The organism is Collinsella sp. AF31-11, from assembly GCF_003475605.1.
Lineage (GTDB): Bacteria > Actinomycetota > Coriobacteriia > Coriobacteriales > Coriobacteriaceae > Collinsella.
This window is the reverse complement of record NZ_QRQS01000010.1, coordinates 1-57,671: the sequence shown is the minus strand read 5'-3', so window position 1 is coordinate 57,671 and position 57,671 is coordinate 1. Positions and strand designations below refer to the sequence as shown.

45 protein-coding genes are annotated in these 57,671 nt (G+C 59.0%); 21 read left to right on the top strand and 24 right to left on the bottom strand.

Annotated elements, in window-relative coordinates; translation table 11 throughout:
• Nucleotides 1–23 precede the first annotated feature (23 nt).
• Both DWZ22_RS07615 and DWZ22_RS07610 read left to right on the top strand, forming a co-directional pair.
• Nucleotides 24–1,604: a PTS transporter subunit EIIC gene (locus tag DWZ22_RS07615; protein WP_117716372.1), complete on the top strand. Its 1,581-nt coding sequence runs from the start codon at nt 24–26 to the stop codon at nt 1,602–1,604.
• A 77-nt stretch (nt 1,605–1,681) separates the two neighbouring features.
• Nucleotides 1,682–2,482, top strand: coding sequence for a MurR/RpiR family transcriptional regulator (locus tag DWZ22_RS07610; protein ID WP_117743849.1), 801 nt, complete (start codon nt 1,682–1,684; stop codon nt 2,480–2,482).
• 191 nt (nt 2,483–2,673) lie between these two features.
• On the opposite strand, the gene DWZ22_RS07605 is transcribed toward DWZ22_RS07610, so the two are convergent.
• Both DWZ22_RS07605 and DWZ22_RS07600 read right to left on the bottom strand, forming a co-directional pair.
• A complete protein-coding gene (locus DWZ22_RS07605; RefSeq protein WP_117734901.1) occupies nt 2,674–4,236 on the bottom strand; it encodes a PTS transporter subunit EIIC in 1,563 nt (520 codons plus the stop codon).
• Nucleotides 4,237–4,318: 82 nt separating this feature from the next.
• A complete protein-coding gene (locus DWZ22_RS07600) occupies nt 4,319–5,644 on the bottom strand; it encodes a 6-phospho-alpha-glucosidase (RefSeq protein ID WP_089573127.1) in 1,326 nt (441 codons plus the stop codon).
• A 298-nt stretch (nt 5,645–5,942) separates the two neighbouring features.
• On the opposite strand from DWZ22_RS07600, the gene DWZ22_RS07595 reads away from it, so the two are divergent.
• The 9 genes from DWZ22_RS07595 (at nt 5,943) to DWZ22_RS07550 (ending at nt 15,116) form a co-directional block, all read left to right on the top strand.
• On the top strand, nt 5,943–6,692 hold the full coding sequence (locus DWZ22_RS07595; protein WP_158573314.1) for a MurR/RpiR family transcriptional regulator: 750 nt from the start codon (nt 5,943–5,945) through the stop codon (nt 6,690–6,692).
• 824 nt (nt 6,693–7,516) lie between these two features.
• On the top strand, nt 7,517–9,055 hold the full coding sequence (locus tag DWZ22_RS07590; protein WP_117743464.1) for an ATP-binding cassette domain-containing protein: 1,539 nt from the start codon (nt 7,517–7,519) through the stop codon (nt 9,053–9,055).
• Nucleotides 9,056–9,416: 361 nt separating this feature from the next.
• Nucleotides 9,417–9,740 carry a hypothetical protein gene (locus DWZ22_RS07585; protein ID WP_117734898.1) on the top strand — a complete coding sequence of 108 codons (324 nt, stop codon included), beginning with the start codon at nt 9,417–9,419 and terminating at the stop codon, nt 9,738–9,740.
• Between the two features lie 522 nt (nt 9,741–10,262).
• On the top strand, nt 10,263–10,478 hold the full coding sequence (locus DWZ22_RS07575) for a hypothetical protein (protein ID WP_117743463.1): 216 nt from the start codon (nt 10,263–10,265) through the stop codon (nt 10,476–10,478).
• 447 nt (nt 10,479–10,925) lie between these two features.
• Nucleotides 10,926–11,870 (top strand): hypothetical protein, encoded by a 945-nt coding sequence (locus DWZ22_RS07570; RefSeq protein ID WP_147352280.1) that lies wholly within the window; start codon nt 10,926–10,928, stop codon nt 11,868–11,870.
• 169 nt (nt 11,871–12,039) lie between these two features.
• On the top strand, nt 12,040–12,561 hold the full coding sequence (locus tag DWZ22_RS07565) for a Rep family protein (RefSeq protein WP_118405824.1): 522 nt from the start codon (nt 12,040–12,042) through the stop codon (nt 12,559–12,561).
• A 63-nt stretch (nt 12,562–12,624) separates the two neighbouring features.
• On the top strand, nt 12,625–13,230 hold the full coding sequence (locus tag DWZ22_RS07560; protein ID WP_117734894.1) for a hypothetical protein: 606 nt from the start codon (nt 12,625–12,627) through the stop codon (nt 13,228–13,230).
• 72 nt (nt 13,231–13,302) lie between these two features.
• Entirely contained in the window at nt 13,303–14,508 is a 1,206-nt protein-coding gene (locus DWZ22_RS07555; RefSeq protein WP_199407132.1) for a site-specific integrase, read from the top strand.
• A 161-nt stretch (nt 14,509–14,669) separates the two neighbouring features.
• On the top strand, nt 14,670–15,116 hold the full coding sequence (locus DWZ22_RS07550; RefSeq protein ID WP_117743459.1) for a low molecular weight protein-tyrosine-phosphatase: 447 nt from the start codon (nt 14,670–14,672) through the stop codon (nt 15,114–15,116).
• Nucleotides 15,117–15,286: 170 nt separating this feature from the next.
• Here the strand turns inward: DWZ22_RS07550 and DWZ22_RS07545 are convergent, their stop codons facing one another.
• Both DWZ22_RS07545 and DWZ22_RS07540 read right to left on the bottom strand, forming a co-directional pair.
• Nucleotides 15,287–15,616: a TIGR04076 family protein gene (locus DWZ22_RS07545; RefSeq protein WP_117743458.1), complete on the bottom strand. Its 330-nt coding sequence runs from the start codon at nt 15,614–15,616 to the stop codon at nt 15,287–15,289.
• Entirely contained in the window at nt 15,609–16,433 is an 825-nt protein-coding gene (locus DWZ22_RS07540) for a PfkB family carbohydrate kinase (protein WP_117743457.1), read from the bottom strand. The genes DWZ22_RS07545 and DWZ22_RS07540 overlap by 8 nt, the downstream gene beginning before the upstream one ends.
• A 548-nt stretch (nt 16,434–16,981) precedes the next feature.
• On the opposite strand from DWZ22_RS07540, the gene DWZ22_RS07535 reads away from it, so the two are divergent.
• The 3 genes from DWZ22_RS07535 to DWZ22_RS07525 are packed head-to-tail and all read left to right on the top strand — an operon-like array spanning nt 16,982 to nt 21,207.
• On the top strand, nt 16,982–17,488 hold the full coding sequence (locus DWZ22_RS07535; RefSeq protein ID WP_117734890.1) for a MarR family winged helix-turn-helix transcriptional regulator: 507 nt from the start codon (nt 16,982–16,984) through the stop codon (nt 17,486–17,488).
• Nucleotides 17,481–19,295, top strand: a complete 1,815-nt coding sequence (locus tag DWZ22_RS07530) for an ABC transporter ATP-binding protein (RefSeq protein ID WP_118405823.1) — start codon at nt 17,481–17,483, stop codon at nt 19,293–19,295. Before DWZ22_RS07535 ends, DWZ22_RS07530 begins: the two co-directional genes overlap by 8 nt.
• On the top strand, nt 19,288–21,207 hold the full coding sequence (locus DWZ22_RS07525) for an ABC transporter ATP-binding protein (protein WP_118405822.1): 1,920 nt from the start codon (nt 19,288–19,290) through the stop codon (nt 21,205–21,207). Before DWZ22_RS07530 ends, DWZ22_RS07525 begins: the two co-directional genes overlap by 8 nt.
• A gap of 236 nt (nt 21,208–21,443) precedes the next feature.
• Here DWZ22_RS07525 and DWZ22_RS07520 read toward each other — a convergent pair whose 3' ends face one another.
• Nucleotides 21,444–22,322, bottom strand: coding sequence for a LysR family transcriptional regulator (locus tag DWZ22_RS07520; protein WP_118405821.1), 879 nt, complete (start codon nt 22,320–22,322; stop codon nt 21,444–21,446).
• 232 nt (nt 22,323–22,554) lie between these two features.
• Between DWZ22_RS07520 and DWZ22_RS07515 the strand changes: the two genes are divergently transcribed.
• The 4 genes from DWZ22_RS07515 (at nt 22,555) to DWZ22_RS07500 (ending at nt 28,427) form a co-directional block, all read left to right on the top strand.
• Nucleotides 22,555–23,436 carry an SDR family NAD(P)-dependent oxidoreductase gene (locus DWZ22_RS07515; protein ID WP_118405820.1) on the top strand — a complete coding sequence of 294 codons (882 nt, stop codon included), beginning with the start codon at nt 22,555–22,557 and terminating at the stop codon, nt 23,434–23,436.
• A gap of 65 nt (nt 23,437–23,501) precedes the next feature.
• On the top strand, nt 23,502–24,758 hold the full coding sequence (locus tag DWZ22_RS07510) for an MFS transporter (protein ID WP_118405819.1): 1,257 nt from the start codon (nt 23,502–23,504) through the stop codon (nt 24,756–24,758).
• Between the two features lie 69 nt (nt 24,759–24,827).
• On the top strand, nt 24,828–25,868 hold the full coding sequence (locus DWZ22_RS07505) for a Gfo/Idh/MocA family protein (RefSeq protein ID WP_006235665.1): 1,041 nt from the start codon (nt 24,828–24,830) through the stop codon (nt 25,866–25,868).
• Between the two features lie 411 nt (nt 25,869–26,279).
• Nucleotides 26,280–28,427 (top strand): Tex family protein, encoded by a 2,148-nt coding sequence (locus tag DWZ22_RS07500; protein WP_118405818.1) that lies wholly within the window; start codon nt 26,280–26,282, stop codon nt 28,425–28,427.
• Nucleotides 28,428–29,311: 884 nt separating this feature from the next.
• On the opposite strand, the gene DWZ22_RS07495 is transcribed toward DWZ22_RS07500, so the two are convergent.
• From DWZ22_RS07495 to DWZ22_RS07475, 5 genes are all read right to left on the bottom strand, one after another.
• On the bottom strand, nt 29,312–30,016 hold the full coding sequence (locus DWZ22_RS07495; RefSeq protein ID WP_233546471.1) for a transaldolase: 705 nt from the start codon (nt 30,014–30,016) through the stop codon (nt 29,312–29,314).
• Between the two features lie 323 nt (nt 30,017–30,339).
• Nucleotides 30,340–31,731, bottom strand: a complete 1,392-nt coding sequence (locus DWZ22_RS07490; RefSeq protein WP_117793885.1) for a PTS ascorbate transporter subunit IIC — start codon at nt 31,729–31,731, stop codon at nt 30,340–30,342.
• 71 nt (nt 31,732–31,802) lie between these two features.
• Nucleotides 31,803–32,078 carry a PTS sugar transporter subunit IIB gene (locus DWZ22_RS07485; protein WP_022094539.1) on the bottom strand — a complete coding sequence of 92 codons (276 nt, stop codon included), beginning with the start codon at nt 32,076–32,078 and terminating at the stop codon, nt 31,803–31,805.
• Between the two features lie 75 nt (nt 32,079–32,153).
• The gene (locus DWZ22_RS07480; RefSeq protein ID WP_089573145.1) at nt 32,154–32,600 is read right to left on the bottom strand and encodes a PTS sugar transporter subunit IIA; all 447 of its coding nucleotides are present in this window, start codon (nt 32,598–32,600) and stop codon (nt 32,154–32,156) included.
• 9 nt (nt 32,601–32,609) lie between these two features.
• Complete coding sequence (locus DWZ22_RS07475) at nt 32,610–33,320, bottom strand: transaldolase (RefSeq protein ID WP_117564350.1); 711 nt, start codon at nt 33,318–33,320, stop codon at nt 32,610–32,612.
• A 348-nt stretch (nt 33,321–33,668) separates the two neighbouring features.
• Here DWZ22_RS07475 and DWZ22_RS07470 point away from each other — a divergent pair, with 348 nt between their 5' ends.
• Entirely contained in the window at nt 33,669–34,460 is a 792-nt protein-coding gene (locus DWZ22_RS07470) for a DeoR/GlpR family DNA-binding transcription regulator (RefSeq protein WP_158548938.1), read from the top strand.
• A gap of 45 nt (nt 34,461–34,505) precedes the next feature.
• Here the strand turns inward: DWZ22_RS07470 and DWZ22_RS07465 are convergent, their stop codons facing one another.
• Nucleotides 34,506–35,333 (bottom strand): HAD hydrolase family protein, encoded by an 828-nt coding sequence (locus tag DWZ22_RS07465; protein ID WP_158573313.1) that lies wholly within the window; start codon nt 35,331–35,333, stop codon nt 34,506–34,508.
• A 75-nt stretch (nt 35,334–35,408) separates the two neighbouring features.
• Here DWZ22_RS07465 and rlmKL point away from each other — a divergent pair, with 75 nt between their 5' ends.
• A complete protein-coding gene (gene rlmKL, locus DWZ22_RS07460) occupies nt 35,409–37,973 on the top strand; it encodes a bifunctional 23S rRNA (guanine(2069)-N(7))-methyltransferase RlmK/23S rRNA (guanine(2445)-N(2))-methyltransferase RlmL (protein WP_117843262.1) in 2,565 nt (854 codons plus the stop codon).
• A 94-nt stretch (nt 37,974–38,067) separates the two neighbouring features.
• Here the strand turns inward: rlmKL and DWZ22_RS07455 are convergent, their stop codons facing one another.
• The 7 genes from DWZ22_RS07455 to DWZ22_RS07425 all read right to left on the bottom strand — a co-directional run bounded on the left by DWZ22_RS07455 (nt 38,068) and on the right by DWZ22_RS07425 (nt 45,296).
• Nucleotides 38,068–38,781, bottom strand: a complete 714-nt coding sequence (locus DWZ22_RS07455) for a response regulator (RefSeq protein ID WP_118405815.1) — start codon at nt 38,779–38,781, stop codon at nt 38,068–38,070.
• Nucleotides 38,782–38,785: 4 nt separating this feature from the next.
• Nucleotides 38,786–40,411 (bottom strand): ATP-binding protein, encoded by a 1,626-nt coding sequence (locus tag DWZ22_RS07450; RefSeq protein ID WP_118405814.1) that lies wholly within the window; start codon nt 40,409–40,411, stop codon nt 38,786–38,788.
• A gap of 87 nt (nt 40,412–40,498) precedes the next feature.
• Entirely contained in the window at nt 40,499–41,350 is an 852-nt protein-coding gene (locus DWZ22_RS07445; RefSeq protein ID WP_199583469.1) for an IS3 family transposase, read from the bottom strand.
• A 20-nt stretch (nt 41,351–41,370) separates the two neighbouring features.
• Nucleotides 41,371–41,868 (bottom strand): helix-turn-helix domain-containing protein, encoded by a 498-nt coding sequence (locus DWZ22_RS07440; RefSeq protein WP_118268027.1) that lies wholly within the window; start codon nt 41,866–41,868, stop codon nt 41,371–41,373.
• Between the two features lie 112 nt (nt 41,869–41,980).
• Entirely contained in the window at nt 41,981–42,175 is a 195-nt protein-coding gene (locus tag DWZ22_RS07435; RefSeq protein ID WP_147333367.1) for a hypothetical protein, read from the bottom strand.
• 61 nt (nt 42,176–42,236) lie between these two features.
• Nucleotides 42,237–44,264: a KUP/HAK/KT family potassium transporter gene (locus DWZ22_RS07430; protein WP_118405813.1), complete on the bottom strand. Its 2,028-nt coding sequence runs from the start codon at nt 44,262–44,264 to the stop codon at nt 42,237–42,239.
• 159 nt (nt 44,265–44,423) lie between these two features.
• Nucleotides 44,424–45,296, bottom strand: a complete 873-nt coding sequence (locus DWZ22_RS07425; protein ID WP_118405812.1) for a nitroreductase family protein — start codon at nt 45,294–45,296, stop codon at nt 44,424–44,426.
• A 213-nt stretch (nt 45,297–45,509) separates the two neighbouring features.
• Between DWZ22_RS07425 and DWZ22_RS07420 the strand changes: the two genes are divergently transcribed.
• On the top strand, nt 45,510–47,810 hold the full coding sequence (locus DWZ22_RS07420; protein WP_118405811.1) for an LTA synthase family protein: 2,301 nt from the start codon (nt 45,510–45,512) through the stop codon (nt 47,808–47,810).
• Nucleotides 47,811–48,512: 702 nt separating this feature from the next.
• Here DWZ22_RS07420 and DWZ22_RS07415 read toward each other — a convergent pair.
• From DWZ22_RS07415 to DWZ22_RS07390, 6 genes are all read right to left on the bottom strand, one after another.
• On the bottom strand, nt 48,513–49,211 hold the full coding sequence (locus DWZ22_RS07415; protein WP_118405810.1) for a hypothetical protein: 699 nt from the start codon (nt 49,209–49,211) through the stop codon (nt 48,513–48,515).
• Between the two features lie 2 nt (nt 49,212–49,213).
• Complete coding sequence (locus DWZ22_RS07410; protein ID WP_118405809.1) at nt 49,214–49,795, bottom strand: hypothetical protein; 582 nt, start codon at nt 49,793–49,795, stop codon at nt 49,214–49,216.
• Nucleotide 49,796: 1 nt separating this feature from the next.
• Nucleotides 49,797–55,241 (bottom strand): hypothetical protein, encoded by a 5,445-nt coding sequence (locus DWZ22_RS07405; RefSeq protein WP_118405808.1) that lies wholly within the window; start codon nt 55,239–55,241, stop codon nt 49,797–49,799.
• A gap of 30 nt (nt 55,242–55,271) precedes the next feature.
• Nucleotides 55,272–55,919 carry a hypothetical protein gene (locus DWZ22_RS07400; RefSeq protein WP_117716343.1) on the bottom strand — a complete coding sequence of 216 codons (648 nt, stop codon included), beginning with the start codon at nt 55,917–55,919 and terminating at the stop codon, nt 55,272–55,274.
• 90 nt (nt 55,920–56,009) lie between these two features.
• Complete coding sequence (locus DWZ22_RS07395; protein WP_118405807.1) at nt 56,010–56,768, bottom strand: SipW-dependent-type signal peptide-containing protein; 759 nt, start codon at nt 56,766–56,768, stop codon at nt 56,010–56,012.
• Between the two features lie 70 nt (nt 56,769–56,838).
• Nucleotides 56,839–57,360 (bottom strand): signal peptidase I, encoded by a 522-nt coding sequence (locus DWZ22_RS07390; protein WP_255413454.1) that lies wholly within the window; start codon nt 57,358–57,360, stop codon nt 56,839–56,841.
• Between the last annotated feature and the right edge of the window lie 311 nt (nt 57,361–57,671).

Sequence of the window (57,671 nt, the reverse complement as noted above, 5' to 3'; positions counted from 1 at the left end):
TCCCCGCGCATCGAAGGAACATCATGAAAGAAAGCAAGCTCTACAGCGAGTTCCAGAGACTCGGCAAGGTGCTCATGGCGCCGGTCCTCCTCCTGCCCGTTTCCGGCATTTTGGTCGGTCTGGGCTCCGCCCTTTCCAATGCTAACCTCATCTCGCTCTGCCCGTTTTTGGGCACCGAGCCGATGGTGATCTTTAGCACACTCATCAAAGCAGCCGGCAACGTTATCAATGGTAACATCTCGGTTCTCTTTGCGATCTGCATTGCCTACGGTTACGCCAAGGCCGAGAAGGCGACCGCCGCACTCTCAGGCTTCATCGGCTACATGACCATGAACACGATCATGGGTCAGCTGCTTATCCTGCTGGGCACCATCGATCCCGCCAACCTGCAGACCGGTCAGAACGCCATCCTGGGCGTAACCACACTCGACACCGGCGTATTCGGCGGCATCATCATCGGCTTGGTAGTCGCGTGGATCCACAACCGATTCTATAAGGTGCAGCTTCCGCCGGTGCTCGGCATCTTCAACGGCACACGCTGCGTCCCCGCCCTCACCGTCGTTTTCGCGAGCCTAGTGGGCGTTGCGCTCGCCTTCGTGTTTCCGTTTGTGCAAACCGGCCTAAAGGCCGCCTCGACACTCATCGATTCCACCGGGGTGTTTGGCGCGTTCATCTATGGCTTCTCCGAGCGCATGCTTCTGCCCTTCGGCCTGCATCATTTCATCTACCTGCCGTTTTTCTTCACTTCTCTGGGCGGTAGCATCCAGGTTGACGGCCAGACCGTCGAAGGTGCTGTCAACATCTACAACGCCATGCTCAACACGCCCGGCATGATGTACGACATCGACATCTCAAAATACGTCATGAACGGCAAGGTGCTGTTCGCCATGTGCGGCCTGCCCGCGGCGGCACTCGCCATCTACCACTGTGCCCGTCCCGAGAATAAAAAGAAGGTCGGTTCCCTCATGATCGCCGCCGTTATCCCGGCCGCCATCATGGGCATAACCGAACCGCTCGAGTACTCCTTCCTCTTTGTAGCGCCCGTACTCTATGTGGTCCACGCTCTGCTGTGCGGCATCGCGTATGTACTCACCTACCTGGTACAGTTCAATGTGCCCGGGCCTTCCGCCTTCGGCGGACCGCTCCTCTCGTGGATCTTCAACGGCATCATGAACGCCGATAAGGGCTCCAACTGGTTCTGGCTCATTCCGCTCGGCATCGCTTACTTCGGGATCTATTACGTGCTGTTCCGCACCTTTATCAAGAAATTTGACCTCAAGACCCCGGGCCGCGAGGATGATGACACGCAGGCAGCGGATGACACGTCGGCCATCGACTCCAAAGCACCTGTCCAGGTAAGCGAGCTCATCCCGCAGATCGTGGAAGCCGTGGGCGGCGCCGATAACATCTCGGGTGTCAACGCCTGCTTCACTCGCCTGAGGCTCAGCCTCAAAGACACCGCCCTGGTCAAGGACGATAGCGTCTTCACCAAAGACCTCGGCGCCAGCGCCATCGTGCACGTTGGCGGCGGTGTTCAGATCGTTTACGGCAATAAAGCTTCTGTCTACAAAGTCGAAATGAGAGAATACTTGGGCATGGAATAAATCCGTCCCATAGCTTCACCACAATGCTCCGGAGATGGCATATCCGCTCCGGGGCATTATTGTTTGGAGTGATTTGAATGTCGATGTACGAGGTCTATTCGAACCTCAGGTCTTGTATCGAAGACGTCGAGAAGGGCGGCAGCCTTGACGCCCACATCGCACTCTACGCCCTCTCCCATCACGACGAGGTCCCAGAGCTCTCAATAGAAGAACTTGCCCGCGCGTGCAATACATCGCCCGCGACCATCTCGCGCTTCTGCAGGCGCGTGAACGGCTCGAGCTTTCGATCGTTCAAAGAGCAAGTTGACGACTTCAACGCTTGGCTCCAGCGTGAGACAACCGAGGCAAGGGCGCATAAGCAAATCGATATACCCTGGTATTTCGATATCGTAGAGACCTCTTTGCTTGAAACAAAACGCCTGCTCACTGAGGATCGACTCGAGCAGGCCGTTGACTGGCTTCTCGATGCGCAAAATGTCTACGTATACGGAAGCTCATTCTCCAATCTCGCCGCCCGCTCACTCTGCGAAAAGCTGAGCCGCGTAAACCGACTGTGCTTCTCATTCGGCTCCGTCAAGGGACAGGAGACATCGCTCTGTCTGCTCCAACCCGACGATCTAACCATCTTTGTATCGTTCTCAGGAAAGACGAGCTATATCTTCAATCTTTACGTTGAGGCCAAGCGGCGAGGTTGCCGCGTTATTTGGATATCGAGCAACATGGCATTCGATAACAACGGGGCGCGTGAGCTCTTGCTACCCGTGAGCACGGAGTCACTCAGCGAGTATTCGACCGCCTTGGTTGAGGGCATGAGCCTACAAAGCGCGGTTAACGCTCTATATATCAGCTGTGCAAATCGACTTCGGGCGCAGCGCTAGCCGCAAACATGCTAGAACTGAAAAGAACGCCCTCACCGTCGCAAGGCGTCCGAATACACGATAGGCAGTGCCAAAAGAGAGCAGCGAGCACGTCATGTACTTGCCCATTCGCCCCAAAACAGCACAGGTCGGCGCCCGATTGAAGAATCGGACGCCGACCTGTATTAATCTTGATCGTGTGGTTGAGTCGTTTACTCCATACCCAGCAGCTCGCGCATCTGAGTTGCGTAGTTAGATGCCATGTTGCCGTAGACAATCTGCACGCCGCCGTTGACATGCACGATGCCACGCGCTTCGAGCTTTTCGGTAAACTCGGCGTCATCAACCACCTTGTCACAGTCATTGAGCTGGATGCGCAGACGGGTGAAACAGGCCTCGACAGACTTAATATTGTTGTCGCCGCCCACTGCCTCAACGATGGCGGGAATGAGGTCGCTGATCACGGTCTTGGGAGCCTTTTCGGCCTCGTCGTCGGACTCTTCCTCGCGGCCAGGGGTCTTAAGGTCCTTCTTAAGAATGATGAACTTGAAGACGAAGTAGTACACCACGAAGTAGATGGGGCCAAGGAACAGGATAACCTGCCAGTTGGAGCCCTTGGCTGCACCCATAATGCCGTTAAAAATCAACGACAAGAGCGGGCCACCGAAGGACGCGGAGCCAGCCACGTTGAACTGCAGGACATAGGTCAGCGCATAGGCAAGACCAGCCATGAGAGCGTGGAACACGTAGAGGATGGGCGCGATAAACAGGAAGGAATACTCGAGCGGCTCGGTAATGCCGGAGAGGATGCAAGGCACCACGATGGCGATCATGAGCGCCGCGGTCTTCTTCTTGTTCTTGGGAAGCGCCGTCTTGTAGAAGGCGAGTGCAGCGCCGGGCAGGCCGAACATGGCGAAGATAACCTTGCCGTTCATGACAAAACGGCTGACCTCGATGTTAAACGGCGTGCTGGGAGAGCCCAGGATCGCATTGTAGATATTGATAGCGCCCTGAACGGTCTGGCCGTCGATGGTCTCGACGCCACCGAGCGACGTGAAGAAGAACGGCAAATAGACAAAGTGATGCAGGCCAAAAGGCAGGAGCATGCGCTCGCCGGCGCCGTAGACAAATGCACCAAAGGCACCCGTAGTCTTGATGAACTCGGACAGCGCACCGAGAGCGTTCTGAATAAACGGGAAAACAAAGGACATGACCAATGCGAGGATGCTGCATGAGAGCAGCGTTACCGCCGGAATAAAGCGCGTACCGTTGAAGATGGAGAACACGGCGGGCAGCTCAATCTTGTAGTAACGGTTATGCAACCATGCGACGATTGCGCCCACCAGAAGACCGCCGATAACGCCAGTGTCGAGCGTGGTGATACCGAGAATCGTGCTCTGGCCCGTCGTAAGATTCGCGGGATCGATAACGCCAGTCGCCGTAAGGAACGTGCCCATCACGGAATTCATGCACATGTAGCCCAAAAAGCCACAAAGCGCCGCGGTAGCCTTCTCGGACTTGGCGAAGCCATAGGCGAGACAAATCGAGAAGATAACCGGGATGTTGTTCATAACGATGCCGGCTGCGGCCTTGAGAATCGAAAAGAAAATCGCAAAGCCCGGAGCAGCAAGCCAGGGAACAGCTGCCGTAAGGGTGGGGCTGGTAAAGGCATTGCCAAAGCCCTGGAGGATGCCGGCAATTGGCAGAATCAGCACGGGCGTCATGAGGACTTTGCCCAGGCGCTGGAACTTTGCCAGCAGCTCATCTTTGTTCATGGGATACCCCTCTTAAAGAAACGGGGCGCGCGGCTCTACAATCCACACGCCCCATAACAGTTATCAAGCGATATGGAACTAGTTACTTAAGCTCCGGCCAATAATCCTTGTTCGCCTCGATGAGCTTGTCGAGCACCTTACGAGCCTTCTTAGCATCACCGACCAGACGATTAAGCGTGAGTGCCTGCAAAGCCTTCTCGTAGGAACCCTCCATCCAAGCCTCAACAGTCAGGCGCTCATAGGCGTACTGGTTCTCCATAAGGCCGCGATAGAAGGTACCGATTTTGCCAACAGCATAGGGCTGCGGGCCATTGGCGCCCACGCTTGCCGCGACCTCGACCATGGCGTCATCGGGCATCCCCTCGATAATGCCGTTGTTGGGCACGATGACAATGAAGGTCTTGTTGGTGTTGCGATAAATGGCCGAGGTGATTTCCACGATCATATCGCCATGAGCGTCGTTTTGCACAACCGAGGAGTTCTTTGCGGTGCCGACTTTGGCAACACGCTCGCACTCGGCGAACACGCGCTTCTCACGGCCGTTGATAACCTCATCGGAGCGAGTGTAGTCGGGGTCGAGGTGAGCGACCTTGTACTCGGGATACAGATAGTACTGCAGATAAGTGTTGGGCAGATAGTCGGGGAAGTCCTCGAGCATGTCCTTGACCATGGCGTAGGTATCAAGCCAGGACTGGTCACGCTGCTCGGCATCGGCAGGAAGGAAGCCGTTCTTCTCCGTGTACTCCTTAATCTGCGGGACGAGGTCATGACCCTCTTCATCGTAGATGTGCTTGAACCAACCGAAGTGATTGAGGCCAAAGTACACGGGCTCCGTCTTGCTCATATCGCGACCGAGCAGGCGACCGTAAGAGCGCATGAGGTTGACAGGCTGGTCGCAGATGTTGAGGACGCGATGCTCATCGGGCAGAACGCGCTCGAGACCATATGCCACAATAGCAGCCGGGTTGGTGTAGTTGATAATCCACGCCTCCGGGCTATGAGCGCGAACGTCGTTGACGATCTCAACCATGTCATGCATGGAGCGCATACCGTAAGCCATGCCGCCGGGGCCCACCGTTTCCTGGCCGATGATTCCCATATGCAGCGGAATCTTCTCATCCTTGCTGCGCATCTCGTAGCCGCCGGTACGAATCTGGCAGAGCACAAAGTCAACGTCAGTGTATGCCTCGTCCTTATCGGTGGTGTAACCAAACTCCACACCGGGCTCCTCCTCGGCGAAGAGGATCTTGCCAAACTCGCCGATCGGACGCTGGCGCTCGGCATCGATGTCATAGAGCATCACGCGGTTCAGCGGCAGAATGTCCATGTGCTTGGTCAGGGCTTTAAGAATGCCAGGGCACCACGTGGAGCCGCCGCCAACGATCACAATATTGAGCTTATCCTTCATGTTCCGTCCCTCCAGGGTTGGCTGATCGGTGTTCTCGAAGACCTTGGGCTCCGCGGTTGTCCTCGGCTTGCTTCGTTTCGATTGATATTTTGCGACTTGAGATCATTTGCAAGCCCCTGCGCAGGTCAATGCGAAACGGGGACACATGATTTCGTTCACGACACAGATATGTGTAGGCCGACACGTACGTTTGCCCAGTTCATGGGTAATAGGCAATCTTGACCGATTACCGATTTCTCACCTGGCTACACAAAGCGGTACCATATGTACGGCGAGGTGCGAGGGGCTGAAACATCTTATGAAAGATCAAGAATCTTTTTATGATCATGTGCGAGCTGGCGAGAGCAAGCTCAACGATCTCGAAAGCGAGATCATGCGCTACATCATCGAGCTGCGTGACGATATTGACGATGTCACGCTTAAGGGCGTTGCTGAACGGTTCTTTGTCGCTCCCAACACGATCGTAAGGCTTGCCCATAAGCTTGGCTTCTCGGGGTTTACGGAGCTCAAACAATCGTATTCCGCCTCGCTCGACCGCAATCGATTCACTATCGAGACACTTCCGCTCGACACCCAGCTCGTACAAACCAAAGACCTGCTTAACGACCGGGTCATCGACTCGGTCGTGAGCCTTATCCAGGACGCCTCGCATATCGTGTTCTTCTGCTCGGGCTTTTCGAAATACCCGTGCCTCGAGATGGCTGAAAAGCTCAAAATAATGGGCAAGAATACCGATACACTCAGTGAACGCCACGTCATGAGGCACTACGCAGAACTGCTTGGCAAAAACGACCTGGTCTTCAGCGTTTCCGTAAGCGGCGAGACGCAGGTGTCTATTGACGCCACATCGATAGCCAAAACGCGCGGATGCAAAATCGTCACACTCACCGGCTTTTCTCGAAATTCTCTCTCGAAACTAGCCGACTACCCTATCTACACCGTGCAAAAAGAAATCCGCTTGGGCAGCATGGACCTCGACAGTCGATTAATGTTCTATTACGTTTTCGAATTGATATTTGAGCGCTACTTCAAACTGGCTAAGAAATAAAACTCTGTATGCGCCCGGCTTCGACTCTTTAGCAGCCTTCTATATGAAAGGTATCGTTCTATGCAACGCGTACTGTTTATCTGTCATGGGAATATCTGCAGATTCAGAAAAATGCCTAGCTAGTTAGGATCCCGGCGAACCATATCGCGTACCTTACGACGTTTTTACGACTTTGAGCCCCAATGCGATATTGCCGTGATGGAGAAAAGCAACTCCTTTCGCCTTTCCCCAGTAGCTGAAGAACGGAGAATCGAGCATAAGCATTCCTTTCCGGTCGTCTCAAACCTCTGCAATTTGGAGGGTAAATCGCGAAAGCTAATATCTCAAACACCAGAAAAATCAAGTCGATGACCTCGCTCAACATTCACGACGACCACCATCGCATGCTAGTTACAAGAAGCGGATGCACTAGTATTCTTTCAATCGACTTGCAAACCCCTTCAAGCGTCCAACGCAATGGCGTGCTTTCAGACGCAACGCCTCCTTGCGTCCGCATTATTGCTTTGTTAGACTCTACGGAAGAATTCAGCGCAGGCCCATATGCCAAGCCAGCGCCCCGGAAAGGAAAAGGATTCGTGAAGCTGTAGACGATACATATCGACGCCAATTTGCAAATTGCCATCTATCCAAGAATAAATCTGGCTGCACATTTGTCGTATCGTCTTTTCACTGATCCTCGTATATCCTAAACACTACCTTTGCGAGCATTGCCGTCGACTCATTTTCTTTCAGCTTGACTCGAGTCGACGGGCGTTCACGTTGGTCGGAACGAGCCAATCAGAGCATATGCGGCAAAACGCGGCCTCCCATGCCGAGGAGGCACAATGTCAAGAACCAATTTGAACAGCTCCACCACCCTCGTTCTTTCCCATATTACTTATGCATATCCTGGCAGCGCAATGCCCGCACTCGACAACGTGTCGGCGACATTTGCCCCCGGCTGGCACGGCATCGTCGGAGACAACGGGTGCGGGAAATCAACTTTCGTCCGCATTGCGTGCGGACTTCTGATTCCAGATCGCGGCGTCGTTTCACCGCGTCTCGTCTCCGCATATTGCGCGCAAGAAGCCGGAGTCGAACCGCCCATGCTCTTCGATTTTGCGTGCGACTTCGCCCCGGCGACCACGCACCTCAGAAGGATGCTCCGCATCACCGATGATATGCTCTGGCGTTTTTCCGAGCTCTCCGGTGGCGAGCAGAAGAAAATTCAAATAGCCGTCGCGCTTTGGCAGAATCCCGATCTTCTGGCAATGGATGAACCGACTAACCATGTGGACGCAGAATGCAGAAGGCAGATTTGCAAAGCACTCGCCGAGTACAAGGGTATTGGCCTCCTCGTCTCGCACGACCGTGCGTTGCTCGACTCCTTGGCAAAGGACTGCCTGTGCTTTGAGTCGGGGCACGTCACCATGCGCCCCGGCAACTACTCCCAAGCTCGCTCGCAGGCGAATCTGGAGCGCGAAAGCGCGGCGCGGGCCAAATCGATTGCGCGATCCGAAGAAAAGCGCATGAAGGCTGAGTATATCAGGCGCGTTGAAAACGCCTCACGGTCCGCATCCAAGAGAAGCGCCCGTCATGTCGATCCGAAGGATCACGACGCGAAAGCACGAATCAAACTCGCCATTCTCACTGGCAGAGACGGCGTTGCGGGCAAGCTCGCTTCGCGCATGGACTCCCGAATCCAGCGCGCGCAAGCCGCCGTCGACGCCCACCATGTCGAAAAGCGCTACGAAAGCACCTTGTGGATGGAAGCGCAACCCAGCCCGCGCAAAACACTGATTCACGTCAGCTCAGATCGCATACCGTGCGGCCCGAGGCAATCTTTGCGGGTTCCCGAGATTTATCTGGGAAATACCGATCATCTGGGCATAAGCGGCCCCAACGGAGCGGGGAAAACAACACTGGTCAAGCATATCCTGGAGATATTGGAAGGCCGCAAGGCCACGGGATTGGACATTCGCACGCTGTATATCCCTCAGGAAGTCGACGATTCATCCTCAATTGAATTCCTCTCGGAAATCAAGGACCTGCCCCAAGCCGAACGTGGAGCCCTGCTTTCGATCGTTGCGCAACTCAATTCGGATCCCGAACGAATATTGTCCGGCGAGAACATCAGCCCGGGGGAGCTGCGGAAGCTCATGCTCGCCCGCGGTATACTAGATGCCCCCGAAATCATCGTCATGGACGAACCCACGAATCACCTGGACCTGCACTCGGTGGAGGCACTCGAGCGAGCGCTTTCCGCCTTTCCCGGCGCGCTTGTTTTGGTGAGCCATGACGAGCAGTTCCTCTCGGCCTCATGCCCCCTCCGCTTGGATTTGGCCCCAGAAGAGGAGCACACTATTGGTCAGCCCCTCCTCTAGCGCTCAGGCATGTCTTCTGCAAGCCGCCTTCTTCTGATATCCCCTCCCCCGTTTTGCAAGCAACTCAGCGCAAATGGCCCATCCCCCTCAGCCTGAAGGCTCAGCGACACCAACGATACCGACGATTCAATATCTGGATGTCCATATTTGCCCCATCTGGGTGATTATTAAATTGTGTTTGTTCCGTGATTGAATACTTTGTCATCATTACGCCCCACTTCTTCTCATCAGAGGACGTCGAGAACGACAGGTCCTTGCGAAATAATCCCAGCTCAGAAGCTTATGGCATGATGTGCTCACCGAGTGCTCGATGACGATTGACGAATCGTCGGTAATATCCAATTTTAGGAAAGAGGTGTGTATGACCCGACCGAAGATCATGCGCGGACCGTTTGAATGCGGCTCCATCTCAACAACCAGTACGGCAATGTCGTCTATAAAGGAGTCTTCGGCGAGCATGCCGACTTGTTCTGAACGAGCTGTTCGACATGCCCTGAAGGCCGAAGAGATGTTCTCTCGCGTCATGTATCGCCAGATTCTTTGTGCCCACACGAAGCTCCATGGGGCAATGTTTGGGGACGATGATCTTCATGCCGCAACAAGAAATGTCGAGGAGATCTTGCGCAACGTCCTGCGCCTCTATCTCGATGTCCACGGCGAGCCGCAACGCGGAGTCAGCAAATAATTGGATTGAGAGGAGTTCGAGTATGAGGAAATTGAATCAGTTTATGAAGTTCGATTGGGAAGCTTTTGCGAAAGGCAAGCGTTTCCTGTTAGCGCCGGGCGATTTTAGCCGCTAATAGTCAACCGATTTTGACCAATCCCGGTCACCGAATAATGGCCCCCGTGCCTCCCCGCCGCCACTACGCTGGTGGCGCCAACACGCCGCCCTCGACAGGCTGCTCGACAAGGCGTCGGTGTTCGTGATGCGGGGCCCGAGCTACCGCGGCAGGGGGCTCGACACGTACTCGGTGGAGGCCGTCCCCCAGGCGGTGAAGGTGAGGGGGATCCAGCCCGAGGGGATGTAGGAATGCGATAGGAAAGTCATAGATGCGGGCGTGTTGGCCAAAATGGGTCGGCCGGGATTGGTCAATCTCGGCCGACTATATTTGGCTAAATTTTTCCGACACTAACATTCCTTTGTGTCGGAGGTGGTAAATGGGTTGATTAAAACACCAAAGAGCATCGCGGCACCAAGATCGACGTGGTGATCACAACCGATAACACGCAGTATCACCAAAACGAAGGCGAGGTGGTCAGCAATCGTTTCGAGAAGCTTTCCATCAAGGTTTCGAATGATATCGAGATTCCCGTCAATCAGCACGTCATTCCCACCGGCGTGGTCGCAAAGGTTTACGGTGATTATCGCAACCAGTTGTCCATCACGGCGGACGGCATTACCGTCATCCCCGCGAAGGGCTAGGTGATTGTGGTGCGTTACTCCAGTGGCGCACCGGCGATCGTGTATTCGACCCCCAGCGCAAAGCTTTGTGTGCTGGGGGTCGCTTTATTTGCGGTCGCCGCGTGCGTTTATTGCATCGGGCTATTCGTGAACACCATTCTTGCGCCCATCGCCATAGAGCCCAGTACGGTGATGGCGTTTGGCGGCAACCTTACCTCCGCAGCGGCCACTCTTAGCCTCGCTGGGACCATGTTGTTTGCGGGAGGGATCACACATTACGTCATGCTATCTGAATCAACACGGTTGCATGCACGCATTAGGAAGGGGCTCTTTGATCCACGTTACGGGAATCCTCTACACCTGCGAGAAGGCGAGCTTCTTCCCGACATCTCTTGCAAAGAGACGGCTCCTGGACAGTTCGAGCTCGCCATCTCAACCTCATCCTCAACGGCAGAAGAAATATCGAAGATGGGACCTAGCATTAGCTCCCGACTTCGCGGAAGGTTCTCCCGCTACGCCGTCGTACTTGCCGAAGCAGACGTCGCATGCAATCAAGTGACCTTCTTCCTTGAAGATGTGACGTTGCATCGAGAGATCAAGGCATCGCGTGTCGAGGATTTGTGCCCGGCGAACGCCTACGAATTCCGCGTTCAAAACGGCACGAGCATCGACCTCCGCACCTCCGGTTCCATGCTCATCGCTGGAAAGACCACGGGCGTGATCGCCCTCTTGCTCCAAGCCCTGTTGGCTGGTCCTGACGGACACGGATCGCAAGTCCTCATCATAGACCCCAAGCAGGCCGAGCCCTCCCGACTTCCTCGCGTGGTTTCACTGAATGCTGACGGGGACGCTCGCGCAATCCTGTCTGCGTTATCACGGTTCGCCGACAGCATCAAAGAGCGACAGAGCTTCCTCAACGACAGGTCGACAGAGACGGGAGACGCCGTGCACTGGTGGGATGCGGGGCTTCACGTTTCGCTTCTCTTCATGGATGAGTACGTGGCACTCCGCACGCTGTTTCCCAAGCGCGCGAGCAAGGAGGACCCCGATTACTGCCTCGCGACGTTTGATGGGCTGGTGAAGCGCATCGTAACGATGGGGGCGAGCGCGGGCTGCTACGCCATCATCTCGATCGCCGAGGCGTCTGTTGAGGAGGGGGGCTTGCCGTCGATGCTGCGCTCGGCGTGCAGCACCCGCGTCCTCTTCAAGCCGACGCTTCCCGAGGCGCGGCTCATATGGGGCGCGGAACGCCTGCTCGACCTCGGTGCACCTCGCGCCTTCTCCCCGGGCGACGCTTGGTTCAGCAGTACGGACGGGGCGCACGACCGCATCGGCTTTGTGCATTTTCCGATCATGGACTTCCCCGTGTACCGCGAGCTTGGGCGGCTCCTTGACCTGTACTTCAGAGAATAACCACCGCGGGGTCCGCTTCGCGCAGCAAAAGCGGACCCCGTCGATTGTTCCATTACTTGAAATTCTGCTCATTTATGCGCCTTGGGGAGCTTGTTATCCCAAGGCGCACCCTCGGGCGCGTTCCAAAATCGTCCCGAAATAGCTCATTTACGAGAAAGGACTCGGAACCATGACCAATTCTCTGCCCATGAAGACCCGCGCGATGATGTACGAGCAGCAGCTCGATCACCTGCCCCGTCTTGTGGACGAAATGTACCGAAGAATCGAAACACTCGCCCCGAAGCGCTATGCGGGCATCGTGCACGACAGCGACACGACGGACGCGGGACGTCCGGCAGCCGCGCATCTTCACGTGATGATGGAGTTCCAGAATCCGCGCTCGCTCAATAGCATCGCGAAGCTCCTTGGAGATAAACCTGAGCGCATCGAGGCTTGGAAGGCAGGTGTGGAAAACGGTTTTTCCTACCTGTGCCACAGAACGGATGGCACACGATCCAAGCATCAGTACGACCCCAAAATCGTGCGCTCCAATTTCGATTACCCAGCGCTACTTGCTTCTATTGAGTCGCGCGTTGCTCGAACGAGGTCCCATAGCAGCATCAAAGTCCTTCTCGATGACCTTCTCGAAGGTCGTATCGACAAGGAGTCCTTGATCTCTCAGCTCTCCGGATCCGAATATGCCCGGACATAGCGTCAGATCGAAGACGTTTATGCACGCCGCCTTCAGGTTCAGGCCCGGGAATGGCGGGGGTTGATGCTCAAGGGCGAAAGAAGGGTGGAATCAGTTTGGATCTTCGGGCCTGCTGGAACGGGGAAGTCCACCCTCGCAAAGCTCTATGCGAAGCGGAAGGGCGAACCGTTCTTCGTCTCTGGATCTACGAGAGACATCTTTCAGGGGTATGAGGGCAAGCACACGGTGATTCTTGACGAACTTCGTCCCTCATCCATCCCCTACGCCGACCTGCTTCGCATCACGGATCCCTATGCGATGGAGCATGAGGTGATGGCACCGTCCCGATATTCCGACAAAGCGATAGCCGCCGATCTCGTAATCGTCACGACGCCCTACAGCCCCTTGGAATTCTATGGAGAACAGATGCGCCGATCCGCGACTTATCGTCCGCAAAACGATGTCGACGGATTTGGTCAACTTGAGAGGCGCCTCTCCGTCGTTGCGGAGATGCAGACGAGGGAGATCTGTCTCTCTGAGTTTAGGCACGATCTCGACGGATACTGGCCGGTCGAAGGTTCCTCTCGTACAAACCCATATTCGAGTTATGCGCGAGGACTCGCCCCCTCGTCCTGCGCCAACGCTCTTTATAAAGAGCTTCTCGACACCGTTTCGCACTTGACAGCTTAACCAATCGGGCCCCGTGCGATAATCTTGAAATATCGCATCAGGGCTCTTTTCTGAACAGGAAGGAGCCTGCTAGTGACTGTGAGAAAAGACAGCAAAGGGCGAATCCTCAGACGCGGGGAAAGCCAGAGAAAAAACGGCCGTTACTGCTTCAAGTATGTGGATGCAAGAGGTAAAACGCGGAGCGTCTACTCGTGGACCTTGACAACTCATGATCTAACTCCGAAGGGGAAGAAAGCCAGTCCGTGCTTGCGCGCGTTGGAGCATGAGATCCAGCGCGATCTGCTTGATAAGGTCGCGCCGAACAATATGACAGTCTACGAACTCGCATCTCGTTACACTGAAACAAAGACTGCCGTGAAACAATCCACTCGAGCCGCCTACAAGACAATCCTCAATTTTCTTGCTACAGATGAATTCGGCTCGCGACGAATATGCGGTGTCACCTCCCTTGATGCCAAGGAATGGCTCATCAACCTGCAAAAAATCCACGGCAAGCGCTATAGCACAATCCATAGCATCCGTGGTGTTCTGAGACCGGCGTTTCAACTGGCAGAGGAGAACAGCCTGATTCGCCGAAATCCCTTCTATTTCGAGCTCGCAACGATACTGACAAACGACATGGTTACACGCAAGGCCTTGGCCACTAACCAAGAACGCAGATTTCTTGCTTTCGTGGAGGGCGATGAACACTTTCACCGCTATCGTGACGCCATCTACATCCTTCTAAATACGGGCCTGCGCATTTCTGAATTCTGCGGTCTTACCGTCGAAGACCTTGATTTCAAAAACGGAAGCATTCGGGTAAACAAGCAACTTCAGCGGACCAGCAACATGCGATACTACATCGAACGTCCCAAGACGGAGAGCGGGATCCGCTATGTTCCCATGACTCAAGCCGTGACAGAGTGTTTCAGGAGTATCCTTGCGCAACGTCTAAAGCCTTCGAGTGAGCCGGTCGTTGACGGTGTTAGCGGTTTTCTGTTTCTTGATAAAAACGAGATGCCGCGTGTTGCCCTGCACTGGGAGAAGTACTTCCACCACGCGATAGAGAAACATAATCGCATCTACAAGGATGAGCTTCCCAAAATCACACCACATGTCTGCCGACATACCTTCTGCTCGAAGATGGCACGCAGGGGAATGAACCCTGCGAAGCTAAAATGCATCATGGGCCACTCCGACATCAACGTGACTTTTAACACATACACCCATCTTGATTTCGACGACGTCAGAGAGGATATGCTGAAAATTGGATGCAAAGGACGGTCAACATTGTGACAACAAGTCGTAAACCCTCGTTCTTTACGACAATTCTTACGACGCTGGAAAGAAGAATAATCCGCTCATTTATGAATCAATTTGATATTCTGTCCTTGACGAGGGATCAAAAAGCAGTGCGATTATCTGCGAAAACTCTGATATTCGAGAGGTTTTAGCCAATGCGCAAAATCCTATTTGTCTGTCATGGGAACATCTGTCGCTCGACGATGGCTGAGTCGGTGTTTGCCGAGCTGGTGCGCCGTGCTGGGCGCGAGGCGGAGTTCGTCATTGATTCTGCCGCGACCTCGACCGAGGAGATTGGCAACCCTCCGCATCATGGCACCGTCGCCAAGCTGCGCGAGGTCGGGATTCCCGTCGTTGCGCACCGCGCGCGCCAGGTTCGTCGCGCGGAGTATGGTGACTGGGACCACATCGTCTATATGGATGCCGAGAACGCGCGCGGCCTGCGTCGCATCTTCGGCGACGATGCCGACGGCAAGATTTCGCGGCTGCTGGATTGGACCGATCGCCCCGGCGACGTCGCCGATCCCTGGTACACCGGCAACTTCGATGCCACCTACCGCGATGTGCTCGCCGGCTGCACGGCCATGCTCGAGCAACTGTAGGCGCCCGGGCGGCGCGGATGCGTGAGCCACGCCATCGGCATAAAATGAGCGTGGATAATCTCCCGCATACAAATTGAGCGTGGATAATCTCCCACTTTGAACGCAAAACGGCGCTCTAAACGGGAGATTATCCACGCTCATTATCTTGGTGGGAGAAAATCCACGCTCGATTACTCGTCGACGATCTCGGCGAGCCAGACGTTCAACGTATCGACCTCGGGGCAGCAGAACTTTGCCGTACCGGGCTCGTTGCCGGGCACGGTTCCGCCGTAGCGCAGGATGTCGATATAGGGAAAGCCCACATGGCAGGCCATGGAGCACATCTTGCCGCGATCGCGGTCGAAGTCGAAGACGTCGCCGGGCTTGTGGCCATGGTGGCAGCGGCACGTGCCCAGCTGGTCCACGCAGCTAATGCGGATACGTGGGCGCTTGCCGCGTGGCGCGCCGAGCAACTTGCCCTCGCTCGCGGGCTCGGGGCCGCTTTCGCTGGCGCTACTCATGGTCGATCACATCCAGGCAGGCCTCGATGGGCAGGCCGGCAGACTTGTCCTCCTGGTCAGCGTTGCGCTCGATAAGCTCGGCCACCACACGCATGGCATCGGCCGTTGCGTGCTGCAGGCTCCAGCCAGCCATAACGCGACCGACGAGCACCGCCGAGAACGTGTCACCGGTGCCCGGGAAATAGACCGGGATCAGGTCGAAGGGAATCGTGAAGTACTCCCCCGCCACGTGGTCGTAACCGATGACGGCGTTCGTGCCGTCGACCACAGCGCTCGTAATGACCACCGACTTGGCGCCCAGCGCGCGCATGGCGTCCACAAGGGCGTGGGCCTCGTCAGGCGTGATTTGCTCGGCAATGGGCGTGTCGGTGAGCAGGCACGCCTCGGTATAGTTGGGCACCGCATAGTCGGCGCACTCGAGCAGATGCCTCATGAGACCGATCGTGGACTCGGGCACACCGGCGTAAAGTTTGCCGTTGTCGCCCATGATGGGGTCGACGAATACCTTGGTGCCCTTTTGCGCGCGGCGGTGGCAAAAGTCTGAGATGATGCGCGTCTCTTCTTCGGTCACGATAAAGCCAGTGGAGATGGCGTCGAACTCAAAGCCGAGCTCTTCCCAGATGGCGAGACTCTGACGCACGTACTCCGTGGTGTCGTGGATGTAGAACTTGGGGTAGTTGAGCGTATCGGACACAAGCGCCGTCGGCAGGTTATGGATACGGTAACCCATGTGCGACAGCACCGGCAGCATGGCGGAAAGCGCGACCTTGCCGTATCCGCACATATCGTTGATCAGCAGCAGCTGAGTGTTCTTCATGAGTGTCCCCCTTGGGTCGGGCGCGGCGCGGCGGCGCCACAGTGCGACTAAGTGTAGCGCAGGGAACGCTACGGACGAAAGCTTGCGCCGTGGAGGACAGTTTGTTGCGGAAAGGTTTCGGAAACGAGGGGCTAGCCTGCTTCATTGCGGCCCATTCGCCGCCACTCATTCAGTGCCATTTCAAAACTACACCGGATTACGGGGCTGAACCTGAATGAGTCAACCACACCCTCTATTTTCAAATCATAGCAAGCCTTCTACCTGCGGTTTTCTTTTTACCAATTTCGGTATGGTCGACAATCCGCAGTTCAGCCCCGTAATCCGGCATAGTTTTGAAGTTAGTCATTGGGGACGTTCTTAAATGACTAGTCAAACAAGAACGTCCCCAACGACTAGTCGTTTAAGAACGTCCCCAACGACTACCCCGATGTTTTGCGGCGCCGTAACTAAATAAGTTTGGTACCTTGACATTCTTGTGTGGCACTCCTAGATTAGTTAGGCACAAAACAATTCCACTACCTAACTAAAGAAAGGAGCGATACGAATTCATGTGCGATGAACCCCTTAACCTTCGCCCGCATGAGCCCGGCGGCGATCCTTCGGAGCCGGCAGACGTGCCCGAAGCAGTTAACGGCGAAGACAAGCTCGCCAAGCGCATCCTGAGCGGCCTGGGTTTTTGCGGCCATTACATGCATTTTCATGGCGGAGGCGTGTCCGGCAAGGCGCCCATCATCTGCCTGCTGGCCAAGCAGCCCGGCGGCGAGATGTCGCAGCAGGAACTCGGCATGCACTTTGACCTCAAGCCGGGGTCGCTTTCCGAGATCCTGTCCAAGCTCGAGCTCAACGGCCTCATTGAACGCAGCCGTAACCCCAAGGATCGACGGCAACTCACCATTCGTCTGACCGAAACCGGCCGGGAAAACGCCCGCATCGACCAGGCGGCCCGCATCCGCTTTAGAGAACGGGCCTTTAGCGCGCTCACCCATGACGAGCGCGAGGACCTCGCCGAAATGCTCGAGAAAATCCGTGTAACCTGGGAGGAACTGGATGATTAAAACCCTCATGGGAAGCATCCGCGACTATATGAAAGTCACCGTTGCCACGCCGCTGCTCGTGCTTGGCGAGGTGCTCTGCGAGATGCTGATTCCTTTTATCACCGCCAACCTGATCGACGCCATCAAAGACGGTGCCACCGTAGCCGAGATGCTTCCCACCGCAGGCTTTTTGGTGCTCATCGCGCTGACGTCGCTTGCTTTTGGCGCCGCTGCCGGCGTCACCTGCAGCCATGCGAGCTGCGGGTTCGCCAAGAACCTGCGTCACGACCTGTTCTACAAGATCCAGACGTTCAGCTTTGCCAACATCGATGAGTTCTCGAGCTCCTCGCTCGTCACGCGCCTGACCACCGATATCAACAACGTGCAGCAGGCCTTTATGATGATCATCCGTATCGCCGTGCGCGCGCCGCTGGTATTGATCTTCGCCTTTACCATGGCGTTTATCATGGGCGGCAGCGTTGCCATGGTCTACCTGGTCATCATTCCGCTGCTGGGCTTTGGGCTGTTCTTTATCATCTTTAAGGTGCGCCCCATCTTCTCGCGCGTGTTCCACAAGTACGACGCCCTTAACGAGTCCGTCGAGGAAAACGTCACCGGCATGCGCGTGGTTAAGAGCTACGTGCGCGAAGACTTTGAGAAGGAGAAGTTCGCGACCGCCGCACGCGACGTCCAGATGGACTTCACCCGCGCAGAGAAGCTGCTCGCCTTTAACAACCCCATGATGAACATCTGCGTCAACGGCGCATTTGTCGTCATCATCTACCTGGGCTCCAAGCTCATCATCACGAGCCAGGGTACGCTGTTCGACGTGGGCCAGCTCTCTTCGATCTTTACCTATGGCTTCCAGATCCTCATGAGCCTGATGCAGCTGTCGATGATCTTTGTCATGGTGACCATGGCCGACGAATCGGCGCACCGCATTACCGAGGTGCTGGCCGCCGAGCCCACGATCGCCGATCCCGCCGAACCCGTGCTCGAGGTGGCCGACGGCTCCATCGACTTTGACCACGTGAGCTTTAAGTATTCTGCGCATGCGAAGCGCCAGGCGCTCGACGATATCGACCTGCACATTAAGAGCGGCGAGACCATCGGCATCATCGGCGGCACCGGCTCGGCCAAGTCCACGCTCGTAAACCTCATCGCCCGCCTGTACGACGCCACCGAGGGCACCGTGCGCGTGGGCGGCATGGACGTGCGCGACTACGACTTGGACGCCCTGCGCCACCAGGTCGCCATGGTGCTGCAGAAAAACGTGCTGTTTAGCGGCACCATCGCCGAGAATCTGCGCTGGGGCGACCCGAACGCCACCGACGAGGAGGTCCGCGAGGCAGCACATCTGGCCTGCGCCGATGAATTTGTCGACGGCTTCCCCAAGGGCTACGACACCTGGATCGAGCAGGGCGGCTCCAATGTCTCGGGCGGTCAGAAGCAGCGCCTGTGCATTGCGCGTGCCCTGCTGCGTCGCCCCAAGATCTTGATCCTGGACGACTCCACCAGCGCCGTCGACACCAAGACCGACGCCAAGATCCGCGCAGGGTTGGCAAGCTATCTGCCCAACACGACCAAGCTCATCATCGCCCAGCGCATCAGCTCCGTGCAGGACGCAGACCGCATCATCGTCATGGAGGGCGGCCGTATCGCGCAGATCGGCAACCATGACGAGCTGCTCAAGACGAGCGAGATCTACCGCGAGACCTTTACCTCGCAAAACAAGATGTCTGCCGAAGGCGAAGGGGCCGTCGAAGCCGGCACCGAGGCATCCGTAACGCAAGCTCAGAACCAGGAAGGAGGCGAGGCACATGAGTAAGGCAACGACCGCCGAGCGCGCGCTCAACCGCAAGGGCGGCACCATGTCGCGCCTCATCAAGACGCTTTTTGGCTTCTACCCCGCGCTTTTGCCCCTCGTCGTCGCCGGCGTGGTGCTCTGCGCCATCATCAACTCCATCGGCGCGACCTTCCTTCAGAGCGCCCTGCAGATCATTAGCGAATCGTGGCAGTCGGGCGACTGGGAAGCCGCACAGCCCAAGATTGCACAGCTCGTGACCACCCTCGCCTGCATCTACGGCGTCGGCATCCTGTCCTCGCTCTTCTGGAACCGCGCCATGGCCATCGTCACGCAGGGCTCGCTGGAGAAGCTGCGCGAGAAGATGTTCAACCGCATGCAGGACCTGCCGATCCGCTACTTCGACACGCACCAGCGCGGCGACATCATGAGCCACTACACCAACGACATCGACACGCTGCGCCAGATGATCAGCCAGTCGCTGCCCAACCTGCTCATGACGACCATCGTCATCGTCACGGTGTTCTTTATCATGCTGTACTACAGCGTTTGGATGTGCCTGGTCATTGTGGCGGGCGTCGCCTTTATGACCTTTATGACCAAGCTGCTCGGCTCCAACTCCGCGCGCTTCTTCATTGCGCAGCAGACCGAGCTCGGCGTGGTCGAGGGTCATATCGAGGAAGTCATGAACGGCCAGAAGGTCGTCAAGGCATTCTGCCACGAGTCTGCCGCCGAGGCCGATTTTGACGAGCGCAACGAAAAGCTCTTCGAGGTCTCGCAGAAGGCCAACATGTACGCCAACATCCTCATGCCTATCCTTATGAACCTGGGCAACCTGCTCTACGTGCTGGTCGCACTGGCAGGCGGCATTTTCCTGGCGCTGGGCGTGCCCAACCTGAGCATCTCGGGCATGACACTGTCCATCGCCGTCGTGGTGCCGTTCCTCAACATGACCAAGCAATTCTGCGGACAGATCGGTCAGATCTCGCAGCAGATCAACGCCGTGGTCATGGGCCTCGCCGGCGCCGACCGCATCTTTGAGCTCATCGACGAGAAGCCCGAGACCGACGAAGGCTACGTGACGCTCGTCAACGCGCAGGTGAACCCCGATACCTGGCAGCTCGAGGAGGCCGACCACCACACCGGCATGTGGGCGTGGAAGCATCCGCACCGCGCGACCGGCGAGATCGAGTACGTACCGCTGCGCGGCGACCTGGTCATGGACAACGTCGACTTTGGCTACACGCCCGACCACGAGGTGCTGCACGGCGTGTCTGTGTTTGCTAAGCCGGGCCAGAAGGTCGCGTTTGTCGGTGCCACCGGTGCCGGCAAGACGACCATCACCAACCTCATCAACCGTTTCTATGACATCGCCGATGGCAAGATCCGCTACGACGGCATCAACGTCAACAAGATCCGCAAGGCCGATCTGCGCCGCTCGCTGGGCGTGGTGCTGCAGGACGTGAACCTGTTCACCGGCACCGTGATGGATAACATCCGCTACGGCAACCTGGACGCCACCGACGAGGAGTGCATCGCGGCGGCCAAGCTCGCGGGCGCGGACGACTTTATCACCCGCCTGCCCGACGGCTACGACACCATGCTCACCGGCAACGGCGCACAGCTGTCGCAGGGCCAGCGCCAGCTGATTTCGATTGCACGCGCCGCCGTCGCCGATCCGCCGGCAATGATTCTGGATGAGGCCACATCGAGCATCGATACCCGCACCGAGGCCATCGTGCAGGCAGGCATGGACAAGCTCATGGAGGGTCGCACGACGTTTGTCATCGCACACCGCCTGAGCACCGTGCGCAACTCCGACGCGATCATCTGCCTGGACCACGGCCGCATCATCGAGCGCGGCAACCACGACGAGCTGATCGCCAAGCGCGGGTATTACTATCAGCTGTATACGGGTGCGTTTGAGCTCGAGTAGGACCGGCTACTGACGGAGGGTGCCCCGGGGCGGGCGGGGTAATTCCTCCGTGCTCAAACATTCTCGCTGCGCTGCGAAACTGCGCGCGGAGGAAATACCCCGCCGCCCCCGGGGCGCCCTCCTGCGCGCGATCAGCCCGTCATTAAAAACGGAATAAAAGTTTGCGAGGCCCTGGCCGTTTGGCCAGGGCCTCGTTTTGTGTGACAAAGGGACTGTCCCTTTGTCACACAAATTAACTACTTGAGGAGTTGGGCCATGGCGTTGACGAATTTTTGTACTTGGAGGGTGGGCTCGAGCGGGTAGTGCAGATAGACCGGCACCTCGCGGCCGCACAGGAACGGCACGCCCACAAAGGCCGGATGCACGCCCGACCACGCGCCGCAGGTGAGTACCGCGTCGCCTTTCTCCTCGGCCTCGTTAAAGAGTGCGAAGTCGAAGCTGTCCACGTCGATCACGTCCACGCCGCCGTCGGCCAAAAGGTCGATGCGCAGACTGTCCATGGCGTCGTTGCCGTGGCGCAGCACGCGCAGGCGCATGCCCTCCAAGTCGGCAACTGTGATGCGGCTCTTACGCGCAAGCGGGCTCGTGCGAGGCACATCGATATAAAACGGCACGTTGACGATGAGGAGCTTTTGGCACGCATCGCCCCAGCGCGGGGTCGAAAAGCTCGACTGCACCACATCGACCTCGCGGCCCAAGCTGCGCATAACGGTCTCGCGCTCGTCGTACAGGTCGCTCACCGGCACGATCTCAAAGCGCAACGACGGCTCCAACTCGTGCACGCCCGTCCACATCGAAAGCGTCTGACGGCCTGGGCACATCATCGATACGCCCAGGCGCACCGCGCCGCCATCGCCCGCTGCGCGTCGGGCACGGCGCAGGGCATCCTCGGACTGGCGCATGATCGAGCGTGCATCGTCGACCACCAGCGCCCCCGCCGGCGTCACCTTGACGCCCGAATGCGAACGCTCGAACAGCGTAATGCCGAACTCAGCCTCGAACCCCGATACCTGCTTGACGAGCGCCGGCGTCGACACGCGCAGCTTTGCCGCGGCGCGCGAGAAACTTCCCAGCTCCGCGGCGGCCGAAATGGCCTCAAGTCGTCGATCGTACACGTCGTCTCTCCGTTTTCGCTCGTACGGCCACACGGTGCCGCAGGGGGTCGTTTTCGCAGGTCACATGCTCAGCACAGGCAAATTGCGGCACACGGTGTGAACCTACGGTTAACGCCATTCTAACAAATATGCAATTCACCTGCGCAAATGCAAAGCATACGATAACCAGCGAAAACCACGTGGGTCGGTTAATGGGAGCGACCCACCGGGAGGCACAAGAAGGGAAGTTCCTATGAGCAACTGGCTTAAGCTCGAGGGCGATGTCTGCGCCGTGACCGGCGCACTCGGCGGTATGGGCGTCGAGATTTGCCGCGAGTTCGCCCGCAACGGCGCCAACGTCGTCCTGCTCGATCTAGACGAAGAAAAGGTCAAGGCCGCTGCCGCCGACCTCGCCGCCGAGTTTGGCATCCACGCCGAGGGTTACAAGATGAACGCCACCGACGAGGCCGAGGTTCAGGCCGCCGTCGACGCCACCATCGCCGACTTCGGCCGCGTCGACGTTCTCGTCAACACCGCCGGCATCCTGCGCTTCGCCGCCATGGAGGACCTGCCGCTGAGCGACTGGGAGCAGGTGCTCAACGTCAATCTCACCGGTTACTTCATCACCTCGCAGCGCTTTGGTCGCGAGATGATCAAGGCCGGCCAGGGCCGCCTGGTGCACATCTCGACCGTCGCCAGCCACTCCCCCGAGACGTTCTCGGGCGTGTACAGCTCCACCAAGGCCGGCGTCAACATGATGTCCAAGATGCTCGCCGCCGAGTGGGGCCCCTACGGCGTCCGCTCCAACTGCGTCGAGCCCTGCTTCGTTAAGACCCCGATGTCGGCCAACTTCTACGCCGACACCGAGGTCGAAAAGAGCCGCAGCCGCCTGATCGCCACGCGTCGCATCGGCGAGGTCAGTGATATCGCCAACGCCGTCATGTTCCTGGCGTCCAAGCGCTCGGACTTTACCACCGGCGACGCCATCAAGGTCGATGGTGGCTTCTCCAATATGATGGGCGACCTCACCGCCAAGCCCGGCGGCCGTCGCGCCTATGCCGACAACTACCTCAAGAACAAGGGTGTCGAGCTTTGGTCCGATGAGTCCGGCGTCGCCAAGCCGACTGACCAGTAAACCAACCTAACAGGGAGACCCGCGGATACGACCGCTCCTCCCCCGTATCGATTAGAAAGAGTCCAATGGCTTCCACCAACTCCAACAAGGGTCGCGCCGTCGTGCTTTCCGCCGCGTGCGTCACCATGTTCTTCATCAGCTCCATCGCGCTGTATTCCGTCGTGAGCAAGAACCTGCTCGCCGTCTACCCCGAGTGGTCCAGCGCCCTTACCTGGGCTTTCCCGGTCTTCCAGACCATCATGGCCGTGACGGGCATCTTCGCCGGCCGCATCTCCGATAAGATCGGCCCGCGCAACGTCGTGATCGCCGCCGCCGTGTGCTACGGCCTGGGCTGGTTCATGTCCGGCACCGTCACCGAGCCGTGGCAGTTCTACCTGTGGTTCTCGCTCGTCGCCGCCATCGGCAACGGCCTGGGCTACAACCCCGCGCTCACCACCGGTCAAAAGTGGTTCATCGACAAGAAGGGTCTCGCCTCCGGCATCACCCTGGCCGCTTCGACCGCCGGTCCCGCCGTGCTGTCCCCGGTGCTCGCCTCGCTGCTCATCCCAAGCCTGGGCATCTTTGGCGCCCTTAAGGCGCTCGGCGTCATCTTCTTTGTGATGATCACCGCCTCCGCCCTGTTCCTGAAGGCCCCCGAGGCCGGTTGGCTGCCCGAGGGCTTCGAGGCCCCCAAGGGTGGCGCACATGCCGGCACCTTCGGTGACCTCACCCCGGGCGAGATGGTCAAGACCCCGCGCTTCTGGGTCCTCATCGTCACCTTCGCCTTTGCCGCCACCGCGGGCACCCTGCTCGTGGGCAAGGTTGCCTCCATCGCCGCCGTCCAGCTCTTCGCCGACCCCACGAGCGCCGCGGCCGTCGCCCTCGGCGGCGTGGTGGTCTCCGTCAACACCTGCGCCAACCTGGTTGGCCGTCTGTCCTTTGGCCAGATCATCGACAAGCTCGGCGCCTATAAGTCGCTGCTCATCAGCCTTGTCGTCACCATCATCGCACTCGTCATCATGTCGATGAGTTTTACGCAGAGCATGTTCTTTGTGGCGCTCGCCCTGCTCGGCTTTAGCTTTGGCGCCCTGCTCGTCATCTACCCGCCGCTCACCGGTGGCGCCTTTGGTACCAGCAACATCGGCGTCAACTACGGCATCATGTTTTTGGGCTATGCCGCTTCCACCTGGATCAGCCAGCCCATCACCGCCGTGCTGTATCACGCCGAGGCCGGCAGCGCCGCCTACCAGCAGTCCTTCTACGGCGCCATTGTGATCGCCGCCATCGCCGTCGTGCTCACCGTCTACATGATGGTCTCCGACAGCAAGAAGAAGTCCGCCTAGTTTTACCGATGCGACAAAGGGACAGCCCCTTTGTCGCATTCCACCGGTCACCAGTATTAAGGAGTCGAAATGTCTGAGCTCAACCCCGTCCGCATTGCCGTTATCGGCGCCGGCGCCATGGGCCGCAACCACATCCGCTTTGTCACCGAGGAGCCCGAGGCCGAGCTCGTCGCCATCGCCGACGCCTTTGAAGGCGCCCGTGCCACGGCCGAGGCCGCCGGCGTGCCGTTTTACACCGATCCCGCCCAGATGATGGACGAGGTCAAGCCCGAGGCCGTCATTATCGCCACGCCCAACGACCTGCACCTGGGCGTAGCCCGCGAGGCTGTGAAGCGCAACATCGTGCCGCTGGTCGAAAAGCCGATCTCCAACGATCTCGAGGATGCCCAGGCCTTCGCCGCCGAGGCCGAAACCGCCGGCGTGCCCGTGCTCGTGGGTCAGCACCGTCGCCACAACCCCTTCGTCAACAAGGCCAAGGAGATCATCGAGTCCGGCGAGCTGGGCAAGCTCACCGTGTCGAGCTTCCACTACATGATCTATAAGAATGACGAGTATTTCGATGTCGAGTGGCGCCGCAAGAAGGGTGCCGGCCCGATCCTGGTCAACCTGGTGCACGACGTCGACCTGCTCCGCTACCTGCTGGGCGAGCCCGTTGCCGTCCAGGGTATGCAGTCCAGCGCCGCCCGCGGTTTTGAGACCGAGGACTCCGCCGTGGTCAACGTCCGTTTTGCCGATGGCGCGCTCGCAAGCATGACCATCTCCGACGCCACCGCCAGCCCCTGGAACTGGGAGGCAACCGCTCGCGAGGATCCGCAGTACCGCCCCTTCGACGCCGACGCCTACTTTATCGGCGGCACTAAGGGCGCCCTGTCGCTGCCCCGCCTGCACCAGTTCTCCTACGACGGCGCCTCTAACTGGCACAAGCCGCTGCAGATGGAGATTCCGGCCGTCGACCCGGCACTGCCGCACAAGATGCAGCTCAAGCACTTTGTAAAGGTTGTTCGCCGCGAGGTCGAGCCCGTCGTGACCCCCGCCGATAACGTCAAGACGCTCACGCTTCTCAACGCCATCAAGGAGGCCGCCGAGACCGGCCAGCTCGTCGAGCTGTAATGCCTTAAGAGCGACCGCGGCAGAAACCCCATGCCGGACCCCTCGGTCCGCCACCAACAAGTCCCTCTTCTTTGCCCCGCGAGCAGCCTCCTGCCCGCGGGGCATTTTGCTACCTTGCCGACGATTATTCTGGAGCGAGGCTATTTTGCGCCTCAGCTTAGTTCGTTCGCCACGAAATGGGCCTATCTACTACGTTCAGCCGACCACCCTCAACCATGCCGAATTTCGCGAAATAAAAACCGCAGGTAGACGGCTTGCGTATTTTCGGAAAACCGGGGGATGGTCGACCCATACGGTTCAAACGTAGTAGATAGACCGTTTTCGTGGCGCGGCCCCAAAAACAGTCTTTTGGGACGGGTGGTATCCTTGGTAGCCCTGTGCTGCAAACGCACCTTAAACGCAAGGAGTCCCATGGATCTTATCGCCCAGCTCGCCCGCGAGCTCAACCTTAAGGCCGTCAACATCGAGGCAGCCGTCAAGCTCATCGACGAGGGCAACACCATCCCCTTTATCTCGCGCTACCGCAAGGAAGCCACGGGTGGCATGGACGACGTCGCCCTGCGCGCACTCGACGAGCTCCTGTCCTACCTGCGCAATCTTGAACAGCGCAAAGAGGACGTCATCCTGCTCATCGATGCCCAGGGCAAACTCACGCCCGAGCTTGAGCAGCAGATTCGCGAGGCCACGCAGCTCCAGCGTGTCGAGGACCTCTACAAGCCCTACCGCAAAAAGCGCATGACCCGCGCGCAGAAGGCCCGCGAGGCAGGCCTGGAGCCGCTCGCCAACATGATCATCATGCAGGCCTCGGCCAAGAGCAGCGCGCTCGACGCCGCCGCGGCCTACGTCAACGAGGAGGCCGGCTTCGACACGCCCGAGAAGGCGCTCGCCGGCGCAGCGGACATCGTGGCCGAGACGGTGGCCGAGGACCCCGAGAACGTTGCCGACCTGCGCGCCTTTACGCAAAACACCGCCGACATCGTCGTCGAGGCAACCGACCCCGCCGAGAAGACCCCCTACGAGCCCTACTACAGCTATGACGAGCCGCTGCGCCGTATACCCAATCACCGCGTGCTGGCTATCGACCGCGGTGAGCGCGAGGGCAAGCTCCGCGTGCGCGTGAACGTCGACGGCGCTGCCGCCACGGCACGTCTCGGCAGCCGTTGGCCCCGACGCCAGGGCGTCTTTGCGCCCGTCTTTGACGCCGCCATCGCTGACGGTTACAAGCGCCTCATGGCCCCTTCGCTTGAGCGCGAGGCCCGCGCCAAACTCACCGTCCGCGCTCAGACCGAGGCCATCAATGTCTTTGCTAAGAATCTCGAGGGTTTGCTCTCGGCGCGCCCCGTGCGTGGCGCCCGCGTGCTCGCGCTCGACCCGGGCTACCGCACCGGCTGCAAAGTCGCCGTCATGGACGAGACCGGCAAGCTGCTCGACCACGGCGTGGTCTACCCCACCAAGCCGCGCCACGACGTCGCCGGCACCAAGCGCGAGCTCGCCCGCCTCGTCAAGAAGGACGGCGTCAACACCATCGTCATCGGCAACGGCACCGCCAGCCGCGAGACCGAGGAAGTCGTCTCGGAGTTCATTGCCGAGCAGGCGCCCGGGCTGCGATACACCATCGTCAACGAGGCTGGCGCATCGGTGTACTCCGCCTCCGAACTCGCGAGCCAAGAATATCCCGACCTGGACGTCACCGTGCGTGGCGCCATGAGCCTGGGCCGCCGCCTGCAAGACCCGCTGGCAGAGCTCGTCAAGATTCCGCCCCAGTCCATCGGCGTGGGCCAGTACCAGCACGACCTTGACCAGGCCGAGCTTTCGCGCACCCTGGGCCACGTGGTGGAAGACGTCGTCAACCGCGTGGGCGTCGACGTAAACACCGCAAGCGCGAGCCTGCTGGGCTACGTATCGGGCATCACGCCGAGCGTGGCAAAGAACATCGTGGCCTACCGCGAGGAAAACGGCGCCTTTACCGATCGTCGCCAGCTTAAGAAGGTTCCCAAGTTAGGACCCAAGGCATATCTCAACGCCGCGGGCTTCCTGCGCATCAGCGGCGGTATAAACCCGCTCGATGCGACAAGCGTCCACCCCGAGAGCTACGAGGTGGCCACGGCCGTCCTGGAGCGCGCCGGCGTTAAAGCAAGCGAGCTCAGCCGCGGCGGCGTGCCCGACATCGAGCGCCGTCTGGGCAGCATCTCGGCGCTGGCAAGCGACCTGGACTGCGGTACCCTGACGCTCATCGACATTGTCAACGAGCTCAAGAAGCCCGGCCGCGACCCGCGCGACGACGCGCCCGAGGTGGTCTTTAGCCGCTCGGCACTTTCCATCGACGACTTGGAGCCCGGCATGGAACTCAAGGGCACGGTGCGCAACGTCGTGGACTTTGGCGCCTTCGTCGACGTGGGCGTGCACCAGGACGGCCTCGTGCACATCTCCAAGCTTGCCAACCGCTTTGTCAAGCACCCGAGCGACGTGGTGCGCGTCGGCGATACGGTCAAAGTGTGGGTCGAGAAGGTCGATCGCGACCGCAAGAAGATCTCGCTCACCATGGTGCGGGGCAAATAGGCCGCTGCAGACGCTCGGCGGGTCCCATTCCGCCGAGCGTCTCTCCTTCTAAAGCGATTTGGCGATATCCCGAAGTGCGAGACGCCGTTTCCGCTAATCCTCACCTGCAATTTTTGAGATATTCGGCCTCACTGGGCCGCGATAACACCTCTTCAAAGTGCAAGCTCAACAAATAAGCGTCAGATATTCTACAAACGTCCTATATTTGCACCCGCAGAGGTGCGGTACGGGACGTTTTTCAGCCATATTGGCAATCTTGACGGCACCCTGAGGCCGAATATCTCGATTTTTGTTAGTGGAGCACTTATGGGCACGAACCGCAAAGACCTCGTTTGCCCGGTAGAGCTGTTCAACCACGTCAAGTATGAGATCTTACATGCGCGGAACAAAGGATAATCGAAGGGTCTTGGGCGACTTGCGCGTCGCCCCGAACACATAGCCGGCAGGGTCCTTTGCCTTGGCGATGACTGCCAACTCGGGGCCGGATCGTTTTCGATACTTGATAGATATGGATTAGAAGATCATTAGATTACAAGTTGATCCATGATGCGGAACCGCGTTGTCCACGCGATGCCGCCGGAGCCCACGCCGCCGTCCGAGGTGACGCCGGCCGCGTAACACGAATCGTCATCCGGCGAACGAAGCCGCCAGCGGCACGCGGCGTTGCCATCCGAGCCCAGCCCCATTACTGCCCGAGACAGTTGGCGGGGTAGCGCTGTCGACCCCCATCGGAATAAAGGTAGAGATTCAGCTCAGGACCTACCGACGGGTTCGCGTCGGCAGCCCCGGCCTTTCCTTTGCCTAGCGCGACCCTCGCGAAGCGCGTGAGCGATAGGGAAAGGAAAGGCCGGGGCGAACAATCCGCGGCGCAGCCAGTGTTCGCGTTACGGCAGGATATGGAAACCGAGCGCCGCGATATCCTTGGCAAAGCCGCGCACGGTATCGAGCGAAACCTCGTACGGGTCGCGGCCGATGTTCTTGCGCTTGGCCAGAATGCTGTTGGGCACCGTGATGATCTGGCAGCCGCAGGCCTGTGCCTGGTAAATGTTGATAAGTTCGCGCGTGGACGCCCACAGAACCTCGCAGTTGGGCTTGGCGGCGGCCTTCTTGACCGACTCCGTCATAAACGGAATGGGATTGACGCCGGTGTCGGCGATGCGGCCGGCAAAGAGCGAGATGATGGACGGCGTCTCGGCGTCGACGGCGTCGACCATCTCGTCAACCTGCGCGGGCGTAAAGATGGTGGTGACGTTGACCTTGATGCCGTCGGCGGAAAGCTTGCGCACCAACTCGGCCGTGGACTCGCCCTTGGTGGTCACGCACGGAATCTTGACATAGACGTTCTCGGCCCAGGCAGCGATCTCGCGGGCCTCGATCTCCATGGTCTCGACGTCGTCGGCAAAGACCTCAAACGATACGGACACATCGGTGATGTGGGCCAGGACCTCCTTGGCAAACGCGCGGTAATCCGTCACGCCGCCCTTCTTCATAAGGGACGGGTTGGTCGTGAAGCCCTGAACGTTGCCGTTCTCGTACATGTCGAGCATGCCCTCGAGGTTTGCACCGTCAGCGAACACCTTGATTGCCATCTGCCTGATTCCTTTCGTTAGCATACGGGCGTGGAACTGCTAAACACTTTATCTACGTTTATCAAGGCGTGAACTGCGGTTTTTTATCTTCTCGGCGAACGGTTTTGTGGTTTTACCATTTTTATTAAATCAACCCAGCGGCAAAACGTTTTTGCCATTAATCGTAATTAATTCCATTCACGGCGCAGAGGCGATGCTTCGTCAGCGCATTTTCATAACCGCTCCAAATAAAAAGCGGTGACGCCTCATTTGAGACGTCACCGCTTCCGTGTAGGAGCCGGTTATCGGAGCTCCGCCCGATTAGGGCTTAACGTATGCCTGGATTACTCTTCCTCAACGTGATTGATCACAGCACCCTTGGTGTGGATGAAGTTGGGGACGAAGGCAACGACCAGAAGGACAGCGAGAATCGCGTAGACACCGGTGGTACCGAAGGCCTCGGCAGCGCGGCCAAGCGTAATACCAATGACGGAGAAATCAAAGTCGCCAAACGTAGTGTTCTTGAAACCAAAGACGTCAAGAACGGGCAGGAGCAGAGCCGGGGCAAAGGTGATGAGCAGGCCGTTGACGAAAGCGCCAAGAGCTGCGCCCTTGCGACCGCCGGTAGCATTGCCGTAGATACCTGCAGTAGCACCGCAGAAGAAGTGGGGAACCATGCCCGGGATGATGAAGATGCCCAGGGTAGCGCCCACGATGAACATACCGACCACGCCACCGATAAAGGAAGCGACAAAGCCGAGGATGACGGCGGTAGGAGCATAGGGGAAGAAGACGGCACAGTCGACGGCGGGGATGGCGCCGGGGATCAGCTTGTTGGAGATGCCCTGGAAAGCCGGGACCAGGTCGGCGAGGATCATGCGAACGCCGTTATAGACGATGGTGACACCGACGGCGAAGGACAGAGCACAAGTCAAGGCATAGACAATCACGTTGTCGCCGCCAGCGGTCTCGGTAACAACCGCGGGATCCGCAACATAAGCGGCAAATGCGGTAACCAGGTAGAAGAAGGCCATGGTAAGAGCCGTGGAGATGGTGGTGTCGCGCAGGAAGGAGAACTTCTCGGGAACCTCGATCTTCTCGGTGCTGTTTTCCTCGGCGTCCTTAGCAAAAAGCGTACCGACTGCAGCGGAGATGTAATAGGCGAGTGAACCGAAGTGGCCCATGGCGATTTCATCGCCATCGGTAACCTTCTCGGTGAAACGCTGACCAACGGCGGGAAGCATAGCGCTCACGAGGCCCAGGAACATGCCGCCCACGATGACAAGCTGGACATCCTGGAAGCCAGATGCCTGCAGAACGGCAGACAGCAGGCAAGCCATAAACATGCTGTGATGGCCCGTCAGGAAGATGTACTTAAACTTGGTAAAGCGGGCAATGATAATGTTCACGACGTAGCCGAGAATCAGGATCATCATGGTCTGAACGCCGAGGACGCTCTGAGCCATCGAAACGACGACCTCGTTGTTGGGCACGACGCCGGTGATGTGGAAGCCGGTCTCGATGAAGGTGCCCAGCGGAGCAAGGTTCTCCTGGACAACAGCAGCGCCGGCAGACAGCATGATGTAACCAAGAATGGGCTTCAGGGTTCCCGTCATCACCTTGTGGGCAGGGCGCTTGAGCGCAACAAGGCCCACAAAGGCAAACAGACCCATGATCCACGCTGGCTTGGTCAGAATCGATTGGATAAACTCAAGTATGGGAAGGATGGCTTGCATCTGCGCTTCCTTTCTCTCTAACGTGGGCGCGTTTCCCTCTTCCACAGGGAACCGCCCTTTTTTGTGCCGCTTTAGGCGTTAGCGGCAGCCGCCTTGATTGCCTCGAGGGCGTCTTCGCGGATCTTCTTCTTGTTCACATAGCTGCGAACGATCACAACGTTGCCGTGGAGCTCGGGGGCGAGTTCCTTAACGGTGATGAACAGATCCGGATTTGCGGAAGAAGCACCGTTCAGGTCCATAGACTCAACGTCGGCCTTGATGCCCTCCTCCTCGCAAAGCTCCTCGACTTTGCCAGCGAGCATCAGGCTGGACCCGATGCCGTTTCCGCATACGGTGATGATATGCATGGCAACCTTCCTCTCCTACACGTGACGGTTTTCCGTCTATCCAAAAGCGGCGACGCATCGCCGTGCCATTAAGGCCTAAAAGAATGAACGCATGGTCTCCAAAACCTGCTCGGGCGTATCGCATGCGCTGAGCTTGGCAACGCAGTCCTCGTCCTCGAACATCTGCGAAAGCTCCGCCAAGCAGCCAAGATGAGCCTTGGGGTCGGGTGCGCAAATACCCACGAGCACGTGAACCGGATCGAAATCCTCGTGTCCAAACGCAATGGCAGGGTCAAGCGTGACGATACAGATCCCCGCTTCACTCACATTGCCATCTGCCTGAGCGTGGGGCATGGCGATGCCCTCTTCCAAGACCATATAGGGGCCGAATTTGTGAACCGATGAAATCATGGCGTCAACATAGCTCTGGTCGCATTTGCCAGCGTCTACGAGCAACTTACCGCATGCCCTGATCGCTTCCTCCCAGTCGGAGGCCTCGACGTGGCAGGCAACAAGCTCGGGCTTAAGAAGATCGGTCAGCATACTCGTCCCCTACTCCTCGGGCAGAATGTGAAAACCAAGCGCCTGAATGTCGCGGGCAAAGCCCTTGACCGTATCAAGCGAGTACTCAAGCAAATCTTTCCCGAAATTCTTGCGTTTGGCAAGAAGGGCATTGGGGACCGTAATGATCTGGCATCCAACGGACTCCGCCTGGAAGATATTGAGGACCTCGCGCGTAGACGCCCAGAGAACCTCGGCAGCAGGCTTAACGGCAGCCTTCTTTACGGACTCCGCCATGAGGGGCAGCGGATCGACGCCGGTATCGGCAATGCGACCGGCAAAGATGGACAGAATAGAGGGGGTCTCAGCAGAAACGGCATCGACAAACTCGTCGACCTGCTCGGGCGTAAAGATAGTGGTGACATTCACCTTGATGCCGTCGGCAGAAAGGCGCTTGACCAGCGCGGCAGTGGACTCACCCTTGGTGTTGAGCGCCGGGATCTTAACGTAGACGTTGTCTGCCCAGGTTGCGATCTCGCGAGCCTCGGCTTCCATACCTGCCTCGTCGTCGGCGAATACCTCAAAAGAGACCGACACATCAGTAATGTGCTCAAGAACCGTCTTGGCAAAAGCGCGGTAGTCGGTCACGCCGCCGGCCTTCATAAGGGAAGGATTGGTCGTGAAGCCCTGAACGTTGCCATTGTCATGCATGTCAAGCATGCCCTCGAGGTTAGCGCCGTCGGCAAACACCTTGATCGCCATGTTCGGTCCTTTCTCATCTAACACTATTGCTATCGAAAGCCTTCTTCTTTGTTTCAAAAGCTTTTCGGTTTTCTTTTATAAACCATTTCAAAAGCTATCGAAAGCTCAATTGTCAACTTTCCGTGAACGGTCGAATATCGGGCGTGAACGTACTTCTTTTGGGCGGCACCTTCAGAATGAGACTCTTTATAGCCCGTTTACGTGCGAACTATCTGCTACGCATGCATTTGTGACATGCCATTCCGTTCTTTTGATTCATTCGAATTTGCCTTGTTCTTTTCATATCGATACGTTATATTTCGATTACGAAAGGCGCATCTTTTACCTTTTGTTCAAAAGGAGCGGCATATGGCATCTACTTCAGACCTTTCACCGGCCGAGCGTCAGCGATTTATCATGAATTGGCTGGCCGAAAAGCCAAATATCTCGGTATCCGACATCGTTCGCCGTTTTTCGGTTTCGGAAGTCACCGCACGACACGACCTCATCTCGCTGGAATCCGAAGGCAAGCTGCGTCGCGTACGCGGCGGAGCGGTATCGCTTTCTCGCTCCAACGCAATCTCGTATCCCGAGGAGCGCATCAATGTCCAAGTCGAGGCCAAGGAGGCCATCGCCGCAACCGCAGCAACTCTTGTTGATGATGGCGATGTTCTGGTAATTGATATCGGCACCACAGGCTTTTACTTCGCTAAGGCCCTCATGGATAAGCGTGAGATCACCATTATCACCGGCGATCTTGCAATCGCGAACTACGCCAGCTTCAATCTCCCCAATGCTTCGGTAGTGCTGCTGGGCGGCTCTGTGCGCAAGGGCCACCTCTATCTCGCGGGCGCACTAACGCTCGACTGCATGAGCAAACTACATGCCGACAAGGCGTTTGTCAGTGCCGACGGATTCCACCCCGACCACGGTTTTACCGTCGAGCACGACTTCTCGGCCATGATCAAGCATATGTACCTTACCAACTCAAACCAGGGCTACATGATGGTTGACCAGGGAAAGTTCAACAAAACCAGTTTTTATCAGTCCGCGCAGATCGATGACCTCGACGGCATCATCGTTGATGGAGACGACGAGGGCATCATGACGGCGGCGATCGAGAGCAGTCGCAGTCATCCCAAGCTCTATATTGCAAAATAGCTCAAATGGCCGGGTCGCCCCCACTGCGGGTGACCCGGCCATTTATTAAATCAACCCAAAATGCTGCATGGCGGTGACGGTGCCGTCGTTCGCGACGTCGTCGGTCACGTAGTCGGCGAGCGCCTTGACCTCGGGCATGGCGTTGCCCATGGCGACAGCTGTCTCGACGGCAGCGAGCATGCCCAGATCGTTGCCCGAATCGCCGAAGCCAAAGGTGCGCGCGTTGCCGGTGCGACCTAGGTATTCCAGCGCTCGCGCCACGCCCACGCCCTTGTCGATGCCCTTGGGACTCAGCTCGCGGTTCTGGCCGCCAGTATTGCACAGCTCAAAGTTGCGATCGATAAAGCCGTCATCGTTGGCTACGCGAGCCAGGTTGCACGCGTTAATGCACACCTTGCCTACGTGCAAGCGGCCATCGACGCGCATCTGATCAACGCCATGCACCACGCCGGCGCCTAGCAGAAATGACTGTTCGACACCAACTGGCTCAAGTGAATAGGTGGCACCGTTCGTCTCGAACAACGCCTCGCCGCCCGCCACAGTAATGCGGCGCGCGAGCTCCTCAACAATGTCTTCGTCAATGCAATCCTCGTGCACCACGCGTCCCTCGACCTCGAGCGTGGCGCCCGCCATGGCAACGATTCCCACCGGGTTCAGCGCACGCAGGCCATCGGCAACCAGCCACAAGGGACGGCCCGTGCAGATAAATGCCTGGTGACCCGCATTGCGCAGACGACCAAATGCATCGACAACAGCCTTCGACGGATGGATTGCATTGAAGTCCTTATCGGTCATATCGTCGGGGTCGAACGACGTCAGCGTGCCGTCCACGTCAAAAAAGAGCACAGCGGAATCGGGGCACGCATCAATCATATGGGTTCCTTTCGAGGTCGATGGCAAACGAAGCATCCATCATATAATGGAGCGACGCAACCAGAGAGGTCACCCATGGAATTTTATGCAAGCTGCCCCGAGGGCTTTGAATCCGCACTCGCCGACGAGCTCAAGTGGCTCGGGCTTTCGCATGTCCGCCGCCTGAAGGGCCGCGCTACGTTTGAGGGCGAGCTCGAAGAAGGCTACCGCGCCTGTCTGTGGTCGCGCCTGGCCAGCCGCGTGTTTGTGGTGCTCGGACGCTTTGAGGCACAGGATGCCGACGAGCTGTACGATGCCGTTTACGACATTGCCTGGGAAAACATCGTCCGCTGCGGCGCCACCATTGCCATCACTGCCCGTGGTGTGACCGAGCAGCTGCGCAACACGCGCTTCTCTGCCCTGCGCGCCAAGGACGCATTGTGCGATCGCCTGGCCGAGACCACAGGCCGTCGCGCCGATGTCGATGCTGCCGACCCCGATGTCCACCTGCTGCTTTCGCTACGCCAGCGCCGTGCGAGCATAAGCCTGGACCTTTCGGGCGACCCGCTGTTCAAGCGCCTGCCGCCCGCCGCGACTCGCGCCGGCGAGGGCGCGCACGTGCTACGCCCCGACTACGCCGCCCTGGTGTTGGCGCAGGTCGGCTGGACCGCGCTGTGCGAGCGCGAGCTGACGGCCGACGACTACGAAAACGAGGCCCTACCTACGCTGATCGACGCCTCGTGCGCCGGCGGCGGCCTGCTGCTGGAGGCCGTGAACATTCTGACCGACCGCGCCCCGAGCGCCGCACGCGAGCGCTGGGGCTTTGAGGGCTGGCAGCTGCACGACGCCACTCTGTGGGAGCAGCTGCTCGCCGAGGCACGCGAGCGCGAGGCGGCGGCGCGCGAGCGCCAGGCGCGCATCGTTGCCGTAGACATCGACCCCGCCGCCCGCAAAACCGCCGAGTGCATGGTCAAGTGCGCCGGCTACAAGCGCTTTGTCGATTTTTGCGCCGCCAAATCTGCCACCGTACTGGACCACGCGGGCGCCGTCGCCGGTGCCGTCCTCGTCGCGGATACGACCGAGACACCGCTGTCGCTTATGCATGACGCCATGACGCTGGTCGGCGAGCTGCGCCGCGCGCCCGAGCTTGCTTCGGCACCGGTCGCCGCGCTCACCCGCGACGGCCTGCTGGCCCGCGCGCTCCATGCCGAGCCCGCGCGCTCCATTGCCGTCATGCCCAACAACGAAGAGGCGACTATCGAGGTTTGGCCCTCGCTCGACCACGCCGCCGCAGCGTTTGAAGCTGCGACCAGCGCGGATGCCGAGGAGCAGACCGCGGTCGCCGACGACGTCATCGGCGACGAAGCCCCCGCCATGCCCGAGCCCGCTGCCACGCTCGACCTGGGCGACGGCAAGCCGCTGCCCGTGCTCATCCCCGAGTCCGAGCAGTTCGCCAACCGCCTGCGCAAGAACGCACGCCTGCGCCGCAAGTGGGCCAAGCGCGAGGGCGTGAGCTGCTACCGCGTCTACGATGCCGACCTGCCCGATTACTCCGCCGCCATCGACCTGTACGAGGGCTGCCCGCAGACACCGGGCCGTTGGCTCGTCATCGCCGAATACGCCGCACCCAAGACCATCGACCCGGCGCTGGCCCAGGCCCGCATGCTCGATATCTTGGCCATCGCGCCGCGCATCCTGGATGTTCCGGCCGAGCACGTGCACGCCAAGGCACGCATGCGTTCGCGCGGCGGCTCGCAGTACGGCAAGCAGGGCGCCGGCAAGGGCGGCTCGGGCGAGCGCGCCAACATCGCGCGCCGTCGCCTGCCGCTCATCGAGGAAGGCGGTCTTACCTTTGCCGTCAACTTTGACGACTACCTGGACGTGGGCATCTTCTTGGACCACCGCGTCACGCGCGATCTGGTGCGCGAGCACGCCAAGCAGGCACGCCGCTTCCTCAACCTGTTCGCCTACACCGGCACCGCTACCTGCTATGCGGCCGACGGCGGCGTCGAGGAAACCGTGACGGTCGACCTCTCCAACACCTACCTGGACTGGGCCGAGCGCAACATGCGCCAGAACGGCTTTGTGGGTCCGCAGCATCACTTTGTGCGCGACGACGTGCTCGCCTGGATTCGCGACCAGCGCCAGACGCGCAACCGCTGGGACCTGATTTTTGTCGATCCGCCCACGTTCTCGAACTCGTCCAAGATGGGCCGCCGCACCTGGGATGTCCAGCGCGACCATGTTGAGCTGTTGGCCGGCGTATCGCGCCTGCTCGCACAGGGCGGCCATGCCATCTTTAGCTGCAACCTGCGAGGCTTCCGCCCCGAGACACGCAAGCTCGCACGCGCGGGCGTGGTGCTGGAGGACATTACGGCGCAGACCATCCCCGAGGACTTCGCACGCAACCAGAAGGTGCACCATTGCTATATCGTGCGCCGCCTGCCCATCGAGGACGCCATGGCCGAGGTCGGCTTTAGCGCCGAGGAAATTGCCGAGCGAACCGAGGAGCTGCGCAACCCCGAGGCCCGCAAGCCCCGTGCGGCAGTACCCGCGCACGCGCAGGCCGGCAACGGCAAGTCCAACTTTGCCGGCAAACCCTCCCCCGCCGGCAAGCCCAAAAAGAAGAAGTTCTACGCCAGCAAGCCTAAGGGCAGATAACAAAGTTGCGGTGGAATACGGACTGTTTTGCCTGGAATTAGGCAAATTTAGACCGTATTTCACCGCAACTCATATTGGGATGGCGGGTGCCGTCCTACCCTTGGATGACCAGGCGGTAGCCGATACCCACGTGCGTCTGGATGTAACGCGGATGCGCGGGGTCGGACTCGATCTTCTTACGCAACGTGCCCATAAAGACACGCAGGCTCGCCAGGTCGCTCTTGGTTGCCGTGCCCCAAATCTCGTGCAGGATAAACTGGTGCGTCAGCACCTTGTCGGCGTTGTGCGCCAGCAGGCACAAAAGCTTGTACTCGATCGGCGTCAGATGCAGCTCCTCGCCGTCCATCGTGGCGATACCGGCATCAAAATCGATATGCAACTCGCCGGTATCGAACGAGCCCTCGGAGACAACACCGCCCGCCTGCGCATACGAAAGGCGCCTGAGCGTGGTGCGAATGCGCGCGAGGAGCTCCTCGACCGAAAACGGCTTAGTCAGGTAGTCATCGGCGCCGGCATCGAGCGCTCGGATCTTGTCCGCGTCCTCGCTGCGCGCCGAAACCACGATGATCGGCATGCCCGACCACGCGCGCACCGACTCCACCACCTTGACGCCGTCCATATCGGTCAGGCCCAGATCGAGCAGCACAATGCTCGGCGCCTGCGATGAGGCGGCGGCGATGGCGGCATGGGCGGTTTCCACGGCCATATGGCGCAAGCCGTGCGCCTCGAGCGCGGCGACGATAAGGTTGCGGACGGCGGGATCGTCCTCAACGACCAAGATGAGTGGTTTTGCGGCAGAGTTCGGCACGGCGCTACTCCTTATCAAACGAAACGTCGGCGGCGGGAAGCTCAATCGTAAAGACCGAGCCGTGCGGATCCGCCGCGGCAACCTCTATGCTACCGCCATGTGCCAGCGCAATGGAGCGGCAAAGCGAAAGCCCCAGACCCACGCTGCGCTGGCTATCGGCCAGACCATGGTTGGCGGTGTAGAACGACTCAAAGATGCGCTCGCGGTCGTCGGGCGCAATGCCCGGGCCGTCATCGGCCACCGAGCACGCCACGCATCCGTCTTCGACGCCAATCGAGATCACGATATGCGAATCCGAGGGCGTATAGGTGATGGCGTTGTTCACCAGGTTGACCACCAGCTGCACCATCAGGCGCGCGTCGACGTTGACGAGCGCCGGCTCGTCGCACGCCACCACCTTGAGGTCGTGCTCGTGCACGGCCGTGTTTACGTGGCGCAACGCCTCCTCGACGATATCGTCCATAAGCTCGAGCGTGGTCGACAGGTGCATGCCGCCGCCCTCGAGCTTGGTGATGGCGAGCAGATTCTCGATGGTAGCGTTGAGCCATTGCGCATCCGAGCGAATGGATAGGAGCATGCCGCGGCGCGTCTGGTCATCGAGCACGGCCGTGCCGGTCGAGCCCTGGTCGAGCAGCACGTCGGCATTACCCGAAATGCTGGTAAGCGGCGTGCGCAAATCGTGCGAGATGGAGCGCAACAAGTTGGCACGCAGCTGCTCGTTTTTAGCGAGCACCGCCGCTTCCTCGCGGGCCTCCATGGCGCGGGCGCGATCGAGCGCCAGCTCGCCTTCGCTCACGATGGCATCGGCAAGCGTCCGCTCCTCGGGCGTCAGCGCATCGGGCTCGGCGACAATGGCGAGCACCCCCACCACCGAGTCGGGATCACCCGCGCGCACCATGGTGTCGCCCGAGTGCACGGTCAGGTATATGCCAAAGAACGCCGAGCCGCCATAGGTGGCATCGAGCGGCGTTCCCACATAGGCGGATGACGAGAGCCGTGGCGGCATCTGCGGCGCCAGCTCGTGCACCGGCGCGGCATCGCCCACGGCCGTGTACATCGTGCGCGGCAGCAGGTCATCGTCGTCGGCATCGGCGCTATACCACACGACCGGACAGTCCGAAAGACGCGCCAGTTGCGTTGCCATAGCATGCACAATCTGTTGCTGATCGCCGCACCGCTGCAGCATGCGGTTGGTCTCGAGCACCATCTGCGTGCGACGGTCGCTGGCGGCAGCCTGCGCCAAGGCGCGGCGCAGGGCCAGCGCAATCGAGCTCGACACGAGCGAGACCACAAACATGATAAAGAACATGCCGGGATAGACGCGGTCGATGAGCGACAGCGAGTAGCGCGGGTCGACAAACAAATAGTTGTAGAGCGCCACGGCGGCAGCCGAGCTCAGCAGGCAATACAGGCGGCTCCAGGTAAAGAATGCGCACAGCTGCACGGCGAACACATAAACGATCATGATGCTCGGCGCGAGACCAGGATGGTCGAGCAACGCGCCCACAATCGTCGCCGCGACCAGCAGCCCCGCCGACACGCAGACGTCATACAGAGGGCTGCGGCGCGTCAGCGTCGTGCGCCGCCACCAAAAGTTCTCGGCAATATCGCCGTCCGCACGGACGTCCATCAGCACCCCGCCCCTCTCTCAAAAACAAAAACCACCACAAAGGGACAGGTGAACTGCGCCCCGAAACTTGGACTGAATAAATAGCGACTACGCCGCAAGGGCCCGGTTCCGGAACTCCTCCGGCGTCAGGCCCTTCAATCTTACCTGCCTGCGCCGCGTGTTCCAATGGGCTATGTACCCCTCCAGGTCGCGCTTGAAGTCCCCGAAGCTGCCCCACTCCCTGCCGCGGTAGAACTCGTCCTTCACGTGGCCGAAGAGCTGCTCGGTGGCGGCGTTGTCGATGCAGTTCCCCTTGCGCGACATGCTCTGGGTGATGCCCGCCCCCTCCAGCCTGGAGGTGTAGGACTCGTGCTGGTACTGCCAGCCCATGTCCGAATGCATGGTCGGCGCCGCCCCGTCGGGCAGGGCCTCGAGGAGCCGGTCGAGCATCCTGTGCTGCTGGGCGAGGTCCGGCGAGGTCGATATGTCGCTCGCCACGATCTCCTTCGTGCAGAAGTCGAGCACCGGGGCCCAGTAGGCCTTGGCGCCCGCCACCTTGAACTCGGTGACGTCGGTGCCGAGCTTCTGCCACGGCCCCTCGGCGCCGAAGTCCCTCGCGATGACGTTCTCGAACGTGCTCCCCACGAGCCCCCTGTAGGAGCTGTACCGGCGGCGGGAGCCCCGGCGGCGTATCCCGCACCGGATGCCCATCTCGCGCATCATCTTGAGCACGGTCTTGTCGGCCACGACCGCGCCCAGCTCGGCGCGCAGGCACATGGCTATCTGCCGGTGCCCGCAGCCGTTGGCGGTGCGCGAGAATATCTCGGCCGCGGCGTCGCGCAGCTCGGGCCGGGTCGGCCTCCGCGGGTGCGCCAGCGCGTAGTAGTAGGTCGACCTCCTGAGCCCCGAGCACTCCAGCAGGTGGCGCAGGGAGTGCCCCTCCGCGCGCAGCGCCCTCACCGCCTCGGCCGCCGCCCTGGTCAGAGCCCGTCCCGCTCGACCAGGGCGCGCAATTTTTTTAGGTAGGCGACCTCGGCCTCGAGCCTGCGGCAGCGCTCCTCGAGCTCCTGCTCGCGGGTGCGGGCCCGGGGTTTCGACCTCGACCCCCTCGGCCTGCCCTTCGGGCGGGGCCGCAGCGCCTCGGCGCCGCCCTCGCGGTAGAGCCTGCACCAGCGCTCCAGCGGGGATTTCGACCTGATCCCGAACTCGGCCATGGCGTCGGCCTTCGCCATCCCGTCGTCGACCACGGCCGACGCCGCGGCGACCCTCTGCTCGAATGTGTAACTGGATTGTTTCCCGTCCATGGACAGCAGCGCCTCGCTTCCGAACGCCCGGTATACCCACTGCCATTCTCTCACGGTCTCGCGGGGAACGGACAGGGCCTCGGCCGCCGGCTTGCAGCCGACGCCGGCGTCGAAGAGCTCGACGGCCCGCCTCCTGGACTCCAGATCGTGCTTCGACCTGAGATCTATACTCATGGAAAACCTCCCATTTCCCGATGTCCAAGAAATGGGAGGCAGTTCACAGGCACCTTTGTGGTGGTTTCCCTTGTGGTGGTTCCAAGTGTATAGCCTTTGCAACCGGCGGTCGCTAGACAAACAGCACGTGCGCGAGCAGGGCACACACGCACACCGCTCCAAATACCAGTGCCACGATCGAAATTACGCGATCGGCCATATCCATGTTGGCACGATTCGTAAAGAACCGATCTTCGGCGGCGTCGACGCGCGCCTCACGCACCATTTCGACCACCGCCTCATGGCCATCGAGCGCCTTTGTATCCATGTTTACCTCCCCGGCCTCATGCTTGTCCATCGAAAACCAACTCCGTGCAACCTGTCGGCGCCTACGGGCGCTCGTTGGGAGCCAGGCGTTGCATCTTGTTCACGGCCTTGAACTTGGTGAACAGCGGCACGTACTCAAAGCTCACGTTGGAGTTCTCCAGGCCGTACCAGCGTGCAGGCGTGCCAGCGGCGCGACGAATGATGTACTTGAGCGTGATGGCCGTACGCTCGCTCGGCTCCACATCGCTTTCGGGCGCCAGAAGCTTACGGATCAGGACGAACTTGAACGTACCGATGTTGCCCGGATCCTTGTAGACCGAGTAGTCATGCGTCTGCGCCGGCAGCTCGCCGGTGGCAGCCAGGTCCTGAACGACCTGGCGCAGGTAAGCATTGACGCGCTGGTTGATCTTATAGCCCAGGTACAGATGCACGCGGAATACGTAGTCGGTGCCGAACGTCTCGACCGAGTAGGCAAAGGTATGCGGCTCCTCCATGGTCTCGACATTCACGAACCACCAGGCGCGAGCGCGCTTGGGGTGCTTATCCAAAATCGAGTAGACGATATCGCGGTCGATATAGTCGGTGTTGGTGTCCTTGGTCAGGTACACGATGTTGTCGCTCATGAGCTCGTAGCGATCGTCGTCGCGCAGGCGTTTGAGCTGCGGCAGATAGCTGCGCAGCGGCAGCAGCGTAAACTGACGTTGCTCGACCGCCGTGCCGTTGTACCAGCACACCATAATGCCCATGATGAGTGCAGCCATGAGGATGGTGAAGTAGCCGCCGTGGAAGAACTTGGTGAGCGAGCTCACAAAGAAGAAACCCTCGAGCAAAAGGAAGAAGGCGGCAAAGATCCACGGCGCGACCTTGAGATTGCGCTCCACGTGCAGATAGAAGAAGAGCAGCATTGTCGTGCACATCATGGTCAGGGTAATGGCCAGGCCGTACGCGGCCTCCATGTGCGCCGAGTTCTGGAACAGCAGCACCACGACGACGCAGCCCACGAGCATAACGTTGTTGACCATGGGGATGTAGAGCTGGCCCTTGGTCTCGGCAGGATAAAAGACCTGCATATGCGGCATGAGGTCCAGGCGGCTGGCCTCGGACACCAGCGAGAATGCGCCGGTGATGAGCGCCTGCGAGGCAATGATGGCCGCGACGGTGGAAAGGCCGACGGCAAAGGGGCGCAGACCCGGGGCGAGCATCTGGTAGAAGGGGTTGAGGTCGGCGATACCCATGAGCTCCGGGTTGCCGGCGTTGTTGATAAGCCACGCGCCCTGGCCCATGTAGGACAGCAGCAGGCAGCACTTAACGAACGGCCAGGTGGCATAGATGTTGCCGCGGCCCACATGGCCCATGTCGGAATAGAGCGCCTCGGCACCGGTGGTAGCGAGGAAGCAGCTGCCCAAAATCATGATGCCCGCATGGTTGTTGGGGCTCAGCAGAAAAGCGATGCCACGCAACGGGTTGAGGCACAGCAGCACCGCGGGATACTGGCAGACAAAGAACAGGCCCGTGCCGCCCAGGAACAAAAACCACAGCGTCATGATGGGGCCGAAGGCGTGACCGATCTTGGCCGTGCCGATGCGCTGCACCAAGAAGAGCGCGATGATGATGGCAAGCGTGATGGCGACGACACGACCCTGGTCGTCACCGAGCACGGCATGGACCGCCGGGATGGTGCGCAGGCCCTCGATGGCCGTGGTGACGGTAACGGCAGGCGTCAGGATGCCGTCGGCGAGCAGCGCGGCACCGCCCAGCATGGCGGGGATGATGAGCCACTTGCCGCAGCGCTTGACCAGGCTGTACAGGGCAAAGATGCCGCCCTCGCCGTGGTTGTCGGCGCGCAGCGAGATCAGCACGTACTTGACGGTCGTCAGCAGCGTGACCGTCCACACGACAAGGGAGAGCGCGCCGAGCACGAACTCCTGCGTGACGCTTCCGATGCCGCCGTTGCCGGCAACGAGCGCCTTGGTTACATACATGGGGCTGGTGCCGATATCGCCATACACCACGCCCAGCGTGACGAGCATCGCCGAGATGCTCACAGGAATCGCAGCGTGCGAGGCTACTTCCTTTGCCTTTTGTTCCATAAGCCGGTTTCCTCCCAATTTTAACGTTCGACGGGATTATATGTAATCAGCCCATATTTTAATGGCACCGTTTTCCCAGCTAGATAAACATTTATGCGGCCTTTAGGCCACCGCGGCGATATGGAATGTGACAAAGGGACGCCCCCTTTGTCACATTCGTCATTTTCCGAGCCAGTTTTTGAACCACCACTCCATAGAGCGGCTCATCTCGGCCATAAAGGGGCTCGTGTGCTTACGGGTGTAGATGTCGATGACGCGCTCGCCCACCTCGCGGGCGTGCGGGCGAAACATCGCATCCATCTCGGCCACCTGCGCATCCATCGTCGCGGCGTCGGCGCGACAATAACGCTCCTCGTGCACCAGGTTCACCACGGGATGCGCGATTGCCGGGCGCTCCTTACGGGGCGTGCCGATGATGAGCATCGACAGCGGCATGGTATAGGCAGGCAAGTCCAGCAGTGCGGCAACTTCCTCGGCGTTCTCGACGATATCACCGATGTAGCAGCTCCCCAGCCCCAGGGCCTCGGCGGCAACCACGGCGTTTTGCGCAGCGATCACGGCATCCTGCGCCGCGATGGCAAAGTCGCCCAAACCCGGCGCGCGGCGGGGCGCCTTGCCCGTGCGTTCGACAAAATCGGGCTCAAAGCAGCCCACGTGCTCAAACAGATCGATCCACTTGGCATAATCGACCACAAATATAAGTGCCCAGGGCGCCTTGGCGATCATGGGCTGGTGATCGCACAGGTCGGCCAGACGGTCCAGCGTAGCCTGCTCGCGAATGCTCACGATGGAATACATCATCATGGCGCCCGCCGACGGCGCGCGACTCGCCGCATGCAAGATCGCCGCCCGCTGCTCGTCGGTCACCGCCACGGGACGGTCGTTGTCATCGCGCGCAAAGGCACGCGTGGACGAACGGTGCTCCAAAATGTCCAGTACCGCGTTGCCCGTAGTCTCGACCGGATAGCCGTACGTATCCATGCCCGCAGCTCCGTCGCCGCCCATGTCCGCCTCGCAAACCTGCTCGCTCATCGCCCTACCCTCGCCATTTCTTTAAGAAGCCTTTACGTTTCCGTGTAATTCCCGTCCATTATCGCGCAGGTCGCCACTACATTGCGCCACACCGCCACACGCGCGCGTTAATATGGCTGGTTGTTGTGCGCAGCCACCAATTGCTGCGCATATCTTGGTAACAATCGGGTAAATCCCCGCTTTCGTAGGTTTTAGTTTGTGAGGAGTCTCAGCATGTTCGCTGCCGCCATCTCGCTCGTCGGTCTTGCGGCGACCGTCTACCTTGTCTTGCGCGAGGCCAAGGCCGTTTGCGCAAAGTCGGGCACCGTTGCCAAAAGCGCTCTTGGGTGGAGCGTCGCCTTTGGCCTGTTCCAGCTCTTTTTGACTGTCTGGGGCGCTATTGGTCTCGTCGCGCAAAACGAGCCGCTCGCCTTTGTGATGCTCATCCTGACCAACGCCATCCTCACCGGCTGCGCTTGGGCCAGCATCGCCCGCGACCGCATCGCCCCGCGCGTCTTTGCGTTCGCCTCGGCCGACGCTCCCGCCCCCACTGGCAAGCTCGCCCGCCTGCGCGGCGCCTTTGTGGGCAAACCGCTCGTCGCCGCCGTCCTGTGCCTGCTGCTCGCCGGCGTCTTTGCGCTGCTTGGCATGGAGGTCTCGTCCAACCACGACTTTACCTGGGTCTACCCCCTGTGCATCCTGCTCGAGTGGGCCATCATCACCGTACTCATGACCGGCCTGTTCTTCCTATTCCAGCGCCACGGCGCAGCTCCCGCGGTCCTGGCCTTTGCCCTCTTTGTCCTGGGCATTGCCGAGTTCTTCGTCATCACGTTTAAATCCATGCCCATCCAGCCGGGCGACCTTTCGGCCATCTCCACCGCCGCCGCGGTCGCCGGCAACGGCTACACCTTCTCGATCTCGCTGTTCTGCGTGCTGTCCATGGGCTTTACCGCCATCGCCATGCTGCTGTGCGAGTACGCCGGCCTGGTGGCACCGCACCGTCAGAAGGGTGCCGCCAACGCCAAGCGCATGCTGCTCACCAACCTGCTCGTAGCGGTGCTGTGCCTGGGCGGCGTGACCGCGCATGTCACGCTCATCGACTACTACAACACTCTCGGCATCACCGTCTACACCTGGCGTCCGCTCGAGAGCTACTGGCGCGAGGGCTACCTGCCTGCCTTTATTAGTGCGGCGCAGTCCATCAAGCCGCCCAAACCCGCCGACTACTCCGTCGACGATGCCAAGGCCACGCTCAAAAAGTACGCCAAGGCCTACGACAAGTCCGACGCGGCCAAGAGCGACGAGCGCGCCGCCGCAAAGGAGCAATTCGACAGCGAGAAGCCCACGGTCATCGCCATCATGAACGAGACCTTCTCGGACCTGTCCATCTACCAGAACATGCGCGCCGGCTACGAGGGCCCGCAGTACTTTAAGAACCTGTCCAACTGCCTCAGCCGCGGCAAGCTCTACGTGAGTGCCTACGGCGGCGGCACCGCCAATACCGAGTTTGAGTTTATGACCGGCAACTCCATGGCCAACCTGGGTTCGGGCGTGTACCCCTACACCATCTACAACATGGAGACGACCGGGAACCTGGCAGAGCAGTTCAAATCGCTCGGCTATTCCACCACGGCCATGCACCCCAACCACGCCACCAACTGGAACCGCGAGAACGTCTATAAGGACTTTGGCTTTGACCAGTTCCTGTCCATCAACGATTTCCAGGGCGCCGATACCCTGCGCGGCATGGTGACCGACCAGGCTACCTACGACAAGATTCTGGAGCTGCTCGACCAGAACGCCGACCCGCAGTTCATCTTCGATGTGACCATGCAGAACCACTCGGGCTACGACACGGGCCTGCTGCCGGCAGATAAGCAGATGCACCTCAACATCGACACGACCGATCTGGATGCCAAGACCGTCGAGGACGGCACGCTGTCCGATGTCGACGAGTATGTCTCGTGCATCGAGCAGTCCGACCAGGCGCTGCGCTACTTCCTCAACGCCTTGAGCAGGCTTGACCGCAAGGTGGTCGTGGTGTTCTGGGGCGACCATCAGCCGTTCTTCCCGTCCAAGTTCAACGATAAGTGGTTTACCGACGAGGACGACGCCACGCATCAGGAGCGCTTGTGGCAGACTGACTACATCATCTGGGCCAACTACGACGTTGCCGGTTGCGACCAGACGAGTGAGACCGACGACCTGTCCACCAACTACCTGTCCACCCAGCTCATGCAGCTGATCGGCGCACCGCTGACCGACTACCAGAAGGCGCATATGACGCTGCGCGAGTCGCTGCCCGCCATCAACTCCGTGGGCTACGAGGACGCCAGCCTGCGTTGGGCGCTTTCCTCCAACGTCACCGGTGACGACGCCGCTGCCGCAGCCGCCACCAAGGCGCGCGAGGATTACGCCAAGATGCAGTATTACGAGATGTTCCGCGACGGCAAGAACGTGTATACCGAGCACTTCCAGACCGAGGCCAACGAGACCGACCCCAACCTGGCACCGGGCACGACCAAGATCAAATAGCGACACGTCTTAACTGGCTCGTCTGCCCGGCGGCGCGGAACGTAAGGTTCCCTGCTCGGACAGTCCTGCTCGCACGGAGAGCACATTAAGTGCTCTCCGGCTCGTGCGGAACTCGCGATGAACCTTACATTCCGCGTCGCCGGGCAGACGCCTCGGTGTTGAAGCGCGGCTTGTCATGAAAGCATCCGCAACATATATAAGTTGAAGGCCACATTAAGTGGCCTTCTTTATATTCGGAAAGTGTGTCCCGGAATCTGCCTTCGGAATGGGACGCAGTTTCCGCTTGAGGGCCTGTTGGGAAAGCGCATCCCACTTCAAGAGTAAATTCCGGGTCGCACTTTCCGCTAAGGCTCTCAACCGGAAAGTGCATCCCATTCCAAGCCTTAATTCCGGGACATAGTTTCCGGACAAGACATCAACCGGAAAGTGGGGACCACCCTGAGCGCCGATTCTGGGACACACTTTCCGAAACGCCGCGCATTCGGAAAGTGCGTCCCGCTCTGAATACATCCGGACATGGAATATCCGCTTATTAGGCCTTCCATCAATAAAGGGGCGCCCTCCCGAGCGGCGGGCTCGAAGTTCATCGCGAGTTCCGCACGCAAAGAAGGCCACTTAATGTGGCCTTCTTCTTGTGCAGGACTGTAGAGCAGGGAACTTCGTGCCCGCCGCCCGGGAGGGCGTTGCGTTTAGAAGATGGACCTAGCGCTTGTTCCTCCGGGACAAAAGAAGCGCGGCTATAAATGCGATGATTGCAAGCGTCAGCAACACCAAAAGCAACGTGAGTGTGCTGTCGCCCGTTGCCACGAGACCGAGCAAGCCGGGCTTCTTGCTGCCAGCAGACTGCACGGGGATCTTCTCGCCGTCGTCCTCGGCGGTAATCTCCCAGCGAATGGTCTTGTTTGCGTCGGCAAGCTCGTTGCCTACCGACGTCGGGACACTTAGTTGCAAATTGAGCACCGTGCTGCCATCGCTCGCAAACGTTGCGACCTGCGTGGGATAGGCAAACACGCTGCCCGGCGTTCCCGTCTGGAGCCAACCGGCAGACGCATCGCCCGCCGACGCTGTCAAGGTAATGGGCGACAGCAGGTGTGCCGTCTCGTGATCGACAACGGCACGCACAAACACGCGCACCTGGGACTTTACGCCCGTGGCACGAATCTCTATCTGCTGATCACGCACATCGCCAGGCATCAGATCTTTAAAGGCCAAAAACAGATCGGGCTCCCCCGAGGAGTCCGTCGCCCCCGAGACCGTCAGCTGACGCGCATTTCCGTCATAGGCAATCGCGGGAGTATCGGCAAACGCACGGGCGGGAACAGCGAGCGCGACCACGCAGAGAATGGCCGCGACCATGCAACGCAAGGAGCGCGCAACACCTTTACGAATCGGGAACGCCATACTTACGCACCTCCATGCGGCGGCACCAGCACGTCATTCTCGACCGAGCAACCCCATGCGTCGTGCACGGCCTCATCGGGCATCGCCTGGACCGCCTGAGTGGAGATATCCACGACAAGATTGCGACCTTCGGTTGCCTTGAGCTCGGTAACCCTATTAATGAGCACGCCGGTTTCCGCGCCGGGAGCGACGGGCGACGTCCAGTAATAGAACCCGTCGCTCGCCTTAACCCAGTTATAAGCCGAGTTCGCGCCCGAGGCATCAGCCACGCTCCACGCAATCTCGTAATCCGCCTCACCCTTCGGCTCCTCCTTCGGCTCATCCCACAGGCGTGCGCCATCCTGGTCCTGCCAGTAGATATCCACTGCAGCACGAATATAGGCGGGCGCAGTACCCGTGTTCTTCGCCTTGACATCGCTTTTCACTTTGCCGTTGAGCGTTTCCTGAACCGATGGCGTCACCGACCCGATGCCGAACTGGTTGACCAGCACGCCCGTAACCGAAAGCCAGGCCAACGTGCCTGCCGTACCGGCCAGGAGGATAACCCCCACCAGCAAGGCGATGATGCGCTTGCGCTTGGACATGCTAATCCTCCTTCTTTGCTACGTTGCCGTTGCTCCAAACGTTATGGGCACGATTGCTGCCGTCGATCCATTTGTCGTTCACACGCGTGTTCGTGCAGGTGAACGTGGCATCGTTCGCGCTCGATGCAGCGGAGATAGTCGCCTGCGCCTTATCGCCCGGCTGCTTGCCAGGGACGCCGATTTGGTTGCTGTAGCGCCATGCCCACGCTGAGTCCTCCTCGACGGTGTAGATACCCGCCGGGACCGCAAGCTCGATAGCGCCGGAGTACCAGGCGGAACCGTCCTTTAGCTGCGCATCCGATGACACCGTTACCTCAACCGTGCGCTCCTCCAAGGCGTTGCCGTCCATGCCGGCCCGGGAAACCTTGAAGCGGAACGTCTTGCCCTTCGCCCAGCTATCCTGGGTTTGCTTGACGATCTTGAGCGTATGCGTAGCGGCGAAATCGAACACCGCATTGCCATCGCTCTGAGTGCCGTCGCCCGTGAGCTTGTAGTCCAAACGATTCGTCAGCTCAAACGAGCCCTCGCCTGAACCCGAACTGTAAAGCGAGACATACTTCCCGTTGACAGGCGCAGGAGTCTGGCCAGGAAGACCATAGCCCACGCGGTCAACGTGCACCGTCAGTTGCGTGCCCATGAAGGGCTTTGCAAAGCAAGCCTTGAACGGCGCCTTATCGCTCTTGTCATCTATCGTGTTCGCGGCATTGGGATCAAGCAACCACTTGAGCTGCCCGGTCACATTCTTAGGGCTCGCATCGTCCGATGTGTCGTTAGCGACGACCCTATACGTCACCGGATACAAATCCATGTTGGCTGTAACCGGTTTACCCTTGAAGTCGCTCCACGCCACAGCTTTGTCGCCATTAACCCACTGCCACTCCAAGAACAACTCCTTCAAGCTGCTATCCGCTCGCTCGCCCAGGAATGCGACGATTGCGGAGTAGGCTTCGGGATCGTAGGCCACTTCCTTTGGCTCCATGACGGGTTCACCCTTGTCGTCATAGACCGGGTTGCCGTTCTCGTACATCTTGGGCACCTTAACTGTCTGAACAAAGCCGGCATTGCCATCCTGGCCACGCAGAACACTCGTATCGTTCGGGTCTACCGTAGCGGTGTAGATGACGTTGCCTTCGGTGTCGTGATAGCGCACTTTAAGCGGCGTCTTCTTGTACACCGCAGTGTAGGTCACGCTCTCAAAGGGCTCGCTGCCCTCGAGGGGATACTTCTCATCGTCAGTCATCAGGGTGTACTGCCCGTCATTGACATAATCGCGCGACCAGCCGACAAAGTCGTACTTGGTGCCGTCAATGCCCACAACCTCCTTGACAGCCTTGACCTCAAGAGAGATCTGGTCGCCGGAATCAGTACGGCCGAGACCGCGGACAAGAGCAGGATTCGCGAGATTTAAGTCGATGTTCGATTGAACGGCAACCAGGCTGGGACGGTAGACCGGGTACAGCTCCATGGGGGCCCTGACCACGGTAGAAGCACTCACCATGCGGATACCCTCCGACCAAGCGACATAGCCCTTGACAGGTGCCGGCTTGGCTTCCGTCCAGCCCACGAAGGCGTTGAACGCACCTCCTGTATCCCTATCGATAGCGCTGACGTCATAAGTGGGCTTCGGGATGCCGCCATCAAGGTTGCCGAGCATATCGCCTTGCTGAGCAACTTTGCCGTCCACATCCCTGGCATTGAGATGGTACACAACCGCCAACGGCGAATAGTACGCCACAAATGTATAGGCCCCGCCGGGTTCCACCTGATGGGAATACGAGTTATCGCCGTTAGGTTCGATGTCTTCAACTTCGCCATTCGGAAGCTCGATCTCAACCTTCTGCAACTTATACAGCTCACCGCCTGCTTTATAAACCGGAGTCGTGACGTCAGGGGTCACCGTTGCCGTAGCAGGGTCGGTGCCCGCGTTGATAACGGGATCGATGTCGTACCTAGGCACATTAACCTTGTCCGTGCCCTTAAAACCGGCGCGATACAGGTTGGTGGTGTACCTAACATCGTACTTCGCGTACACCGGATAGGCATCCTGCCACTGGGTGACCTTAAAATCTGGTTTCACCAGATACGGTTCGGCCTTATCCGGGTCAGAAGTGGTGAAGGAATCGCCCTCGACATCGTAGATATACTTCCAGACGTCAGAATCCCTCTGGACCTCGGCGGTCGAAATCCAGCCCAGGAACTTATAGCCCGGCACGGCCATGTCGGCATCGGTCGGGGAAGCTTCGAGGGTCAGGGGGCTCTCATACGATCCCTTCTCACCATCTTCTGGCTTTTCGGCCACTTTAACCGACTTATTAACATGCGGGTAGTAATACGTGAACGTCGGATCCGCCCCGTTCACCTTGGTCTGCAGCAAGTTACTCTCATAGCGCCGCGTGGCAGTCCTCACGACATTATCGCCCTTGTTGTAGAAATTAACGTCCGTGGTAATCATCGCGCGAACGTAGTACTTCTTATCTGTACGCACCATGCTCTCGATGGGATTTTTCACATATGTCCAATATTCACCATCGCGCTCAAGCGTCCAGAAATTCAGGCGATAGCGATCATTCACCGGTTTGACCGTTACGTTCAGCGAAGCCGAAGTCCAAGTATCGCTTAGCGTTGCAGCGCCTGGAAAATCGGTATCGGCATAGAGGTTTTTTAGAGTATCGGCTCCCGTATCGTTTTTAACGTTGTGCGAGTACGCGTTAAGGGGACTCACGACAAGGGTTTCCTTCGTGAAGCGCGTGCCACACGTTTCATAACTATCCTTTATACCGTGGTCAACATGCTCCGGGCCCCAGTGGACGACGTTTTCACGCACGAAGGTACTACCGACGTTTTCCTCAAAGGGCGTTTGATAGCGATTCCAAACGGAACAAAGTAGCTTGCTGTCCGTAAACTCATGGTTGGTATAAGCCCGAACGTAATAATCCACTCGGTACTCAAAGCGGGCGATGTAGGTATGCGGCGCGGTTAAATCGACATCGGCGGGGAGCGTATAGCTGGGGTCGCGGCTTACGCGCACCTCGAGCGGGGCATCCTCGGTTCCCTTGTTTTCATACCAACCCAGGAAACGATAGCCGTCGGGCAGCTGGCCCTCCTCGGATATAGCTTTACCGGATACGTCGAGCACCTGTACGGTATACGCGCTTGTGCCATCTTCTGCAGTCTCAACCTTAACGTCAGTTTTGCCCACACCGTCGCGCCGAGTCTGATCGTCGGTTGCATCCTGCTCATTGCCCTCAAACACCGTCATGATGTTCGACACATAGTCGGTGTACACCGGATAAAAATCGGTAGGGCCAAGCACAGTGATCTCGGTGCCGGCAGGATAGAACGCACCGGCGTTTTTTAACTCGGCAAGCTCAGGCGAGGTGATGGCCGCGTAACCGCCATGCATCCCGGCCTCGCCACTCGGCTGCGTCGTCCAACCGATAAAGGTGGCGCTGGCAGAAAGAGTGCCGCGGTCCGCAGGGGCAGCCGGCGTTAAACCGACGCCATAGCGGTACCAGTCCGTCGACTTGTCGTGCTCCTCGCCGCTCTGCCACGCGAGCGTCTCGCCCTTGACGTTATAGAACAGTACCTGCGCCTCGTACGAAGCAATAAACAGGTCGTTGCCCTTAAAGGCCTCGGCCCCCTTCGCGTTATCGGCGGTATAGCTCGACGTTATCTCGTGCGCTTCGTTCTTCTGGACCTGCTTGCCAGCCTTAACGGCATCGGCATCGGTCTTGCCGTTAAACCAGGCGTTATCGGCATCGATACGGTTCACATTGACTCCGGGCTCACGGAACCAGCCCATAAAGCGGTAGCCGCCGTTGGCCTCGGTCAAACCCTCTGGCTTTGCGGAGGTATCCTGCTTAAACGTTACCGATGTATCGCCCTGGGCCAGGCCTTGGGCCGTTCCCGCCAGCACGGCGCTCACGGCAAAGGCGTACGGATCCGAGGTCGCCTGGTCTTTGCCAAGTTTGGTCTTCTCGATTGTCGCGGTGCCCGCACCGGGAAAATCGATCGTCGCCTTAACGCTTTGGCCATGCACGGGGATATTCAGCTTGTAATCCATCGCCCACTCATTGGTGTGCTGGCCACCCAGGGCATCGTCGTTGGCGGTCGAGCGCATGGTGCGGGCACAGAAGTCGTAGTCGTGCTCTTCCCATAGCTCACGCGTGATGTAGCGCTCGTCGTCCCACGGGCCATAGCCGTCGCCCTTAGTGGTACCGTCGCCGCCAAACGCGGGGATTTTCTTTTTAGCGGGATTACCCTGGCTATTGCCATTCAAGCTCACGCTCGGTTTAAAGTAGCACTCGGTGACCGTGGCATCATCCCTGTTGGCACGCGCGGCAATGCCGCCCAGGTTCACATCGTTTTGAATGATGGGGATCACGGCGATGGGATTGTACTGGCGCGAACTCAAATCGCCCGCAAAATGGCTGCGGACGAGCTCGTTGCCCTCGGCGGTCAAAATTCGGCCCGCCAGGCCGCCTGTCCACGCACGCGTCACGGCGACGACGCCCACATATGACGCGGCATAGCTGTAGCACTGCGCCGTCGAGAAGCAGTCGATAATCTTGGCCTCGCCCGCCATGCAGCCCACAAAACCCGAGGCGTACACGTTGTTGCCGCCCAGGGCGCCAATTGCCACGTCGTACTTATTGGTGACGTCGGTCATGCCCTTCTCGGCAATCGAGCCGTCGTCCTTACGCGTCGGCGTCACGCGGCAGTACTCGATAGTCGAGTTCTTAACGTAGCCGGCAAACGCCGCCATATACAGACCCTCACCGCCGAGCGCCTGCACGCCCGAGGTCGCGTTGTTGACGGCACGGCCGCCACGGACCTCGCAGTTGTAGAGGGTGCAGCCGTCGAGCTCGCCGGCGATGAGACCGCCCTCAAAACCTGCGTTGGTAATGAGGTTGAGAGCATTGTTGGCGCAGGTCACGTGCAGCGTGCTCTCCATGACCATAACGTTTTCGAAGCGCGTTTTGACGGCCTTGCCCACGATAATGCCACCGCGGAAGTCCGCCCACACGTTGGCGTCCTTGACCAGGAAGTTTTTGATGGTGGCACCGTTGGTCTCGGCAAAAAATCCCGTATCGCGCTCGGGGTCAAAAGCGTCTTTATCGTAGCTCAGGCCCTCAACGGTGTGGTTTTGACCATCGAACACGCCCTTAAACGGATGCTCCTTGTTGCCAAACGACAGATGCTTAACGGTGTGCGAGACAATGGTCTTCATGTCGTCATCATTAAGCACGATATCGTTATCGAGATAAACGCGCCAGCCGGACGTATCGCGCTCACGCGAAAGCGCCACGTACACCAAAAAGTCGTTCGCGTTTTTGATGTGGTATTCGTTTGTGTTCTCGGGCACGTCCTCGGCATGCACCACCGTTGGCAGCGCCATAACGCAGCAAAGGGCAATCGCTGCGACGGCAACCAGCCTGCTAAGCATGCCCCGGTTTATGTTCCTGATCTTCATAGGCTAGTTCGCCTCCGGCCAACCCACAACGTCAAGTACGTCGAGGGCGGTATCGCTTGTCTGCTGGTTTTTGGCCTGCACGGCCTGAACATCGATATCGAGCCTGAATGAGCCACCGCGCGCGGCATCATGGTAGTCGCCCACAAAACGCAGCGAGTCCATGAGGCTCTCCGTCATAGCATCGGGGTCGAGCACGCCGCCACGCCCGGTCAATCCACGGTAGTAGTACCACCCATCGCCGCCATCGATCCACGGAGACCCCTCGCCCGCGTTCACATGAAACGCGACGTTGTCCGAGGCATCCGCGCTCGAACCGTCGGGCGCCACCGACGTCATGCGCAGGCGCGCGCGAACGTACTCAGGCTGCGCGCCGACGTTCTCCACGCGCACAATGCGGCTGATGTCAGAACCCCCGGCCTTGGTGTCGGGATAGTCACCGTGCTCGTTGGGATCAAACGGAATCTCCTCGCCCTGCACGTTGAGGGTGTATTCGCAGACTCGTACCTTCACGCTGCCAAACGATAGGACGTTGTTCGCCGGAACCATATCAACGGTAAAAGCCAGCGTGCCGCACAGGCACGCCAGGGCCAACAGCGCCATCGCAGCAAGCGCCAAGGTGCGTTTCTGATTGTCGGAAAGATTATTGAGCATTACGTTCGCCAGTCGTCGATAAAAAGGGGGACCGAGATCCCAGCCCGAAAATGGGGATGGGGAGCGGGCCGGGATCTCGGTGGAGGGGGATTAAGCCTGAGTCTTAGCCCATTCCTTGGCCTGCTTAAGGGCATTCTGCGCGTCAGCATTTTCACCCTGCTCGGTGCCATTCTGGCCCGCGCCAAAGATGTAGGCAGAGACCGTCATCGTGGGAGCCTGTTTCGGGTCAGTAGTAGTCTCGACAACATCGGTGTTGTTCATGGCAGAGGGAATCGTCACGGCAGTGAAAAGCTCATCGGTATAAACGTCCTGCGCTGCTTTGTTGGCTTCGAGCTTTGCAGGCAGGTTCTCTGCGGCAGGGTTCTTGGAGTACATAAACAGACCGCTCACGTACTGGTTGCCAGAGTTGTCAGATTGGTTGGTCTTGACTTGACCCTCAACGGGCTTCCAATTCGTATTTTTGAGCGTAAAGTACGGGGTCTTTTCAAGGCTGGTGCCAGGCTTGACGATGGCATTCTTTACGTAAATGAATACGTATGCATCATCAGAGCCAGCCTTGATGCCGACATTGGGGTTCTTGGCCACAGTGGCGCCAGGAACCATCTTGGAGTTGGCAACCCACTGGGTCTCGAACAGGTAGGCCTTTTCAGTGTTCGGATTATTGGGGTCCGGTTTCTCGGGATCGGTCGGATCAGGCTTGTTTTCCGGGTGGCCAAAGCTACCCACCGTGAACACGTTGTCAATGTGCTCCTGCGCCGTCAGCCATGCATAGGTACCCACGCCGGCAGCCAGCACCAACAGCAACAGGGCGGCAATGATGCCGTAGCGCTTTTTCTTCTTGTTTTCCATCGTTCTCTTCCTTTCGAGAATCGTTTTCCCCGGCAACGGCCCCTACCGCCGCCGACGCTTTTCCCTGCCGCTATGAACGCCGCTCCCTCGCATGCACGCGGGTATGCTTGCCCGCAGGCTCGTCGGGAACCATCCGATCGAGCACAATCGACGCCGCGGCCAGCAGCGCCAGAACGGCCACCACAACAAGCAAACCGGGCATCGTCGTGCAATATGCGTTAACGAAGCCCAGGTAAGGGACACAAAAAGAAACAGTGCCGATAACACTCGAAAAAGGCGTCTGCTCGGCATCGTGCATGATGCTTCCGTCTGCATTTTTGTTCGCAATTCCCTGCGTGCCGATCATCTGCGCGGCAGGGTCGATCTCGTACACCTGGTGCGTCACCACGGCGCCGTCCGATCGGTAAAAGGTTGCATTGTCGCCCACGGTAATATCCGTTGGCTCAACCTGGCGGACAAACACCATGGAGCCAACGGGAAGATCGGGTTCCATAGAGCCCGAGAGCACAGCAAAGGGCATGTATCCAAATGCACGAGGAACAAAAGAAACAACGGCAAGGGCTATGACAAGCGCGAACGCCAAGCTACTCAAAAGTGCAATAAATCGTTTGAGTCTACGCGCCGTCAAAGTGATAATTCATCCCCCTTGAGGACCTATTCGACCCATCCAAAGGTCAGCAAGTTTCAACAGGAACCGCAAGGCGCTTGAAAAGTGAGTCCGAAATAAGCCAATTTGGAATCTTTTCGTAATAAAAACATAGCGATGTGCTACACATTTTTCAATGTTTTGTCGCTAAATGCTACTAATTTTGGCGTAAGTGGTCATTTATCCCCAAATTGGTCTGCTTTATCCAATATCTGTGGTAGCGCGCAGAGATGTGGTGTAAGAGGCGGGGAATGCCC

Bases quoted from the DNA above. Each gene is read 5' to 3' on its own strand.
- DWZ22_RS07570 (WP_147352280.1), top strand. From the start codon at position 10,926: ATGGGACCTAGCATTAGCTCCCGACTTCGCGGAAGGTTCTCCCGCTAC.
- DWZ22_RS07550 (WP_117743459.1), top strand. From the start codon at position 14,670: ATGCGCAAAATCCTATTTGTCTGTCATGGGAACATCTGTCGCTCGACG.
- DWZ22_RS07540 (WP_117743457.1), bottom strand. From the start codon at position 16,433: ATGAAGAACACTCAGCTGCTGCTGATCAACGATATGTGCGGATACGGC.
- DWZ22_RS07440 (WP_118268027.1), bottom strand. From the start codon at position 41,868: ATGAGTATAGATCTCAGGTCGAAGCACGATCTGGAGTCCAGGAGGCGG.
- DWZ22_RS07490 (WP_117793885.1), bottom strand. From the start codon at position 31,731: ATGCAAGCCATCCTTCCCATACTTGAGTTTATCCAATCGATTCTGACC.
- DWZ22_RS07535 (WP_117734890.1), top strand. From the start codon at position 16,982: ATGTGCGATGAACCCCTTAACCTTCGCCCGCATGAGCCCGGCGGCGAT.
- DWZ22_RS07565 (WP_118405824.1), top strand. From the start codon at position 12,040: ATGACCAATTCTCTGCCCATGAAGACCCGCGCGATGATGTACGAGCAG.
- DWZ22_RS07530 (WP_118405823.1), top strand. From the start codon at position 17,481: ATGATTAAAACCCTCATGGGAAGCATCCGCGACTATATGAAAGTCACC.
- DWZ22_RS07450 (WP_118405814.1), bottom strand. From the start codon at position 40,411: ATGGACGTCCGTGCGGACGGCGATATTGCCGAGAACTTTTGGTGGCGG.
- DWZ22_RS07400 (WP_117716343.1), bottom strand. From the start codon at position 55,919: ATGCTCAATAATCTTTCCGACAATCAGAAACGCACCTTGGCGCTTGCT.
- DWZ22_RS07475 (WP_117564350.1), bottom strand. From the start codon at position 33,320: ATGGCGATCAAGGTGTTTGCCGACGGCGCTAACCTCGAGGGCATGCTT.
- DWZ22_RS07425 (WP_118405812.1), bottom strand. From the start codon at position 45,296: ATGAGCGAGCAGGTTTGCGAGGCGGACATGGGCGGCGACGGAGCTGCG.
- DWZ22_RS07465 (WP_158573313.1), bottom strand. From the start codon at position 35,333: ATGATTGATGCGTGCCCCGATTCCGCTGTGCTCTTTTTTGACGTGGAC.
- DWZ22_RS07605 (WP_117734901.1), bottom strand. From the start codon at position 4,236: ATGAACAAAGATGAGCTGCTGGCAAAGTTCCAGCGCCTGGGCAAAGTC.
- DWZ22_RS07510 (WP_118405819.1), top strand. From the start codon at position 23,502: ATGGCTTCCACCAACTCCAACAAGGGTCGCGCCGTCGTGCTTTCCGCC.
- DWZ22_RS07500 (WP_118405818.1), top strand. From the start codon at position 26,280: ATGGATCTTATCGCCCAGCTCGCCCGCGAGCTCAACCTTAAGGCCGTC.
- DWZ22_RS07470 (WP_158548938.1), top strand. From the start codon at position 33,669: ATGGCATCTACTTCAGACCTTTCACCGGCCGAGCGTCAGCGATTTATC.
- DWZ22_RS07415 (WP_118405810.1), bottom strand. From the start codon at position 49,211: ATGGCGTTCCCGATTCGTAAAGGTGTTGCGCGCTCCTTGCGTTGCATG.
- DWZ22_RS07485 (WP_022094539.1), bottom strand. From the start codon at position 32,078: ATGCATATCATCACCGTATGCGGAAACGGCATCGGGTCCAGCCTGATG.
- DWZ22_RS07590 (WP_117743464.1), top strand. From the start codon at position 7,517: ATGTCAAGAACCAATTTGAACAGCTCCACCACCCTCGTTCTTTCCCAT.
- DWZ22_RS07435 (WP_147333367.1), bottom strand. From the start codon at position 42,175: ATGGATACAAAGGCGCTCGATGGCCATGAGGCGGTGGTCGAAATGGTG.
- rlmKL (WP_117843262.1), top strand. From the start codon at position 35,409: ATGGAATTTTATGCAAGCTGCCCCGAGGGCTTTGAATCCGCACTCGCC.
- DWZ22_RS07430 (WP_118405813.1), bottom strand. From the start codon at position 44,264: ATGGAACAAAAGGCAAAGGAAGTAGCCTCGCACGCTGCGATTCCTGTG.
- DWZ22_RS07610 (WP_117743849.1), top strand. From the start codon at position 1,682: ATGTCGATGTACGAGGTCTATTCGAACCTCAGGTCTTGTATCGAAGAC.
- DWZ22_RS07495 (WP_233546471.1), bottom strand. From the start codon at position 30,016: ATGGCAATCAAGGTGTTCGCTGACGGTGCAAACCTCGAGGGCATGCTC.
- DWZ22_RS07560 (WP_117734894.1), top strand. From the start codon at position 12,625: ATGCTCAAGGGCGAAAGAAGGGTGGAATCAGTTTGGATCTTCGGGCCT.
- DWZ22_RS07515 (WP_118405820.1), top strand. From the start codon at position 22,555: ATGAGCAACTGGCTTAAGCTCGAGGGCGATGTCTGCGCCGTGACCGGC.
- DWZ22_RS07595 (WP_158573314.1), top strand. From the start codon at position 5,943: ATGAAAGATCAAGAATCTTTTTATGATCATGTGCGAGCTGGCGAGAGC.
- DWZ22_RS07405 (WP_118405808.1), bottom strand. From the start codon at position 55,241: ATGCTTAGCAGGCTGGTTGCCGTCGCAGCGATTGCCCTTTGCTGCGTT.
- DWZ22_RS07505 (WP_006235665.1), top strand. From the start codon at position 24,828: ATGTCTGAGCTCAACCCCGTCCGCATTGCCGTTATCGGCGCCGGCGCC.
- DWZ22_RS07600 (WP_089573127.1), bottom strand. From the start codon at position 5,644: ATGAAGGATAAGCTCAATATTGTGATCGTTGGCGGCGGCTCCACGTGG.
- DWZ22_RS07585 (WP_117734898.1), top strand. From the start codon at position 9,417: ATGACCCGACCGAAGATCATGCGCGGACCGTTTGAATGCGGCTCCATC.
- DWZ22_RS07395 (WP_118405807.1), bottom strand. From the start codon at position 56,768: ATGGAAAACAAGAAGAAAAAGCGCTACGGCATCATTGCCGCCCTGTTG.
- DWZ22_RS07420 (WP_118405811.1), top strand. From the start codon at position 45,510: ATGTTCGCTGCCGCCATCTCGCTCGTCGGTCTTGCGGCGACCGTCTAC.
- DWZ22_RS07480 (WP_089573145.1), bottom strand. From the start codon at position 32,600: ATGCTGACCGATCTTCTTAAGCCCGAGCTTGTTGCCTGCCACGTCGAG.
- DWZ22_RS07410 (WP_118405809.1), bottom strand. From the start codon at position 49,795: ATGTCCAAGCGCAAGCGCATCATCGCCTTGCTGGTGGGGGTTATCCTC.
- DWZ22_RS07615 (WP_117716372.1), top strand. From the start codon at position 24: ATGAAAGAAAGCAAGCTCTACAGCGAGTTCCAGAGACTCGGCAAGGTG.
- DWZ22_RS07545 (WP_117743458.1), bottom strand. From the start codon at position 15,616: ATGAGTAGCGCCAGCGAAAGCGGCCCCGAGCCCGCGAGCGAGGGCAAG.
- DWZ22_RS07525 (WP_118405822.1), top strand. From the start codon at position 19,288: ATGAGTAAGGCAACGACCGCCGAGCGCGCGCTCAACCGCAAGGGCGGC.